General features: G+C 66.6%; 59 protein-coding genes and 1 pseudogene (2 of these 60 cut by a window edge). 22 read left to right on the plus strand and 38 right to left on the minus strand.

Annotated features, from left to right (window positions below):
- The 3 genes in view from J2808_RS05470 to J2808_RS05480 are tightly spaced (each overlapping or abutting the next) and all read right to left on the minus strand, a layout consistent with a single transcriptional unit that may run on beyond the window.
- A protein-coding gene (locus J2808_RS05470; RefSeq protein WP_309812843.1) for an NAD(P)-dependent alcohol dehydrogenase crosses the window boundary here: on the minus strand, positions 1-756 show its 5' portion. Its footprint begins 216 nt before the window's first position; only the first 756 of its 972 coding nucleotides appear in the window; it begins with the start codon at positions 754-756; the stop codon falls past the left edge of the window.
- Positions 753-986, minus strand: a complete 234-nt coding sequence (locus tag J2808_RS05475; RefSeq protein ID WP_309812845.1) for a helix-turn-helix transcriptional regulator — start codon at positions 984-986, stop codon at positions 753-755. Before J2808_RS05475 ends, J2808_RS05470 begins: the two co-directional genes overlap by 4 nt.
- Positions 980-1,408 carry a hypothetical protein gene (locus tag J2808_RS05480; protein ID WP_309812848.1) on the minus strand — a complete coding sequence of 143 codons (429 nt, stop codon included), beginning with the start codon at positions 1,406-1,408 and terminating at the stop codon, positions 980-982. Before J2808_RS05480 ends, J2808_RS05475 begins: the two co-directional genes overlap by 7 nt.
- Positions 1,409-1,634: 226 nt before the next feature.
- Between J2808_RS05480 and J2808_RS05485 the strand changes: the two genes are divergently transcribed.
- Entirely contained in the window at positions 1,635-3,164 is a 1,530-nt protein-coding gene (locus tag J2808_RS05485; protein ID WP_309812850.1) for an amino acid permease, read from the plus strand.
- 52 nt (positions 3,165-3,216) lie between these two features.
- Positions 3,217-3,852, plus strand: a complete 636-nt coding sequence (locus J2808_RS05490) for a LysE family translocator (protein ID WP_309812851.1) — start codon at positions 3,217-3,219, stop codon at positions 3,850-3,852.
- 76 nt (positions 3,853-3,928) lie between these two features.
- Here J2808_RS05490 and J2808_RS05495 read toward each other — a convergent pair whose 3' ends face one another.
- The gene (locus J2808_RS05495; protein WP_309812854.1) at positions 3,929-4,792 is read right to left on the minus strand and encodes an SDR family oxidoreductase; all 864 of its coding nucleotides are present in this window, start codon (positions 4,790-4,792) and stop codon (positions 3,929-3,931) included.
- A 123-nt stretch (positions 4,793-4,915) separates the two neighbouring features.
- On the opposite strand from J2808_RS05495, the gene J2808_RS05500 reads away from it, so the two are divergent.
- Together J2808_RS05500 and J2808_RS05505 are read left to right on the plus strand one after the other, a co-directional pair.
- Entirely contained in the window at positions 4,916-5,293 is a 378-nt protein-coding gene (locus J2808_RS05500; RefSeq protein ID WP_309812856.1) for a winged helix-turn-helix transcriptional regulator, read from the plus strand.
- Between the two features lie 202 nt (positions 5,294-5,495).
- Complete coding sequence (locus J2808_RS05505) at positions 5,496-5,759, plus strand: hypothetical protein (RefSeq protein ID WP_309812859.1); 264 nt, start codon at positions 5,496-5,498, stop codon at positions 5,757-5,759.
- Between the two features lie 39 nt (positions 5,760-5,798).
- Here J2808_RS05505 and J2808_RS05510 read toward each other — a convergent pair whose 3' ends face one another.
- Together J2808_RS05510 and J2808_RS05515 are read right to left on the minus strand one after the other, a co-directional pair.
- The gene (locus tag J2808_RS05510; protein WP_309812862.1) at positions 5,799-6,548 is read right to left on the minus strand and encodes a 3-hydroxybutyrate dehydrogenase; all 750 of its coding nucleotides are present in this window, start codon (positions 6,546-6,548) and stop codon (positions 5,799-5,801) included.
- Positions 6,549-6,604: 56 nt separating this feature from the next.
- Positions 6,605-7,987 carry an MFS transporter gene (locus J2808_RS05515; RefSeq protein ID WP_309812866.1) on the minus strand — a complete coding sequence of 461 codons (1,383 nt, stop codon included), beginning with the start codon at positions 7,985-7,987 and terminating at the stop codon, positions 6,605-6,607.
- Positions 7,988-8,117: 130 nt separating this feature from the next.
- On the opposite strand from J2808_RS05515, the gene J2808_RS05520 reads away from it, so the two are divergent.
- The gene (locus J2808_RS05520) at positions 8,118-9,020 is read left to right on the plus strand and encodes a LysR family transcriptional regulator (RefSeq protein WP_309812870.1); all 903 of its coding nucleotides are present in this window, start codon (positions 8,118-8,120) and stop codon (positions 9,018-9,020) included.
- Here J2808_RS05520 and J2808_RS05525 read toward each other — a convergent pair.
- The 3 genes from J2808_RS05525 to J2808_RS05535 are packed head-to-tail and all read right to left on the minus strand — an operon-like array spanning position 9,017 to position 13,147.
- Positions 9,017-9,970 (minus strand): spermidine synthase, encoded by a 954-nt coding sequence (locus J2808_RS05525; protein ID WP_309812874.1) that lies wholly within the window; start codon positions 9,968-9,970, stop codon positions 9,017-9,019. The genes J2808_RS05520 and J2808_RS05525 overlap by 4 nt on opposite strands.
- 40 nt (positions 9,971-10,010) lie before the next feature.
- Positions 10,011-11,591, minus strand: coding sequence for a D-glycero-beta-D-manno-heptose 1-phosphate adenylyltransferase (rfaE2, locus tag J2808_RS05530; protein ID WP_309812877.1), 1,581 nt, complete (start codon positions 11,589-11,591; stop codon positions 10,011-10,013).
- Positions 11,588-13,147 (minus strand): aldehyde dehydrogenase family protein, encoded by a 1,560-nt coding sequence (locus tag J2808_RS05535; RefSeq protein WP_309812879.1) that lies wholly within the window; start codon positions 13,145-13,147, stop codon positions 11,588-11,590. The genes rfaE2 (J2808_RS05530) and J2808_RS05535 overlap by 4 nt, the downstream gene beginning before the upstream one ends.
- 143 nt (positions 13,148-13,290) lie before the next feature.
- On the opposite strand from J2808_RS05535, the gene J2808_RS05540 reads away from it, so the two are divergent.
- The gene (locus tag J2808_RS05540) at positions 13,291-14,427 is read left to right on the plus strand and encodes a glycosyltransferase family 9 protein (RefSeq protein ID WP_309812882.1); all 1,137 of its coding nucleotides are present in this window, start codon (positions 13,291-13,293) and stop codon (positions 14,425-14,427) included.
- A gap of 4 nt (positions 14,428-14,431) precedes the next feature.
- Here J2808_RS05540 and J2808_RS05545 read toward each other — a convergent pair whose 3' ends face one another.
- The 7 genes from J2808_RS05545 to J2808_RS05575 all read right to left on the minus strand — a co-directional run bounded on the left by J2808_RS05545 (position 14,432) and on the right by J2808_RS05575 (position 21,229).
- Positions 14,432-15,133, minus strand: coding sequence for an SDR family oxidoreductase (locus tag J2808_RS05545; RefSeq protein ID WP_309812885.1), 702 nt, complete (start codon positions 15,131-15,133; stop codon positions 14,432-14,434).
- 74 nt (positions 15,134-15,207) lie between these two features.
- A complete protein-coding gene (gene rfaE2, locus J2808_RS05550; RefSeq protein WP_309812887.1) occupies positions 15,208-16,590 on the minus strand; it encodes a D-glycero-beta-D-manno-heptose 1-phosphate adenylyltransferase in 1,383 nt (460 codons plus the stop codon).
- A complete protein-coding gene (locus J2808_RS05555) occupies positions 16,587-17,291 on the minus strand; it encodes a D-sedoheptulose-7-phosphate isomerase (protein WP_309812890.1) in 705 nt (234 codons plus the stop codon). The genes rfaE2 (J2808_RS05550) and J2808_RS05555 overlap by 4 nt, the downstream gene beginning before the upstream one ends.
- Positions 17,288-18,538: a glycosyltransferase gene (locus J2808_RS05560; RefSeq protein ID WP_309812892.1), complete on the minus strand. Its 1,251-nt coding sequence runs from the start codon at positions 18,536-18,538 to the stop codon at positions 17,288-17,290. Before J2808_RS05560 ends, J2808_RS05555 begins: the two co-directional genes overlap by 4 nt.
- Entirely contained in the window at positions 18,535-19,608 is a 1,074-nt protein-coding gene (locus J2808_RS05565; protein WP_309812895.1) for a glycosyltransferase, read from the minus strand. Before J2808_RS05565 ends, J2808_RS05560 begins: the two co-directional genes overlap by 4 nt.
- Positions 19,605-20,696 (minus strand): glycosyltransferase family 9 protein, encoded by a 1,092-nt coding sequence (locus tag J2808_RS05570; protein WP_309812897.1) that lies wholly within the window; start codon positions 20,694-20,696, stop codon positions 19,605-19,607. Before J2808_RS05570 ends, J2808_RS05565 begins: the two co-directional genes overlap by 4 nt.
- Positions 20,693-21,229: a D-glycero-alpha-D-manno-heptose-1,7-bisphosphate 7-phosphatase gene (locus J2808_RS05575; RefSeq protein ID WP_309812900.1), complete on the minus strand. Its 537-nt coding sequence runs from the start codon at positions 21,227-21,229 to the stop codon at positions 20,693-20,695. The genes J2808_RS05570 and J2808_RS05575 overlap by 4 nt, the downstream gene beginning before the upstream one ends.
- Before the next feature lie 132 nt (positions 21,230-21,361).
- Here J2808_RS05575 and J2808_RS05580 point away from each other — a divergent pair, with 132 nt between their 5' ends.
- The gene (locus J2808_RS05580; protein ID WP_397427988.1) at positions 21,362-22,315 is read left to right on the plus strand and encodes a glycosyltransferase family 9 protein; all 954 of its coding nucleotides are present in this window, start codon (positions 21,362-21,364) and stop codon (positions 22,313-22,315) included.
- A gap of 5 nt (positions 22,316-22,320) precedes the next feature.
- Here the strand turns inward: J2808_RS05580 and J2808_RS05585 are convergent.
- Positions 22,321-23,160: pseudogene (locus tag J2808_RS05585) on the minus strand (sigma-70 family RNA polymerase sigma factor); the annotation flags it as partial.
- Between the two features lie 152 nt (positions 23,161-23,312).
- A complete protein-coding gene (locus tag J2808_RS05590; protein ID WP_309812905.1) occupies positions 23,313-24,101 on the minus strand; it encodes a hypothetical protein in 789 nt (262 codons plus the stop codon).
- 199 nt (positions 24,102-24,300) lie between these two features.
- Between J2808_RS05590 and J2808_RS05595 the strand changes: the two genes are divergently transcribed.
- The 4 genes from J2808_RS05595 to J2808_RS05610 all read left to right on the plus strand — a co-directional run bounded on the left by J2808_RS05595 (position 24,301) and on the right by J2808_RS05610 (position 27,682).
- Positions 24,301-25,335: a hypothetical protein gene (locus J2808_RS05595; protein WP_309812907.1), complete on the plus strand. Its 1,035-nt coding sequence runs from the start codon at positions 24,301-24,303 to the stop codon at positions 25,333-25,335.
- On the plus strand, positions 25,335-25,766 hold the full coding sequence (locus tag J2808_RS05600; protein ID WP_309812911.1) for a phage holin family protein: 432 nt from the start codon (positions 25,335-25,337) through the stop codon (positions 25,764-25,766). Before J2808_RS05595 ends, J2808_RS05600 begins: the two co-directional genes overlap by 1 nt.
- Positions 25,763-26,371: a DUF3618 domain-containing protein gene (locus tag J2808_RS05605; RefSeq protein WP_309812914.1), complete on the plus strand. Its 609-nt coding sequence runs from the start codon at positions 25,763-25,765 to the stop codon at positions 26,369-26,371. The genes J2808_RS05600 and J2808_RS05605 overlap by 4 nt, the downstream gene beginning before the upstream one ends.
- Positions 26,372-26,464: 93 nt before the next feature.
- Positions 26,465-27,682, plus strand: coding sequence for a YihY/virulence factor BrkB family protein (locus J2808_RS05610; RefSeq protein ID WP_309812917.1), 1,218 nt, complete (start codon positions 26,465-26,467; stop codon positions 27,680-27,682).
- A 268-nt stretch (positions 27,683-27,950) separates the two neighbouring features.
- Here J2808_RS05610 and J2808_RS05615 read toward each other — a convergent pair whose 3' ends face one another.
- From J2808_RS05615 to J2808_RS05640, 6 genes are all read right to left on the minus strand, one after another.
- Positions 27,951-28,697 (minus strand): glycosyltransferase family 2 protein, encoded by a 747-nt coding sequence (locus J2808_RS05615; RefSeq protein WP_309812919.1) that lies wholly within the window; start codon positions 28,695-28,697, stop codon positions 27,951-27,953.
- Position 28,698: 1 nt separating this feature from the next.
- Positions 28,699-30,111, minus strand: coding sequence for a bifunctional PIG-L family deacetylase/class I SAM-dependent methyltransferase (locus J2808_RS05620; protein WP_309812923.1), 1,413 nt, complete (start codon positions 30,109-30,111; stop codon positions 28,699-28,701).
- Positions 30,105-31,259, minus strand: coding sequence for a hypothetical protein (locus J2808_RS05625; RefSeq protein ID WP_397427989.1), 1,155 nt, complete (start codon positions 31,257-31,259; stop codon positions 30,105-30,107). Before J2808_RS05625 ends, J2808_RS05620 begins: the two co-directional genes overlap by 7 nt.
- A gap of 26 nt (positions 31,260-31,285) precedes the next feature.
- Positions 31,286-31,765, minus strand: coding sequence for a Dps family protein (locus J2808_RS05630; RefSeq protein ID WP_309812930.1), 480 nt, complete (start codon positions 31,763-31,765; stop codon positions 31,286-31,288).
- Between the two features lie 120 nt (positions 31,766-31,885).
- Entirely contained in the window at positions 31,886-32,563 is a 678-nt protein-coding gene (locus J2808_RS05635; RefSeq protein WP_309812932.1) for an O-methyltransferase, read from the minus strand.
- A gap of 32 nt (positions 32,564-32,595) precedes the next feature.
- Positions 32,596-32,919 carry a thiamine-binding protein gene (locus J2808_RS05640; RefSeq protein WP_309812935.1) on the minus strand — a complete coding sequence of 108 codons (324 nt, stop codon included), beginning with the start codon at positions 32,917-32,919 and terminating at the stop codon, positions 32,596-32,598.
- Positions 32,920-33,041: 122 nt separating this feature from the next.
- Here J2808_RS05640 and J2808_RS05645 point away from each other — a divergent pair, with 122 nt between their 5' ends.
- The gene (locus J2808_RS05645) at positions 33,042-33,677 is read left to right on the plus strand and encodes a TetR/AcrR family transcriptional regulator (RefSeq protein WP_309812937.1); all 636 of its coding nucleotides are present in this window, start codon (positions 33,042-33,044) and stop codon (positions 33,675-33,677) included.
- A gap of 172 nt (positions 33,678-33,849) precedes the next feature.
- Positions 33,850-34,068: a hypothetical protein gene (locus J2808_RS05650; RefSeq protein WP_309812939.1), complete on the plus strand. Its 219-nt coding sequence runs from the start codon at positions 33,850-33,852 to the stop codon at positions 34,066-34,068.
- 63 nt (positions 34,069-34,131) lie between these two features.
- Here the strand turns inward: J2808_RS05650 and J2808_RS05655 are convergent, their stop codons facing one another.
- The 6 genes from J2808_RS05655 to J2808_RS05680 form a co-directional block, all read right to left on the minus strand.
- Complete coding sequence (locus J2808_RS05655; protein ID WP_309812942.1) at positions 34,132-34,479, minus strand: hypothetical protein; 348 nt, start codon at positions 34,477-34,479, stop codon at positions 34,132-34,134.
- 58 nt (positions 34,480-34,537) lie between these two features.
- A complete protein-coding gene (locus tag J2808_RS05660) occupies positions 34,538-34,813 on the minus strand; it encodes a hypothetical protein (RefSeq protein ID WP_309812945.1) in 276 nt (91 codons plus the stop codon).
- A 72-nt stretch (positions 34,814-34,885) separates the two neighbouring features.
- A complete protein-coding gene (locus J2808_RS05665; RefSeq protein ID WP_309812947.1) occupies positions 34,886-35,197 on the minus strand; it encodes an AzlD domain-containing protein in 312 nt (103 codons plus the stop codon).
- Complete coding sequence (locus J2808_RS05670) at positions 35,194-36,009, minus strand: AzlC family ABC transporter permease (protein ID WP_309812949.1); 816 nt, start codon at positions 36,007-36,009, stop codon at positions 35,194-35,196. The genes J2808_RS05665 and J2808_RS05670 overlap by 4 nt, the downstream gene beginning before the upstream one ends.
- Positions 36,006-36,497 (minus strand): DoxX family protein, encoded by a 492-nt coding sequence (locus tag J2808_RS05675; protein ID WP_309812953.1) that lies wholly within the window; start codon positions 36,495-36,497, stop codon positions 36,006-36,008. The genes J2808_RS05670 and J2808_RS05675 overlap by 4 nt, the downstream gene beginning before the upstream one ends.
- A 99-nt stretch (positions 36,498-36,596) precedes the next feature.
- The gene (locus J2808_RS05680; protein ID WP_309812957.1) at positions 36,597-37,505 is read right to left on the minus strand and encodes a glycerophosphodiester phosphodiesterase; all 909 of its coding nucleotides are present in this window, start codon (positions 37,503-37,505) and stop codon (positions 36,597-36,599) included.
- A 50-nt stretch (positions 37,506-37,555) separates the two neighbouring features.
- Between J2808_RS05680 and J2808_RS05685 the strand changes: the two genes are divergently transcribed.
- On the plus strand, positions 37,556-38,905 hold the full coding sequence (locus J2808_RS05685; protein ID WP_309812961.1) for a DUF445 domain-containing protein: 1,350 nt from the start codon (positions 37,556-37,558) through the stop codon (positions 38,903-38,905).
- Positions 38,906-38,995: 90 nt separating this feature from the next.
- Here J2808_RS05685 and J2808_RS05690 read toward each other — a convergent pair whose 3' ends face one another.
- Together J2808_RS05690 and J2808_RS05695 are read right to left on the minus strand one after the other, a co-directional pair.
- Complete coding sequence (locus J2808_RS05690) at positions 38,996-39,745, minus strand: LamB/YcsF family protein (RefSeq protein ID WP_309812963.1); 750 nt, start codon at positions 39,743-39,745, stop codon at positions 38,996-38,998.
- Positions 39,735-40,568: a hypothetical protein gene (locus J2808_RS05695; protein WP_309812966.1), complete on the minus strand. Its 834-nt coding sequence runs from the start codon at positions 40,566-40,568 to the stop codon at positions 39,735-39,737. The genes J2808_RS05690 and J2808_RS05695 overlap by 11 nt, the downstream gene beginning before the upstream one ends.
- Positions 40,569-40,711: 143 nt before the next feature.
- Here J2808_RS05695 and J2808_RS05700 point away from each other — a divergent pair, with 143 nt between their 5' ends.
- Positions 40,712-42,049, plus strand: coding sequence for an MFS transporter (locus J2808_RS05700; protein ID WP_309812969.1), 1,338 nt, complete (start codon positions 40,712-40,714; stop codon positions 42,047-42,049).
- 55 nt (positions 42,050-42,104) lie between these two features.
- On the opposite strand, the gene J2808_RS05705 is transcribed toward J2808_RS05700, so the two are convergent.
- The 3 genes from J2808_RS05705 to J2808_RS05715 form a co-directional block, all read right to left on the minus strand.
- Entirely contained in the window at positions 42,105-44,447 is a 2,343-nt protein-coding gene (locus J2808_RS05705) for a glycoside hydrolase family 65 protein (protein WP_309812972.1), read from the minus strand.
- A gap of 92 nt (positions 44,448-44,539) precedes the next feature.
- Entirely contained in the window at positions 44,540-45,328 is a 789-nt protein-coding gene (locus tag J2808_RS05710) for an HAD family hydrolase (RefSeq protein ID WP_309812974.1), read from the minus strand.
- A gap of 430 nt (positions 45,329-45,758) precedes the next feature.
- The gene (locus J2808_RS05715) at positions 45,759-46,376 is read right to left on the minus strand and encodes an alpha/beta hydrolase (protein ID WP_309812977.1); all 618 of its coding nucleotides are present in this window, start codon (positions 46,374-46,376) and stop codon (positions 45,759-45,761) included.
- Between the two features lie 159 nt (positions 46,377-46,535).
- Here J2808_RS05715 and J2808_RS05720 point away from each other — a divergent pair, with 159 nt between their 5' ends.
- From J2808_RS05720 to J2808_RS05740, 5 genes are all read left to right on the plus strand, one after another.
- A complete protein-coding gene (locus J2808_RS05720; RefSeq protein ID WP_309812980.1) occupies positions 46,536-46,793 on the plus strand; it encodes a DUF6458 family protein in 258 nt (85 codons plus the stop codon).
- A 236-nt stretch (positions 46,794-47,029) separates the two neighbouring features.
- Entirely contained in the window at positions 47,030-47,833 is an 804-nt protein-coding gene (locus tag J2808_RS05725) for a DeoR/GlpR family DNA-binding transcription regulator (RefSeq protein ID WP_309812983.1), read from the plus strand.
- Positions 47,830-48,837: a 1-phosphofructokinase family hexose kinase gene (locus J2808_RS05730; protein WP_309812986.1), complete on the plus strand. Its 1,008-nt coding sequence runs from the start codon at positions 47,830-47,832 to the stop codon at positions 48,835-48,837. Before J2808_RS05725 ends, J2808_RS05730 begins: the two co-directional genes overlap by 4 nt.
- 2 nt (positions 48,838-48,839) lie before the next feature.
- Complete coding sequence (locus tag J2808_RS05735; RefSeq protein ID WP_309812988.1) at positions 48,840-50,879, plus strand: PTS fructose transporter subunit IIABC; 2,040 nt, start codon at positions 48,840-48,842, stop codon at positions 50,877-50,879.
- A 67-nt stretch (positions 50,880-50,946) separates the two neighbouring features.
- The gene (locus J2808_RS05740) at positions 50,947-51,225 is read left to right on the plus strand and encodes an HPr family phosphocarrier protein (protein WP_164202827.1); all 279 of its coding nucleotides are present in this window, start codon (positions 50,947-50,949) and stop codon (positions 51,223-51,225) included.
- A 129-nt stretch (positions 51,226-51,354) separates the two neighbouring features.
- Here the strand turns inward: J2808_RS05740 and J2808_RS05745 are convergent, their stop codons facing one another.
- Complete coding sequence (locus tag J2808_RS05745) at positions 51,355-51,789, minus strand: SRPBCC domain-containing protein (RefSeq protein ID WP_309812994.1); 435 nt, start codon at positions 51,787-51,789, stop codon at positions 51,355-51,357.
- Entirely contained in the window at positions 51,786-52,634 is an 849-nt protein-coding gene (locus tag J2808_RS05750) for a class I SAM-dependent methyltransferase (protein WP_309812997.1), read from the minus strand. Before J2808_RS05750 ends, J2808_RS05745 begins: the two co-directional genes overlap by 4 nt.
- Positions 52,635-52,914: 280 nt before the next feature.
- On the opposite strand from J2808_RS05750, the gene J2808_RS05755 reads away from it, so the two are divergent.
- Positions 52,915-53,181 carry a DUF7218 family protein gene (locus J2808_RS05755; protein WP_309812999.1) on the plus strand — a complete coding sequence of 89 codons (267 nt, stop codon included), beginning with the start codon at positions 52,915-52,917 and terminating at the stop codon, positions 53,179-53,181.
- A gap of 39 nt (positions 53,182-53,220) precedes the next feature.
- Here J2808_RS05755 and ku read toward each other — a convergent pair whose 3' ends face one another.
- Entirely contained in the window at positions 53,221-54,267 is a 1,047-nt protein-coding gene (gene ku / locus J2808_RS05760) for a non-homologous end joining protein Ku (RefSeq protein ID WP_309813002.1), read from the minus strand.
- A gap of 40 nt (positions 54,268-54,307) precedes the next feature.
- On the opposite strand from ku, the gene J2808_RS05765 reads away from it, so the two are divergent.
- A protein-coding gene (locus J2808_RS05765; protein ID WP_309813004.1) for an ATP-dependent DNA ligase crosses the window boundary here: on the plus strand, positions 54,308-54,506 show its 5' end (the start). Its footprint extends 2,333 nt past the window's final position; only the first 199 of its 2,532 coding nucleotides appear in the window; the start codon lies at positions 54,308-54,310; its stop codon lies off the right edge, out of view.

A 54,506-nucleotide genomic window follows, 5' to 3' on the forward strand; every position in this document is an offset into this window, starting at 1 on the left:
CGAGCGCTCAAATCCGCCGGTGACGTTCCCGCCGCCCTCGCCGCCGACGATCACCAGAGTCCCCTGCGACGTGAGCACCTTCCGGAGGACGGACAGCGGCCGGTTGCCGGCGGTATCGATGATGACGTCGTACAGAGCACCCGAGCTGGCAATATCGTCCCGGGTGTAATCGATGACGTGATCGGCACCGAGGCCCCGGACCAGGTCCATTTTGCCTGTGCTGCAGACTCCGGTGACTTCTGCGCCGGAGTCTTTGGCCACCTGCACGGCGAAGGATCCCACTCCCCCGCCCGCACCAATGACCAGCACCTTCTGGCCGGCGGTGACCTGCCCGGCGTCCCGGACGGCCTGCAGCGCGGTGACAGCCGAGATTGGGGCAGCCGCCGTTTCCTCGAAGGTCAGGTTCGAGGGCTTGCGGGCCAGCAGTGTTTCCTTCGCGCAGACGTACTCGGCGAACGACCCCTCACAGGTGCCAAACACTTCGTCGCCGGGCTGGAAGCGGGTGGCGCCGGCGCCAACAGCCTCGACGACGCCGGCCACCTCCCTGCCCCGGACCGGCACCTTGGGCTTTTTCAGCCCGTAGCCGAAGAGCCGGATCAGGTAAGGCCGCCCGGTCATCAGGTGCCACACGCCCTGATCGACGCCGGCGGCGCGGACTTTGATGAGCACCTCGCCGGCGCCGGGTACTGGTTTGGGGATGTCCCGCAGCCTGAGCACGTCGGAATTCCCGTAAACGTCCTGAACGATAGCTTTCATGATGCTTCTCCTTCGTGGTGCGGATACTGGAAGACGTCTTCAAGCGAGACGCTGAGGACGTGGGCGATCTGGAAGGCCATCTCCAGGGACGGTGAATACCGGCCCTGCTCGATGGCAATGACGGTCTGGCGGGTGACACCTACCCGATCGGCGAGTTCGGCCTGGGTCATTTCGCCGCGTTCGAACCGCAGGCGGCGAATGGAATTGGTGACGCGGGTTGGCTTCACCATGGCTGGAACCCCCGGCGGTAGGCGATGATCTTGGCCACGGAACCCAGTATCGCGGACAGCACAAACGCCAGGTAGATGACATTGGCGATCCAGAAGTGGCCCCATTCGGCCATCGCCATAAGCAGCGCGGCCACTCCCCCGATGACCACAAAGGACTGCCCGATGTATTCGCCGAACCGGTAGATCTCCCTGTCCCGCTGGTCCTTCTTCCCCGCGTCCCGGGGCGAGGAGATGCCAATCAGGGCATGCAGTGCGATGGACCCCACGATAGAAGCCACTACGGTCCACAGCAGGGGCGCAACATACGGGACCTCGGCAACGTCCATGGTGGCCGCCTGCCCCAGGATGATGGCCAGATACACACCATAGGACGCCACTGCCGCCACCCCCATTATCCAGGCACTCTTCTCTTCGAAGGACATTTCCGCTCCCGCCGCAACTTCCCAATGTAAAACAAAGCTAACATCTCTAAAGTAAAGAGAACCTGACATGGTGTCAAGAGTTTTCGACCCCAACGAAGCGGAATCCTCAAGCCACCCCACCCTGTCTGAGATCAAAGACACCAAGCTCCCGTGAGGCTCATCACCTCGGGTGCCAAAATGGTCTGCTGGTTAGCGATCCCCCTCCCAATGACGAGAAGGTATTCGTATGCAGCAACCAGCCGCCGGGCCAGAGACAGCCGGGCAAGACACAGCCAGCCAAGACGCAAGCCCAGCCGAAAAGCCCGCCGCGGGCGCCGCCGTCGGACGCGTCCTGAACAGCACCCTGAACCGGGGACTGAACGTCCGGCACATCCGCTTTATGGCACTCGGCTCGGCCATCGGCACCGGACTGTTCTACGGCTCGGCATCCGCCATCCAGAAGGCAGGCCCCGCGGTCCTGCTCGCCTACATCATCGGCGGTGCGGCAGTGTTCATGGTGATGCGGGCGCTCGGCGAAATGGCCGTCAGGCACCCCGTCTCCGGCTCGTTCGGCCAGTACGCCAGCCGTTACCTCGGGCCGCTGGCGGGATTCGTCACGGGTTGGACCTACGTCTTTGAAATGGCCATCGTCGCCATTGCTGATGTCACGGCGTTCAGCATCTACATGGGCTTCTGGTTCCCCGAGGTGGACCGCTGGATCTGGATCATGGCCATCATTTTCTTCCTGGCCGCGCTGAACCTGCTCAGCGTCAAGGTGTTCGGCGAACTGGAGTTCTGGTTCTCGCTGATCAAAGTGGTGGCCATCATCGCCATGATCGTTGGCGGCGCTGCCATCATCGCGTTCGGTTTCCAGGCCGGCGGCTCCACCGTGGCGCCGGGCCTGGGCAACCTGGTGGACCACGGCGGCCTGTTCCCGCATGGCTTCGAGGGCCTCCTGGCCTCGTTCGCCGTAGTGATGTTCGCCTTCGGCGGGATCGAGACCCTCGGCATCACCGCCGGCGAGGCCGCGGATCCCAAGAAAGTCATCCCGAAGGCCGTCAACACGGTGCCGGTCCGCGTCCTGCTGTTCTACGTCCTGACCCTCGGCGTCCTGATGAGCCTCTTCCCGTGGAACGAGATCGGCAGCAACGGCAGCCCCTTCGTGCAGATCTTCAGCGGCCTGGGCATCCCGGCGGCCCCGCACATCCTCAACGCCGTGGTGATCACCGCAGCCCTTTCCGCCATCAACAGCGACATCTTCGGCGCCGGCCGTATCCTCTTCGGACTGTCAGGCCAGGGCCACGCGCCGGCGGTGTTCGGCAAGGTCTCCCGCCACGGCGTCCCGTGGATGACGGTGGTCATGATGGCCGGCATCCTACTGGTGGGTGTGGTCCTCAATGCTGTCATTCCCGAGGACGTCTTCATCCTGATCGCCTCGATCGCCACGTTCGCCACGGTCTGGGTGTGGGTCATGATCCTGGCTTCCCATGTCGCAATGAAACGGGAAATCGCCCGGAACGGCCTGCCGGCGTCGGAATTCCCCTCACCGTGGTGGCCGGCAGCATCCCTCCTGACCATCGCGTTTATGGCCCTGGTGATCGCCGTCCTGGGCGCCTTCGAGGACACCCGCGTGGCGCTGTACGTGGGTGCGGTGTGGCTGGGGCTGCTGGTCCTCGCCTACCGCCTCTGGGTCAAGGGGAACGGACGACGCCGGGCCGAACTGGTGGACGAGACCTCACCGCTGCCGGTGGTCACCCCGGCCCGCGGCCGCCCGTAATTCCGGCTCACCAACCAGTACCCGCCAGCCCTGGCCAGAGCTAAGATCAGGCATGGTTCCGCTCTCAAACCTGCTGGCATTTGCGCTGGCATCCGTGGTGCTGATTGCTGTGCCCGGACCCAGCGTGCTGTTCGTGATCGGCCGCTCCCTGGCCCTCGGCTGGAAGGGCGGCGTCCTGACGGTACTGGGAAACGCGACGGGGCAACTGGTGCAGGTGGCCACAGTCGCGCTCGGAGTGGGCATTATTGTGGCGCAGTCCGTGGTCCTTTTCAGCGTGGTTAAGCTGGCGGGGGCTGCCTACCTCGTCTATCTGGGCATCAAGGCCATCCGGAACCGGCGGCACAACTCAATCGCCGCCCCTCAGCCAGCGGTCACCTCGACACGACGGCTGGTGGCGGAGGGCCTGGTGGTGGGTGTCACCAACCCGAAGTCAGTGGTGTTCTTCGTAGCGGTGCTGCCGCAGTTTGTGGACTACCCGTCCGGTTCCATTCCGTTCCAATTGGCGCTGCTGGGGGCAGTGTTCTTGCTGATCGCCATCATCTCAGACAGCCTCTGGGCCGTCGCCGCAGGTTCGGCCCGCCAATGGTTCGCCCGTTCGCCCCGGAGGGTTTCCGCGGTGGAGGCAACAGGCGGGGCCTTGATGATAGGCCTCGGCGGAACGTTGGCTCTGACGGCGAGCAAGTCATAGTTGCCCAGCCCCACTCCTGCAGAGTTGGGCCAACGCCCGCTCACTCGAAGTAACGAGCGTTGGCCCAGGTAATCCGTCAGACGGCGGCGAGTGCCGACCGGACAGAGTCGGACATCGGCGTGGTGGGCCGGCCGATCAGCGTACGGAGGTCCGATCCGCTGACCAGGAGGTCGCCGCGGGCAATGCCCAGGTCGCAGTCTGCGAGGATGTCGGCGAAGGGCTGCGGGACGCCAAAGCCGGCGAGGAGCCCGGCGTAGTCGCTGGCCGGAAGATCCTGGTAGGCCACGGTCCTGTTGGCTGCAGTGCTGATTTCCTGGGCCAGTTCGGCGAGCGTAAAGGCGTGGTCCCCGCCGAGTTCGTAGACTTTGCCCGCCTGGTTTTCGGCAATGAGTACGGCGGCAGCAGCTTCGGCGTAGTCCTGGCGGGAGGCGGCGCTGACCTTGCCTTCACCGGCGCTGCCTGCGAGCGCCCCCTGGGCCAGCGTTCCCTGCAGCTGCTCGGTGTAGTTTTCGAGGTACCAGCCGTTGCGGAGGATGGCGAACGGAACCCCGGAGTCCTTGAGGATGGCTTCGGTTGCCTGGTGCTCGGCGGCCAGCTTCATGGTGGTGCTGTCAGCGTTGGCGATGCTGGTGTACGCGACGAGTTCCGCACCAGCGGCCTTGGCAGCCTCGATGACCGTGCGGTGCTGGTCAACGCGTTGGCCAACCTCGCTGCCGGAAATCAGCAGGACCTTACTGGCGCCTTGGAGCACCTGGGCCACCGAGGCGGCATCCGCATAGTCCATCGCCTTGACCTGCACACCGCGTGCTGCGAAGTCGGCCAGCTTCTCGATGGAGCGGCCAGCGGCCACGATCTCTCCAGCCGGGACGTTGCGCTGCAACAGGGCCTCGACGACGTGGCGGCCAAGCTGTCCGGTTGCTCCAGTGATAACAATGCTCATGGGTGGTTCCTTTCACCATTTGTAAGGGGGTCACCCTGCACAACCGGCCCTTCCGCAGAATACTTCCCACGAGAGAGTACGCACTTTGAAGTAAGGTACTCACCTTTTGGTAAGGTGTGGAAAATGGAAGCACAAACATCTCCGGCCAGACTCCCCGCAGACTTTGCCGACGGCGTGTTTCCCGCCGGGTGCCCCAGCCGGACCGTCCTGGACCACATCACCAGCAAGTGGGGAGTGCTGATCCTCCTGGCACTTTCGGAAGGCGAGCAGCGCTGGAGCGAACTCCGGCGCCGCGCCGAAGGCATCAGCGAGAAAATGCTGGCGCAGACACTCAAGACCCTGGAACGCGACGGCCTGGTACTGCGGAAGTCCCAGCCGGTCATCCCGCCCCGCGTGGACTACAGCCTGACCGAACGCGGCTACGAACTGTCCGGGCTCCTTGTCCCCCTGGTCAGCTGGGCCTACAACAACGCCGATGAAATCCTCAACGGCCAGCGCTGAATCACTCCCTGCCCGGCAGCAAAATGCCTAGGTAGAGGCCCTTCCGAAAAACGAGTACCTGTTACTGGTGTGACTGGTGTGAATAGCGCCTACCGTATCTGTAAGGTGCCAGCCAGGAATAGGAGGACCATCCTCTGCTGGGAGCTTTCCGGCTACCGCACCGCCAGTAAGCGGCTTCATGCCGTTTCAAGGAGTGGTTCGCATGGTGAAAGCACATGTCCAGGACCTGGCCAGCATGGGCAGGCCCGTCAAACTCTCCACGCTCATCGCCCGCGCCTGGGGCCGGGTACTCGCGGCTTTCGGCCCGAGGTGCCCTTATCGGGTGGGAGACGCCGTGGTGGGTGACGATCCGTTCAACGGCCGGAACGAGGGCATTGTTATGTCCCGCCGTGGTCCGTCCGTGGAGATCGGCGCCGCGGGCGGAGTCTTCTTTTACGACCACCGCCACCTGAGGCCGCAGGATTAGCAGCCTCAGGTGGCGGTGGTTGGTGCACGACGGAACTGGTCAGCGCGCCGACCAGCCGCCGTCCATGGTGTAGCTCGCCCCCGTGACCATGCCGGCGTGATCGGACGCCAGCCAGGCCACAAGGGAGGCCACCTCGCCCGGTTCCACCAGGCGTTTGATGGCGGCTTCGGTGAGCATGACCTTGGCCAGGACCTCGGATTCGGAGATCCCGTGGACTTTGGCCTGGTCGGCGATCTGCTTCTCCACCAGCGGTGTACGGACGTAGCCGGGATTGACGCAGTTGGAGGTGACACCGCGCTCCCCGCCTTCAAGCGCCGTCACCTTGCTCAGCCCTTCCAGGCCGTGCTTGGCGGATACGTACGCGCTCTTGAACGGGGAGGCACGGAGTCCGTGCACCGAAGACAGGTTGATGATGCGGCCAAACCCATTGGCGTACATGTGCGGCAGGGCGGCCCGGATCAGCAGGAAAGGGGCCTCCAGCATGAGGGCGATAATCTTCCGGAACTCCGCGGGATCGAACTCTTCAAGGGGGCTGATGCGCTGGATCCCGGCGTTGTTCACCAGGATGTCGCAGTCCAGGCTCAGGGTGCCAAGCCTGTCCACGTCCAGCAGATCAACGGCCCAGGACGTGCCGCCCACTTCGTCGGCGAGGGCGGCAGCGCCGGCGGCGTCGACGTCGGCCACCACCACCTTCGCACCGCGGCCGGCGAGCTCCCGGACGCACGCGGCACCAATCCCGCTGGCGCCGCCTGTGACCACTGCCTTGCGCCCGTTCAAACTGTTCTCCATCGCACTTCCCATTCCGATCGTCTGCCTGTCCTCAACCGTTTAGCTGCTCAGGCAGCTCAGCGGGTGCTCGCCGGGAGCAGTCCCTCGCGGGCGGCGTCGGCCTTGTCCACGTCCTCCAAGGCGATGCCCTTCGTCTCCTTCAGGCTCAGCACCGCTACGGTGGTGATGGCGCAGGCAACCACCAGGTAGATGGCCGTGGGGACCCAGGAGCCGGTGTCCTTCAGCCACTGGGTGGCCAGCAGCGGAGCCAGCGAACCGGCGAAGATGGACGTGACCTGCGAGCCCAGCGAAACGCCCGAGTAGCGCATCCGGGTGGGGAAGAGCTCGGCCATGATGGCGGGCTGGCCGGCGTACATAAACGCGTGCAGGCACAGGCCAATGGTCACGGCGAGGACAATCACCACAGCGTTGCGGGTATCGAACATGGGGAAGGCGAAGAACGGCCAGGCAGCACCGGAGATGGCACCGATGAGGTAGACGGGCTTGCGTCCCAGGGAGTCCACGAGCCGGCCCACCTGGGGGATGACCAGGAAGTGGATGACGTGGGCGATCAGCAGTGCCAGCAGGAGTGAGGAGGTGTCGTACTTGTGCACACTCTTGAGGTAGACGATCGCGAAGCTGACCACCAGGTAGTACATGATGTTCTCCGCGAACCGCAGCCCCATGGCCTGCAGGATGCCCTTCGGGTACTTGCGCACTACCTCGAAAACGCCGTAGCTGACGGCCTGTTCCTTCTCCACGAGGGCCTTGGCTTCGAGGAAGATGGGCGCCTCGGTGACATGGGTGCGGATGTAGTAGCCAACGAAAACAATCACGGCGGAGAGCCAGAACGCGACGCGCCAGCCCCAGCTGAGGAACGCCTCCGGGCTGAGGGTCGTGGACATCACGAACAGCACCAGGGTGGCGAGGAGGTTGCCCACCGGCACTGCGGCTTGCGGCCAGCTGGACCAGAAGCCGCGGGCGTTGTTGGGGCTGTGCTCGGCAACCAGCAGGACGGCGCCGCCCCATTCACCGCCGAGCGCAAAGCCCTGGATGAAGCGGAGGGCAACCAGAAGGGTGGGTGCCAGGTAGCCGATTTCAGCGAAGCCCGGCAGGCAGCCCATGAGGAAGGTGGCCACACCAACGATCACGATGGTCAGCTGCAGCGTGGGCTTGCGGCCCAGCTTGTCGCCGATCTGACCGAACACGATTCCGCCCAGCGGGCGGGCCACAAAGCCCACAGCATAGGTGATGAACGCCTGGATTATCCCGTCCAGCTCGTTGCCGGTGGCGGGGAAGAAGTACTTCCCGAAGACGAGGGTGGCGGCGGTGGCGTAGAGGAAGAATTCGTACCATTCCACCACCGTGCCCACCATCGACGCGGCCACAATCTTCTTGAGTCCGGATCCCTTGGATGCGGGTCCGTCGGCGTTTTGTGCCGAGCGTTGCTCTACGCTCATGAGGTTTCTCCTTAGTGTCCACTTTGACACGCGCTGTGATCCACAGCACTAATGGCTCCACTGAGTATTACTGCACAAACATACGCATTCAATGACCAATGAGGCACCGATCATGTGCACAATTGCAGATATGAATGCCAACCCCGATGACCTGCTGGTCCTGCTCGCGGTGTCCCGCTCGGCAAAATTCACGACGGCGGCACAAGCCCTGGGCCTGAACCACACCACCGTTTCACGCAGGATAGCAGCGCTTGAGAAGGCGCTGGGCGGACGGGTCCTGGCCCGCGCTGCCGGCGGCTGGGAGCTGACGGAGCTAGGCACCCAGGCTGTACGGGTGGCCGAACAGGTGGAAGCTGCGGTGAGTGCGCTGGGACCGTCAGGAAAGGCACCTGACCCGATTACCGGCGTCGTACGCATGACTGCGACTGACGGGTTCAGCGCCTACATCGCCGCGCCGGCCGTGGCCAGGCTGCGCCGTGACCACCCCGGCCTCAGTGTGGAGGTTGTGACCATGACCCGGCGGGCGCTGCAGCAGCGCTCGGGCCTGGATATCGAAGTGGTGGTAGGCGAACCGCAGGTCCACCGGGCCGAAGCAGTCCGGCTGGGCGAGTACATGCTGGGGATGTACGCCTCGCGGGCCTACCTTGCCGAGCACGGGACACCCGCGAGCGTTGCCGAACTGACGGAGCACCCGCTGGTCTATTTTGTGGATTCGATGCTGCAGGTGGACGATCTCGACGCCCCGCGCCGGCTGGTGCCGGCCATGCGGGATGGCCTCACTTCCACCAACGTGTTTGTTCACGTGGAAGCCACGCGCGCCGGGGCCGGCATCGGGTTCCTGCCGTGTTTTATGGGTGATCTGCACGCGGACCTGGTTCGGCTCCTCCCCGACGACGTTGCCGAACTGCTCCCCTACTGGATGGTGCTGCGGCCGGATTCGATGCGCCGTCCAGCGGTGGCGGCCGTAGTGCAGGCACTGAGGGAGCAGACCGTGGCGCACCGGGAGGCACTGCTGGGCCGGGGCACGGCCTAGTTCACAGCCGGGTCGTGACGGACCGGGGAGTTGGCGGCGAAGGCGCGCACCTGGGCGTCGTTCCAGATGTGGGCCGGGACCGCACCACCCAGGAGCCGGCGGGCCAGTTGCGGATCACCGTCGAGCGGGGTGTCGCTGCCGGCCATGACCATGTTTCCGTAGCGCCGGCCCTTGAGCATGGCGGGATCGGCGATGATGACGGTGTGCTCGAACGCGGCCGCAATGGTGGCGGCGTCCTCACGGGCGTTTTTCAGGTCCGGGGCGTCGCCGGAGTTGACCACATAGATGCCGCCTGGCGCCAGAACACGCCTGATGTGGTCGGTGAACTCGGCCGTGGTGAGCGGCCGCGGGGTCAGAGAACCGGCGAAGACGTCGCGGATGATGAAATCGCGGGTGTCCGGAGTGAGCGTCTCGGTGACCTCCCGGGCCTCGCCCACGCGCAGGCGCAGCAGCGGCGCCTTGGGAAGGTCAAACCAGCCTCGGACGTACTCGGCGAGCTTGCCGTCGAGCTCCACCACCACCTGCCTGGCGTCCGGGTACGCGGCGTGGAAGTAGCGGGCGAGGGAACATGCACCGCCGCCGAGGTGCAGCCCGCGCAGCTTGTGCTCCTGTGCGGGGGAACCGCCGCTTCCTTTGGAACCGCCTGCTGCGGAACCGCCGGCCGCGCCCTTTGGCGGCCAGCGGGACTCGATCAGCGCGGCCATCCAGCGCATGTACTCAAAGTCGAGGAACAGCGGATCGGCGAGGTCGATGTGGGAGCTCATCACGCCGTTGATCTTCAGCAGCCAGCCGTTGGAGTTGTCCTGGTCCGCGACCAGTTGGCAGTCGCCGGTATCAATGTAGTAGACGCCCTCCACGGGGCCGTCGGGGCGGGTGCCCTTGGGCACTTCGACGACGCCCGCTACCGGACGCAGGCCGTTCCTGCCGCCTGACTTGCCGCGTTTCGCCATTATCTGTGTGCCGCTTCAGTCATGCTTCAACCCTAGTTGTTCACCCCAAATCGGCGGCCTCGGAGACCGGCTCTGCCTCCGCCCCGGCACGGATCCGCTGGACGACAGCGGTAGTGGAACGCTCCGCAACGTAGTCGAGGATCGCGACGCGTCCGCCGCACTCCCCCACGGCGTCAGTTTCCGCCAGCATCTCCGGGGTGTAGTCACCGCCCTTGGCGTAGACGTCTGGCTTGAGCCGCCGGATCAGCGGGCTGGCCGTGGGCGTATCAAAGATGGTCACGTAGTCCACGCAGCTGAGGGCGGCGATCACCGCCGCCCTCTCAGCCCCGGTATTGATGGGCCGCCCCGGACCTTTCAGCCGGCGGACGGACTCGTCGCTGTTGAGGGCAACCACAAGCACGTCGCCCAGCTGCTTGGCCTGGTTCAGGTAGCGGGTGTGCCCGCTGTGCAGCACGTCAAAGCAGCCGTTGGTCAGCACAATCCGTTCGCCGCGGGCCCGGTGCACGGAAACCTGCAGCGCAAGTTCTTCAACGCCGAGCGCAGTGTCCGCAAAGCTCTCCAAATGCCGGCTGAGCTGGGCTGTGCTGCAGACGGAGGTTCCCGGCTGGTGCACCACCACATCCGCGGCGGCCTGGGCAAGGTCGAGGCTCGCGGTCAGGGGAAGGCCGGCTGAGCGGGCCAGGGTCAGGGCAGCCACAAAGGTATCGCCGGCGCCGGACGCCTGCTTCTCGGCAGCCGGCCGCGCCCAGGTGCGGTGCGTGGTTCCGTCGGCGGCAAACAGCACGGTTCCGTCCCGGTCCAGCGTCACCACCACGGACCGGGCTCCGGTGGACGTGAGCAGGGCGTCCCGGTGCCTGGTCACCGTTTCCACCCGGCCGTTGCCGTCCGCCAGGCGCAGGTCCAGCAGCCGGGCAGCTTCCTGGGCGTTGGGCGTGACCAGATCCGGCTGCAGCCCAGCCCATGGTCGCGGATCATGAGCGTCGACCACTGTCAGGGGCCGGCCCCTGACCGTTCCGACGTCGCCTGCTTCCACCCGCAGCGCCTCCTCGAGGGCTTCGCGGACAGGGTCTGCCAGGACTCCGGTCCCGTAGTCGCACACCAGTACCGCGTCCTGGTGTCCGACGGCGGCGCGCACCGAGGTGGCCAGCGCGGCCAGCGCGTCGGCGGGGACGGTCCTGGCCGAGTCATCGATCCGCAGCATCACCTGGCCGCCGCTGCTGATCCGGATCTTGGTGGTGGTGACCATGTCCGAATGCGACTGCAGGTGACTTGTGTCGATGCCGGCTGACTCAAGCTTCCGCCGAAGCGTTGCGCCGGCGTCGTCCGTCCCGATGATGCCGGCCACGGACACCCGGGCGCCGAGGGCGGCCAGGTTCATGGCGGTGTTGGCCGCGCCGCCGGGTGCGAAGTCGCGGCTGGTGACGTCCACTACCGGGGCAGGGGCCTCACGGCAGAGCCGCTCAATGGTGCCGCTCCACCAGCCGTCCAGCATGACGTCGCCGATTACCAGGATGGTGGGCCGTTCGGCAGCAAGGCGCCCCGGCAGCCCGCCGGACAGGGCACGCTGGCTGGAAAGGTCGCCTGCGCGTGCTGCCGGGCCGGCTTCTTGTGCCGGACTCATTGCGGGCTCCCGCCCTGGCCATTGTCTTGGTCCCCGTTCTGGTTCCCATCGTGGTCCTGGCCGCGGTCAGGCTCTTCCCGCAGCATCTGATCGGCCAGCACCTGCTCGGCCGGCACAGGCTCCGGCAAGGGCTCATCAGGCAGTTGGAGGGCGAACGGCGGCGGCGCCGCCACATGCACCACCTTCACCCGGGTGAATTCATCCAGCAGCTCAGGGCCGTAGCCGAACCCCTCGCCACTGGCGCCGCGCGGCTGCGCAGAACCGCCGGGCGCACCGCCAAAGACCTCGTTGATCTTCACCGTGCCCACGGGGAGCGCGGCGATGGCTTTCTGGACGTGGGCGATGCTCCCGGTCAGGACCGTGGCGGCCAGCCCGTAGCGGCCGCTGGCCGCGAGCTGCAGCCCGTCGTCGAAGCTTTGGACCATCTGGACCGCAGCCACCGGGCCGAAGGTTTCCTCGGCCATCACCTGCATATTGTCCGTGCAGCCGAGCAGGACCGTTGCCGGGTAGAAGGCGCCGGGCCCCGCGGGAACAGCCCCGCCTTCCACGGCGTGCGCACCCTGGTCCAGGGCTTCCGACACCTGGGCATGTACCGCGTCGCGAAGCCTGGTATCCACCAGCGGAGCCACACTGCCGGTGCTGTTGCGCAGGGCCGCTTCGGCTTCCAGGGCGGCGCAGAACTCCGCTGCTATGGCTTCGTGGACGTAGATCCGTTCCACGGAGGTGCAGATCTGGCCGCTGTTGCTGAAGGCACCGATGGCAGCCTGCTCCGCGGCCCAGACAGGATCCACGTCCCGGTCCACCACAAGGGGATCATTGCCGCCGTTCTCGCGGAGCACATGGGCTCCGGTCCGGGCCGCGGCGCGGGCAATCCGGGCGCCGGACGCGCTGGAGCCTACGTGGGCAATAACGTCGACGGCGGCCTCTGTCAGGAGGGCGCCCACCCGCGCACCGCCGGAGACCGTGAGCAGTACGCCCGGCGGAAACGCCGTTGCCAGCACTTCCCCCAATGCCTCGCCGAGACGCGGGCAGCGCTCGCTCGGCTTGTGCACCACGGTATTGCCGGTTACCAAGGCCCCGCCGATGAGTCCGCACGCCACCGCCACCGGATCGTTCCACGGCGTGAGGAGGACGGCCACGCCACGGGGTTCGGCAACCGTGTAATCCGACGCGGACCGGTTGCCGAGCAGGCTGTGTCCACGGTGCACGGGACCAAGCTCGGCGTACTGTTCCAGGGTGGAGACCCCGGCGGCTATTCCGGCAAGGGCCTCTTCGAACGGACGTCCGGTTTCGCGGTTGTTGAGGCCCGCCAGTTCCTGCGCGGCGGCGTCGAGGGCCCTTGCCGCAGCCCGAAGGGCAGCACCCCGCTCTGCCGGTGCGGCCGCGGCCCAGAGGACGGCCGCGTTCCGGGCCACGTCGACGGCGTGACTCACCGCGCCGGGCTCGGCCTCGGGGACGGACCACAGGTACTCCCCCGTGCGGGGATCGCTGATAGTCAGGCCGGAGCCGTCCAGGGTCCGTTCGGTGGACGTGGTGGGACTGGCGGTCGTATGCATGGAACTCCTCCGTACGTACTTGTCCTTGCGGTCCCGTACCCCGGGAACAGCCGTTTACACGCCGGATACCCCTATAGCCAGCGGCGCCGCGCGTCCGTAGGGTGGCAACACGCAAACTGACAGCAGTACGGAAGGGGCCCTGCATGGAACTGACCGCCACCGGCCTTGGGCCGCTGCTGGACAGGTTCGCCGGGGTTTCCCGGATTGCGCTGCTGCGCGGCGGCGGACTGGGCGACCTGATGTTCGCCCTCCCGGCTGTGTCTGCACTGAAAGCGGCCTACCCTGGCAGCGCCGTCACGCTGCTGGGCACGCCCGTTCACGAGGCGCTCGTTTCCGACACCCATACCGGCATTGACGACGTGATGGTCCTGCCCGTCGCCGAGGGCGTGCGGCCCGGCCAGGAAGATCCGGCCGCCACCGCAGCCTTCTTCAGCGCTGCCCGGGAACGGCAGTTCGACCTTGCCGTGCAGCTCCATGGCGGCGGGCGCTTCTCCAACCCGTTCCTGCTGCGGCTCCAGGCGCGGCATACGGTGGGTTCCGCCACGCCGGACGCCGCCCCGCTGGAACGCACCCTGCCATATACGTACTACCAGCACGAACCGCTGCGGGCCATTGAAGTTGCCGGGCTCGCTGGCGCCCCGCCCGTCCAGTTGGAGGCCCGGCTCAACCCGCGGGCGCAGTTTGTAGCCCAACTGCCGGCCGTCCTGGGTGCGGCGCTGCCGCCTGACGGCCAGCCGCTGCTGGTGCTCCACCCGGGTGCCAGCGACCCGCGGCGCCACTGGCCTGCTGCCAGTTTCGGCGCGGTTGCGCGGGCAGCGGCCGACGACGGCGCCCGGGTTTTGGTGGTCGGTGACCACAGCGAAACGGGGCTGGCGGAGGCCGTGGTGAGTGCCGCCGTCGGGCATTCCGCCGGGGATCCCACCCGTAGCGGTGATCGCCCGGTGGCTTCGGTGGCCGGGATGCTGGGGCTCGGGGAACTGGCCGCCCTGCTGGCCCGCGCGGACGTGGTCGTGGCCAACGACAGCGGTCCGCGCCATCTGGCGCAGGCACTCGGCGCCCCCACTGTGGGGATCTACTGGGCCGGCAACGCCCTGACGTCGGGTCCGCTGGGGCGCGGCAGGCACCGGGTCCACCTGTCCTGGGTGACGCAGTGCCCCGTATGCGGTGCGGACGTCACGCAGGTGGGGTGGACGGCTCAGCGTTGCCCGCACGACAATTCACTGGTGGCCGGCATCCGGCCCGAAGATGTGTACGCGGATGTCCGGAGCCTGTTGCACTGACCCGTCACGGCCAAGAGCCCTCCTCCGCATGGCAGATCAGCATTTCCCGCACCTCGCAGCCCGGCGGCTGGGACAGGACAAACAGAATGGCCTGGGCCACGTTGCCGGGGCTGTTCAGGCGGGAATCGTCCTGCGGCTTGTACTGCTCGGTCCGGTCGTCGAAAAAGTGCGTCTTCATGCCGCCGGGAATCATGGCGGTCACCCCGATCTCCCCGCCGGTCTCCGCTGCCAGGGCGTGCGTGAAGCCGATAACGCCGAACTTGGAGGCACAGTACGCCGTGGCATCCGCTACTGCCCGCTTGCCAAGTGTGGATGCCACCGTCACCACCCGGCCATGCGAGGTTTTCAGGTATGGCAGGGCGGCCCGGACCACCGACACCGTGCCCAGAAGGTTAACCCCAATCACCTTCTCCCACTCGTCCGCGGCAACGTCCGCCAGTTTGCCGCAGCGGTCTATCCCCGCCGCCGTGACCACCGCATCGAGCCCGCCCAGCGACTCCGCAGCCTCCTGCACGGCCTGCTCCACCGCTGTCCGGTCCGCAACGTCCACCTCGAAAGCCTTAACGCCGGAGACGATGCTGATGTCGCGGTCCAGAACCACGGGTGTCCCGCCGGCTTTCAGGACGGCATCGACGACGGCGGCGCCAAGTCCGGAGGCACCTCCCGTGACCAGGACCCGGCCGGGCCAGGATGACTCAGTGTTCATAGTGTTCCTTTCACTGCGGATAGGGTTCTGCGGATCGATTTCAAAGGGTTCGATACGGCGTTGGCGTCGCTGGCTCAGCTGACTTTCGCGAGCGCCTCGGCCAGCCCGGTCGAGGAATGGGCTGGGTGGTAAGGGACAGTGACGCAGCGCCCGCCCCAGCTCTCCACCAGGTCCGTCTCGGGCAGCCTTTCACCCTTGTAGTCACCGCCCTTGACCCAGATGTCCGGACGTAGCCGGTCCAGGGCAGCTTCGGGGGTGTCTTCGTCGAAAATCATGACCGCATCCACGCACTCCAGGGCCAGCAGCAGCTCGGCCCTGTCCTGCTGGCCCAGGACGGGGCGCTGATCGCCCTTCAGCCGGCGCACCGAGGCATCGGAGTTGAGGCAGACAACCAGGCAGTCGCCCAACTCGCGCGCCGCGATGAGTGACCTCACGTGGCCTGCATGCAACAAATCGAAGCAGCCGCCCGTGGCCACCACCTTGCCGCCGTTTTCCCGGACCCTGCGGACCAGCAGCAGCGGCTCCGCGGGCCGGCGCCTGGCTTTGCCGTGCGCCTGCCGGTCCGGCAGTGACGCTACGCCGCCTGCCGCCAGGAAATCGGCTGCCTCGTGGACGGCCAGGACTGCTGCGTCTTCGAGGTCCCGGCCTTCAAGGAGGTGAATGGCCACGCTGGCGGCCAACCTGTCCCCCGCGCCGCAGGGATCCGCTGCCTCCACCCGCGGCGCGAGGATGGGCCGCGGTGCCCGGTCCCGCTCCAGCAACAGCATGGCCCCGCGCTCCCCGGTAGTGACCAGGACTGCGCGGCTGCGCCACTCATCCAACAGGATGCCCGCCACGCCGCCTGCCCCGTCAGCAGCCGCCGGTCCAAACTGACCACTTGTCCGGGTGCCGGCAGCCTGATGGGCCTCCGAGAGGTTGGGCGTCACCACCGCGACGCCGGGGACCGGACGGGCGCCCGAAGGATGCGGGTCCCAAACCACCGGCACTTCGTCCGCCAAGCGTTCCAGCAGTTCCCTCAGCTGGGGGTTGGCGGCCAGGCCGCGGCCATAGTCGGCCACAATAATGGCGCCGGCCTTCGCAACCGCCCGCAGCATTGCGGGGGTGACGTCCGGAGCCTGCGGCGGGCCGCAGCCCTCATCAATTCGGACCACCGCCTGCATTCCTGCCCGAACGCGCGTCTTGACGGGCGTCGGGGAGCCGCTCGGACCGGCCACCACACGCACACCGGCGAGCGCAGCCTCAACATGCCGCCCGGCGTCGTCGTCCGCCAGCACCGTCACCAGGGTGACGGGCCAACCGTCCTCCGCAAGCATCCGGGCCACGAGTCCCGCACCGCCTGCCCGCCGCCTGATGCCCGATACATCCACCACGGGCACAGGGGCGTCCGGGCTGAGCCGGGTGGCTTCCCCGGACAGATCCACGTCCAGGATCACGTCGCCCACCACCACGATTCTCATGACCGGCCGGTCCTTGAGTCGTGGCGGTTGACCTCCGCCTCGAAAGCCCGGCAGAGCGCATGCAGTGCGATCAGGTGGCCTTCCTGCGCGTTGGCGTTGAGGGCGTCGATCAGGACCGCCTCATCACAGGCGGTGGCGAGCGGATTCGGTCCCGGTCCCGTCAGGGCCCACGTGCTGATGCCACGCCGGGCGGCGGCTTCCACCGCGCGCAGCAGGTTGGGGCTGTTGCCGCTTGTGGACAGGAGGACCAGTACGTCGCCGGAGCGACCGTGGGCGCGGACCTGACGGGCGAACACTTCCTCGTAGCCGTAGTCGTTGGCGATGGCTGTCACCGCTGAGGTTTCCGCGTGCAGCGAGATGGCGGAAAACGGGACGCGCTCGCCGTCGAACCTGCCCACCAGTTCCGCAGTGAGGTGCTGCGCCTCGGCCGCCGAGCCCCCGTTCCCGGCCGCGAGGAGCCGCTGGCCGCGGAGCAGCCTGCGGGCCAGTTCAACGCCCCAGGCGGCGAGGCGGCCGGACTGGCTGCGGAGCGAATCCAGCGCCGGAAGGACGTTGTCCAGGTGGGCGCGCACGGCATCTGCCGCGGCGGCATTCGCTGCCGAATTCGCTAGCGCCTGCCCGGGCCCCGGCGGCGGCGGAAAGTTTGCGTCCTCGACCAGGACGCGTAAGTCCTGCTCGCGAAGGGACCATTTGGCAGTCACAGCACAGCTCCTTCCATCCGGACCTGACCGGCGGTGGTGCCCGCGACCGCCAGTTGGTAAGCCTTTTCCGTTTCGGCGGCGACCCGGTCCCACGAATACCGTGAGCGGGCGCGCAGCTCGCCTTCGGCCCCCAGTTCTACCCGCAGCGCCGGATCGCCCAGCAGGAGGGCCAGCGCAGAAGCGATCGCCCCGGGGTCCTGCGGCGGCACGTGGATCCCTGTACCGCGGTCCACGACGGTGTCGCGGAGCCCGCCGACGGCGGCAGCCACCACGGGTACGCCGCATGCCATCGCCTCCAACGGGACAATGCCAAACGGCTCGTACCAGGGCGTGCAGACCACGGCGTCTGCGCTGCGGAAAATTCCAGGCATCCCGGCCCGCGGCACTCGGCCCAGGAGCGTCACCTGGGGCAGGACGCCCAGTTCCCCGGCAAGGGCCATCAGGCGCCGCACTTCGGGATCCGAGTGAAGCACCCCTGGGGCCGCGCCGCCACCCACAATCAGGAGTTCGACGTCGTCGTATCCCGCCGCGGCAAGGTGGGGCAGGGCGCGGATCACCAGGTCCACACCCTTGCGGGGCACCAGCCGCCCGACGGAAAGGATGCGGTGGCGGCGCGTGCGCGGGGCTGCAGGGCCAGCGGCCGAGAAGAGCCCAAGGTCCACGCCGCAGGGTGCGATGGACACCTTGCGGGTGTCGATGCCCATGGCTTTGAGTTCGAAAACTTCGTCCGGGCAGGTGGCGATGATCCCGTCCGCCGCGCGTCCCACGCCGGGCTCCAGCCAGCGGCGTTCGCGCGGGCTGGTGTCCCCGGCGCCCTGGTGCCGGCGTTTGACGGTGCCGAGGGCGTGGAAAGTCTGGATTACCGGGACGCGGAAGCCGGTGTCCCGCCTCGCCGCATCAAGTGCGGCCAGGCCCGACATCCAGAAATGGCCGTGCACCACGTCCGGCGGCTGCTGGCCCCAGTCCTGGGCAATGCCGTCGGCCAACGCCCCCATGAAGGGGAGCAGTTCGTCCTTGGGGATGTGGCGGGCAGGTCCGGCGTCCACATGGACAACCTCAAGCCCGGGCCCCACTTTCACTCGGCGGTCCAATTCCGGCGCGTCACGCCTGGTGTAGACCGTGACGCTGTGCCCCCGCCCGGCGAGGGCCTCGGACAGTGCCGCCACATGGACGTTCTGCCCGCCGGCGTCCACTCCGCCCAGTGCCGCCAGCGGGCTGGCGTGCTCTGAAACCATTGAGATTCTCATGGGTTCTTCCTTTCTCGCGCCGGGACGAGGATCTGCTCTTCCAAACGTTCGTTTTCGGGGAGCCGGATATCCGAGGTCCGGCCGCCGGGTTGCCTGATGCCGGGGTGCCGGGGCCGCAGCTCCGCAAGCAATACGTCCCAGTCGGCCAGGAATCTGCCCAGGCTGTAGCGGGCCAAAACCGCCTCCCGGGCGGCGGCACCCCGCCGTCGGGCTTCTTCCGGGTTGGCAATGAGGCGATTGGCCGTACGAAGCAATTCGCCCACATCAGTGGACACAGCTCCGGCTTCCGGCGGCACTGCCCGCGGTGCTTCGGTGGTGGCGAGGGCCACCACCGGCATGCCCAGGTGCATCGCTTCCAGCAGGGACAGGCCCAGCGACGTCCAGCGCATCGGATGGACGTAAACACGGCAACGGGCCAGTTCGCGGTGGAGCTCCCGGGGTTTCAGGTCGCCACGGAGTTTGAGCCTGGCACCCTCAAATCCGGCGGCTGCCGCCAGGCCCTCTGTTTTCATGCCAAATACGTGGACCGGTGCCACGGCCGCGAAGGCCGGCAACAGGTCCGTTCCAGTCACCCTGCCGCGGCGGACGGGTTCGTTCACCACCACCGCGAGCTCCGGCAGTTCGCCCGTGTAGAGCTGGCCGGGGTCAGGGATGCCGTGCTCCACCACCAAGACAGGTGCTGAACCGGTGTCCCAAGCGAGTTTGTTGAAGTGCGTCACGTGCACCACCGGAATGGTGTCCCGATCGGCGAGCGGGTGACGGGTGAAGGGAAAATTCCCCTTCGGCGTGTTGTGTTCCAGGTACACCGCCGGGAGGTCGATGCCCGGGCGCCGGCCCAGGCAAGCTGTCACCTCATCGATTTCTTCGGGCCGTTGCAGGACGACGGCGTCTATCGTGTCGGCGTCGAGGCCGTCCAGCGCTACCTCCCGGACGGAGTCCGGCCAGTCCCTGCCCGCGCGTCCCAGCCCCCAGGGACCGCCGTCGGGAAGTACCGGCAGGAGATATTCGTGGCGGCCGCGGACGAAAGCGTCGGTCCAGGATCCGTGGACATGCCACAACAGGATTCTCATTTGTTGCGATCCTTTCTGCGCGTGCTGAGGCGGGTGCTGAGCGAGGAGACGCCGCCGATCAGGCGCCCCACGGCCCGGACCACATCGTCCGGCGACACGGAGTCGAGGCAAGGATGCCCGGGGACGGGACAGACCCTGGCACGGGTCAGCCGGCAGGCCGCGTTCTGATCGCCGAGGAGTTCCAGGGGGACGCCGTACGGGGCCCATCGCACGGCGGGTACCACCGGGGAAAAGAGGCAGGCCACCGGGGTTCCCACGGCTGCGGCCAGATGGGCGGGTCCGGTGTTTCCAACCACAACGGCGTCCGCCCCGGCCAGGACCCCCGCCAGGGTGCGCAGGTCCGTTCGGCCGCCAAGATCGCGGGCCGAGGGGCCGGCCACAGTGGCTGTGAGGGACGTTTCACCGAGGCCGCCGGTCACCACCACGCGGTGCCCTCCCCCGGCGAGGAGTTCGACGGCGGCGGCATGGTGGAGCGGCGGCCAGGCCCTGGCCGGAACGGCCGCTCCAGGGTGGACCACCACATAGGGCCCGTCACCCACCAGCTCCGTAACGTCAGGAACGGGCAGCACGCGCAGCTTGCCGTCGTCGCCGTGCGGCAGCGTAAAGCCAGCCGCCCGGGCTATCTGCAGCGCCCGTTCCGGCTCAGGCTGGTCCTCCGGAAGGTCTTCTCCAGGCCTGAGCCGGACGTCCAGCAGCGAGCCTGCATAATCCGTGGAAACGCCACTGATTCTTTCCACGCCTGCGAGCCGCAACAGCAGGGCGAGCGGCAACGGGGACTGGTGGAAAGAGGTCAGGATGACAGCCTCGGCAATCCTGGAGTTCCGCACGTAGTCAATGAGCCGGTCGGCGTGCGGCCCGGTCAGCTTCGGCGCTGGGTTCATGATCCACGGGCTGTCCCAGCTGTAGACCTCCCCCACTCCGGGCAGCATAGACGCGGCCGCCTCACCCTGGCGGCCGCATAGCATCACCACGTGATTGGGCCGGCTCCCGTCGGGCTGACGGCCATTGGCCACGGCACGCACAGCCGGGCCAGCCAACAGGACGTCGCCCAGGCTGTCCAGCCGTGCAACCAAAACGCGGCCCGTCACGACCCCTCCAGCAGCAACTCAACGGCCCCGGCAAGGTCCCGGGCCACCAGCCTCGCTTCGATGATCTCCTGCGCCCTGGTAGCCGGAGTGGGGACCAGGATTCCTTTGGCGCCCGCTGCTTCTGCCGCGCGGACGTCGCTCCCGATGTCGCCGATCAGCGCGGCCTCAAAAGTGTGGACGCCCAGCCGCCGGCAGGCGCTGTGCACCATGCCGGGAGCCGGCTTCCGGCACGCGCAGCCGTCCGCCTCCGCGTGCGGACAGACCTCCCACACATCAAAGGGACCCAGAAGTTCGTCCACCCGGGCGTTGACGCTGGCCACTTCTGCCTCGGTGAGGAGGCCCCTCGCCACGCCGGACTGGTTGCTGAGCACTCCTACCGCCAGCCCCCGGGCACGCAATGAATCCAGCACAACTTTGGCTCCAGGGACCGCGCGGACCAGCCCGGGGTCCCCGTTGTAGGGCACATCAACTACCAGGGTTCCGTCCCGGTCGAACAGGACAGCCCTGAGCCGCGGCGTTTCGGAGCATTCCATACGGACGAAGTTCCCCCGGACGGCAGCCCCTAAACAGACCACAAAGCATTTCACCGGAATAGAATCCTCTGACACAGCTTCGGAGGATTCGCAGGGCCCTGGTTCAGCTGGGCCTGGACGAAAGGCAGGCGGATGGGCCGTCAGGACGAGGAACAGGACAGTGCCCGGCCTCAACTTTTGGTACTCCGCGCCCTCGGCCTCGGGGATCTTCTGGTTGCCGTTCCCGCCCTGCACGCGCTCCGAAGGGCTTTTCCAAACCATCGTTTGCTCTACGCGTGCCCTGAATGGCTGGCAGACGCCGTTGAGCTGGTTGGCGGCTATGAGCTGTTGCCCTTGCGTGGGCTTGATCAACGCCTTCCAGTCCGGCCGGGTGAGGTGGACATCGCCGTCAACCTGCACGGCAAAGGCCCGCAAAGCACCGCCCTCCTGCAGGCAGCTGGACTCCGGGCCATCATGGCCCACCGCGGCAGCGGGCTCGAAGGACCGGAATGGGTGGAGGACATGAACGAGCGCATGCGGTGGACACGCCTGATGCAGTGGCACGGGATCAACGCCGACCCCCAAGACGTTGCGCTGAGCATCCCCTCGGTCGCCGCACGCATTCCTGATGCCACTGTGATTCACGTCGGCGCCGCTTTTGCGAGCCGGCTCTGGCCGGCGGAGCGCTTTGCGATGGTGGCCCGGCGCCTGTCCGACGGCGGCCACCGGGTGGTTTTTACCGGGAACGCCGAGGAGCGGCGACGCGCACAGGATATCTGCCGTGTTGCCGGGCTGCCCGGCTCCGCCGTGCTGGCCGGCCGCCTGGAGCTGCGGGAGTTTGCTGCCTGCATCGCCGGCGCGAGGCTGGTGATCTCGGCGGACACCGGAGCAGCGCATCTGGCCTCCGCCTACGCCCGGCCGTCCGTTGTGCTTTTCGGGCCGGTGGGTCCGGAGCGCTGGGGGCCGCCTGGAGGCCCTCACTTGGTGTTGACCCGGCATGGACTCCGCCGCGGCGACCCGTTTGCGGACACCCCGGATCCCGCCCTGCTTGGGGTGACGGTGGACGACGTGCTTTCGGCGGCTGCTGAGCTGGCGGGTGCGCAATGACTGCTGTCCAACAGCCGGCGCTGCAGGTTCACCAGCACGCGGGCCAGACGGCGCGAAACCTGCATCTGCGTCATTCCAAGCCGCTTGCCGAGCTCCACCTGCGTCTCCTCGCAGAAGTACCGGCGGTACAACAATTCCCGGTCTGCCGCGTCCAGCTCCTGCATGGCTTCACGCAGGCAGGACAGCTCCTCCAGCCGTTCAAGGGGCGTGTCCGAACAGGCCAGCATCTCTGACGCCGGAAGTGCCCCGCTGTGGGGCGGGACAGCGTCGAGGGAGTCCGGCTGGAGGCTGCTGGAGGCGTTGACGGCCTCCCGCACCTCGTCAGGCCCCACGCCCAGATGCTCGGCGACTTCGGCGACGGTGGGATTCCGTCCCAGTGCCTGCGCCAGCTCCGGTTCGGCGCGGAAGAGCTGCGAGCGGAGGTCCTGGATGTTCCGCGGTGGGCGGACCATCCAGCTGCGGTCCCGCAAGTACCGTTTCAGTTCGCCGGTGATCGTAGGAGCAGCGTACGCCGGGAAACTGTGTCCCTTGCTCCGGTCGAATCCCCGTGCGGCCTTCACCAGGCCAAGGTAGGCCACCTGGTTGAGGTCCGCGCGCTCCCGGCCGCGGGCTTCGAAACGCGCAGCCAACGCTTCGGCGAGATCCAAATAGTCCAGGACCAGGTCGTTCTCAAACGCCTGGCGCAGCCGCCCGCCTTTGGTAGCTGGCGGTGCAGCTGCCGCTTCCGGCGGCTGCTGCGGGTACTGCCCTGGTGGTTCCTGCAGGGTCAGCTCCGGCGGTACGCCTGCGGGCAGCAGACTGACCGGAGCGGCATCTCCGGAAAGCACAACAATAAATTCAGGCATTGTCGGCGGTTCCTTCGGGTCTGGGTCCGAAAGCCTGCGGCAAGACTTAGCAGTAGGAAATCATAAGCCTGCTTATTAAACAATGCCTGCCCGGCGCGTCCGGCTGGACAACCCACGGGTCGACCAGCCGGAAACCGGCAGCGGGGTTCTGGTCAAATTCCGGAGCGCGGCGTGTCCCGATCGGTACGCTCGCGGCGCCTCCGGAGCTCCTCGGCCCGGGCGGGCTCGGCGCCGTCGCCGGCATCCGCATATGGGTCGCCATCGGCCGTGACATCGCCACCGGACCGCGCATCAGCAGTCGGCATCCCACCGGACCGGGCGTCCCGGGAAGGAAGGTCTTCGCGGTACGACTCCTGGGTACGCGGGTCGTCACCGCGGGCATCTGAGGCGCGGGCGTCGCGGCGAGTGTCGCCACGAGCCTCGTCGACGCGGGCGTCGGCAGTTTGTGATGCCCGGCTAACCTCAGGGCGGGCTTCAGCTGGGCGGACTCCGCCCGCTGAATCGTCCCGCAGGCCGTCGTCCGGGGACACATCCCGGCGCGAGTCCCGGTCCCGGCCCAGATCCCTGCTGCGGCCCAACTCCTGGTTCTCATCCTGGCGAACATCCGGATCTATGGCGTTTGCCTTTTCGGTCTGCCTGGCGACGTCATCCCGGAGGGACCTCGCGTCGCCCGCCTTCTGCTCGGCCTCCTGCTTTAGCCGCGCAGCCTGCACCTGAGCCTGCTCGGCATCAGCGCGGGCACGGCTTGCCCGGGCCTCCTTCTCGCGCGCTTCGAGCTCTACATCCTCAGCTTTCCGGCGCATCTCCGCGGCCTTTTCGCGGTTCGATTCGTCCCGCTTTTGTTCCAGCGCGCGCCGGCGCCGCCCCGTCACCAGGAACACCACCAGCAGGACCACCACAACAATGCCAACAACCACCCAAACCCACGGTGCTACGTCCAAGCTACCCACCTCTTCCTTTAGCTGCCATCAGACCGCACCGCCGGCCAAGCCGGCACCTTGGATCCGCTGATGTCAGTAACCGTTTGAAAATCATTGGTCAGGGTACTTATGTTCTATTAGTAACCATGCTTACTATTTTACGGCCAGCATGGCTGGTTCTTGATCAGCAACCGGCCTTCTTTGGAAAGTGAGAGCGAAGATGACAGAGAACCAAAGGCCCGAAGACTCGGCGTATACCGTCCCTCCGGGCGTTCCAGGCTCCACAGAAGATTCCAGCTTCACGGCGGAACGCAGCGCCAGCACGTTTCCCGCATCCGCCACAACCGGCGCAGTCGCCACCCCGCCTACAACCTCAGTGCCGCCGTCTGGCGGCGGCATCAGTGGATCCCGCACGGACGCTGTCAAGGGCGAAGCAGCAGATGTCGCGCGCACCGCGGCGGATTCGGCGCAGAGCGTGGCCGAGACCGCTAAGACAGAAGCGGCCAACGTTGCATCCGAGGCCAAGGCGAATGCCAAGGATCTGCTCTATCAGGCACGCAGCGACCTCACTGATCAGGCGGGCGTACAGCAGCAGAAGGTAGCCAGTGGCCTGCGGTCAGTTTCGGACGAGCTGCACGCCATGGCTCAGGCGTCAGACCAGCCCGGCGTAGCCTCGGACCTGGTCCGCCAGGCCGCGGAGCGTTCCTCCGCCGTTGCTGCGTGGCTGGACGGCCGCGATCCCGGCTCGCTCCTGAACGAAGTCAAGAGCTTTGCCAGGCAGCGTCCCGGCACCTTCCTGCTCCTGGCCGCCGGTGCCGGCGTCCTCGCCGGGCGGCTCACCCGCAGCCTCAGCGCGGGTGCGCCGGAATCTGCCACAGGCACGGCCAGCGGCCAATACGACGCGACCGGGCAATACGGCAGCGGTGGCCAGTATGACGGGACCGGGGGTCAGTACGGCGCGGGCCCGGGTGGCTATACGTCAGCAGCCGGCGGCGCCATCCAGCCACCTCCGGTCCAGTTGCCCGGCCCGGCCACCACTACGGCAGGGTTCGACGGCGGCGCTCCGGGAAGCAGCTACGGCGACCCTTCCCGCCCCGCCAGTCCGCTGGACAGCCCCCAGCTCGTGGAGGAGCCGTGGTCTGGCAACCGCCTCGCTGACGATCCCCTGCGTGATCAGGAGCTCGCCGACGATCCAATGGCCAATGACCCGCTGACCCGGGACCGCTCCGCGGACGGCCAGACTGGCAGGTTGTGATGAGCAGCCAGATTCCGGAGCCGCCTCCCTCGGAGGCACATGTCAAGGCGGACAACACATCGTTGGGTGATCTGCTCGGTGAGGTAACACGCGACCTGTCCACGCTGATGCGCCAGGAAGTGGAGCTCGCCAAGGCCGAACTTAAAGAGTCGGCCGGCAAAGCGGGCAAGGGCGGCGGCATGCTCGCCGGGGCCGGCGTCGCCGGGCACTTCGTCCTGCTCTTCCTCTCGATCGCCCTTTGGTACGCACTGGGCGAGCTGATGGGACTGGGCTGGTCCGCCGTCGTCGTCGCCGTGATCTGGGGCATCATCGCCGCCGTCCTGGCCTCCATGGGCCGGAAGGAACTCAAAACGGTCAAGGGCATGCCCCAGACCACCGAAACACTCTCAGAAATCCCCCCAACCCTAAAACCCGGTGAGGTAAAACGATGAGCGAGAACCCGGACGACATCCGTTCAGATATCGAAGCAACCCGCGCCCGCCTGGGCACCAACGTGGACGCCGTGGCGGACAAAGTCAGCCCGTCCAACATCGTCCACCGCCAGACCGATAAAGTCCGGGACGCCGTGTTCGGAGTGAAGGAGAAAGTCATGGGAACAGCCGACGACGCCACCACCCGCCTCCACGACGGCGTCCACGCCCGCACCGACAGCGCCGGCAACGCCCTGCATGACGCAGGCGCCGCGATCGGGGACGCCCCGCACCAGGTCAAGGCCAAAACCCAGGGCAACCCGATGGCCGCAGGCCTGATCGCGTTCGGGGCCGGCCTGCTCCTGTCCTCCCTGATCCCTGCCAGCGAGAAGGAACGCGAAGCGGCGGATGCCCTCAAATCTGCCGCCGAACCCCTGACCACCGAACTGACCGAAGCTGCCAAGGACATGGCCGAAGGCCTGAAGGAACCGGCCCGCGAAGCCATGGAAAACGTCAAAGCCACCGCCACCGACGCCGCCGAACACGTCAAAGCCGAAGGCCAAACAGCAGCAGCCGACGTCAAAGACCGCGCCACCGACGCCAAGGACACCGTCCAAAACACCTGACCGGCAGTAACTTTCCGCGAGCAGCACCACAGGCAGGCCGGTCCCCCTTCAGGGAGGGCCGGCCTGCCTGTTACCAACCCGAGAGGACACCCCATGGCCGCTCAAGACCCATCCGAAACCAGCACCGCCAAGGCGGGCCAAGCACCTGCACCCGACGACTCCCGGAAACCGGACAGCCCCACCGATGTCACCAAACCGTCCTGGAAGTACATCGCCAAGAAGACCCTCCGGGAGTTCACCAAGGACCAGTGCCCGGACCTCGCTGCTGCGCTGACGTACTACGCGGTGCTGTCGTTGTTCCCGGCAATGCTCGCGCTCGTTTCCCTGCTCGGGCTCTTCGGAGATCCGGAGAAAACGACTGCTGCCCTGCTGGAGATCGTGCGGGGCTTCGCCCCTGCCGAGACGGTGAATACCGTTAGCGGCCCGGTTGCGGAGTTGGCCAGCGCCCCGGCCGCAGGGTTGACCCTGGTCATTGGCCTTGGCACCGCGCTCTGGTCCGCCTCGGGTTACGTTGGTGCCTTCGGCCGGGCCATGAACCGGATCTATGAAGTGGACGAGGGCCGTCCTTTCGTCAAGCTGCGCGGAACCATGCTGGCTGTGACGCTCCTGGCCGTAGTCATCGTGGCGCTCCTGGCCGGCATGCTGGTGCTCAGCGGACCTGTGGCAGAGGCAGTCGGCGGACTCATCGGGCTCAGCGGCGTGTTCCTCACCATCTGGGACATCGCCAAATGGCCCGTGATGGTAGCGCTGATCATCGTCATCATCGCTGTGCTCTACTACGCCACCCCCAACGTCAAGCAGCCCAAGTTCAAATGGATGAGCCTGGGCTCCGGGATAGCCCTCTTCATCTTCCTGCTGGCGTCGCTGGGGTTCGGTTTTTATGTTGGCAACTTCGGAAACTACAACAAGACCTACGGCGCGCTCGGCGGCGTGATCGTCATGCTGCTGTGGCTGTGGATCCTGAATATGTCCCTGCTGTTCGGTGCCGAGTTCGACGCCGAGATGGAGCGGGGCCGGCAGCTCCAGGCAGGCATCGAGGCCGAGGAGACCATCCAGCTGCCGCCGCGGGATACCAAGAAGAGCGAGAAACTGCAGAAACAGGAAGAGGAAGACATACAACACGGCCGGGAACTCCGTGAAAAGTACAGTGCAGAAAATGCCGAGGATACGGAAGGTTCGGCCCAGGATGGAGACCAGGGCCGGGACGGGAACCGGGGCGACAGCCAGGGCCTGGAACGGCATCGCGACAGGGTCCGTGACAAGGTGCGGGAGCGGGCTGCCGCCAAGGACCCGGAGCGCGAGGACCGCTAGCCCGGGACCCGGGCGCCCGCGGCACCGGGGTTTTAGGACTGGGCCGCGGCGGGACTAGGCAGGGCCTGCAACTTGGAGGAAAATCAATTTCAGGACATTCCGTTTAGCTTCCCGTGGCATGGTGCCCCGGGTGTCAGACGGGGTCGGCGGCGAGGTGGCCTCTTCTGAGACCGAGGCCAGTCCCCCCAGTCGTCGTCGGCCCCCTGGACATGTTGCGCGCCCCACGGCGCCTCGTTGGCAGACCCGCGTGCCGGCCGCTCAAAACACATCAGCCTTTCAAAACCGCCGCTGGTTCCCTTCTGAGCGCAAGCAGATAGGCGCCGAATCCCTGGGGCGCGCGGGCATCGGTCCGGCCTGATGTTCTGACCCGGATGGTGTCCGTGGACCACACCGTGGACCCGTGTTTCCGAAGCCGCTCCACCAGTGCGCGGTCCTCATGCGAGCGGAGACGGGGAAACCCGCCAGCCAGCGCATAGGCCGAAGCCCGCACCCCCAGGTTTGCGCCGTGCACATGGGGATGGTCTTCCCCCAGCGGATGCCGGAGGTGCCAGCGCCGGAGGATATCGCCATCCGTGCTTTCCGGGTCTGGTTCCACTGTGCCCAGGACGGCATCGGCCCCGCGGTCAGCCAGTTCCACCTGGCGCAACAGCCAATCTGGCGGAACGAAGGAATCGGCGTCGGTATTGGCCAGCCAGAGCTGCGGGGAAGCATACGGGAGTCCATCTCCGGCGCTTCCCAGCAGTGCCGCGCGGATGCCTGCGCGCCGGCTTCCGCCGACGCTGCGGAAGGTGACCTGTAACAGCGTGATGCGGCGGTCCACCGCAGCCAAGCGCCCCGCCACTGCAGGGGAACCATCAGTACAGCTGTCCAGCACCACCAGGATAGTCACGGTAATGGCTGGCCGGTGCGCCTGGAGAACGTCGGCGGCGGCGCGCACGGCAGAGAGGGCCCCCGGCAGGAGCTCTTGCTCGTTGTGGACCGGAATCACCACGGCCAGCTGCCCGATGCGCTCCACGTCAGGCCTCCGCCGAGCCGGGATCGCCGGGGGCGACCAGTGTTTCCAGGACAAAATCACGTTCCTGGTACAGCCCGGCGGTGCGCCACCGCAGCTGGTTCCGGGCCAGCGCGTGGACCGAGTCGCCGTCGAGCTCCCAGCCTGAAACCGGGTGCCGCCAATGGCACAGCAGCAGGGTGCCGCCCGGGGCCATGGCTGACTGAATCCGCTCCAGCAGCTGCTCGAACTCGATCGGCGAGAGGTAGTACCCCACCTCAGAGACCACCACCAGGTCGTAAGTGCCCTCGGGCCATTCCGCCGGCAGGGTCAGCTGCCGGGTGGCGACGCCGGGAAAGGGCGCAAGGCGCTCGGCGGCAAGCTTCAGGGCAGTGCTGCTGGCGTCAACGGCCAGCAGGGTGGCGCACCGGCCGGCCAGCTCGGCAGTCAGCGTCCCGATCGAGCACCCGATCTCAAGGCCCGACCTGTAACTTTCCCGGGGCAGGGCGGCGAGGGTCAGGCTGCGCTTCCGGCGCTCGTACCAGCTGGTGGTGTACTGCCACGGATCCTCGGACGTCGAGTGCACGGCATCAAAAATCCGCTGCGCATCTTCGCTGGTGTGGGGCGCGGAACCAGCGGCCGGGCTGGCGGCAGCACCGCCCGGCGCGCCCGGCCGGGTCCAGGCAAACGTCTCAAAGGCGCGCTGGAAGTGCGCCAGGAAGCCCTCACCGAGCAGCACTTCGTCCCCTGCCGAGGCGGACAACGGACGCACCTGGCTGGCGTGGGCGCCCATCGCGGCGCTCTTGGCAGCCTGCTGTTCAGCGCTGAGGGGAAGCCGGGCCCAGGACTGCCAGGTGGGGTCCTCCGGCGAGGCCCAGAGCCAGTACCAAATGGGATATTCCAGCAGGGCATGCCCGCCTTCGAAGGCGACGTCGGCCGCGGCCGCGCCCAGGGCGTCATGGTCCGCATGGCCGTCCGCCCGGTACGGTGCCACTATCGCCAGCTGCTGCGGGTTCCCGGGATGCCTCTCCAGTGCCTCCAGTAGCCGCGCGGAAATTTCGGGCCTGCGGTCGGCCAGGCCGCCATCCGGCAGCCCCAAATAACGCCACCGTCCGGCCAGCCCCAGGACGTCCATCGCCGCCGTAAATTCCTCTATTCGGACGGCACCGAGCTGCTCGGGAGTCATCGTGGCGGAGTCCGGGTGCGAGCTCTCCCCAGCTGTGCAGAGCAACACCTCGACGTCCGCGCCCAGCGAGTGCAGCAGCGCCAGCAGGCCTCCCGCGCCGAGAGTTTCGTCATCCGGGTGGGCCGCCAGCACTACAAACCGCATGGCGCTTAGTTCCTGCAGTGCCAGGGGCAGCTCGGCCTGCGCAGCCAGCCCGCTTGCAGCCCAGTCCTTTTCGTCAGTGCCCTGGTCCGTGTGCGAGAAGCTCACCATGGGTGATCCCCGTTCAACGTCAGTTTTCCCAACTGGGCATCGTCCCGCATGGCATGGTGCTGGCGCACGTACAAGCCGAGGTCTGCCATGCGTTTGGCGTACGGTTCGTCGAACGCCAGCGGCGCCGGTCCGCGGTTCCGGCTCACCAAGGACAGGACGCGTTCGACGGCGGCCGCTACCGTTCCGCGCACCCGCAACGCTTCGCTCCACGCGCTGCGGTCCGCCACCGGTGCGTCGTCCTGCACGGACGGGCCGCGCGCGTTGGACAGCGTGCCATCACCGTCGGAAAGGGCACCGCCGTCGATAAGTTCTGCGGTCCGCGCCAGGTACTGGAGAGCGGAGGTCAGGATCCGGTCCGTCTCCCCCAGCGCGGCCAGCGCAACCTGGTCAGGTTCCCGGCCGTTGCCGGCGGCAGTGCGCAGCGATTCCTCATAATCCCTCGCTACGGCCACCGCTCCGCCAAGCCAGCAGGCAGCCACACCCATACCTCCCCACGCGAAACCGGGACGGCTGAAGTACCAGCCATCCCCGCCCAAAGGCACTGCCGGCACCTGGCTGAAATGGACAGTTCCGCTGGGAATTTCCCGCAGTCCGCGCGCCACCCAAGCGGGCTCCTCGCACGTCACGCCCGGGTGCCGCAGGTCCACGGCAAAGGCGGCCCTGCCACCGGTTTCGGTGTGGGCAGTGATCACGGCGCGGTCCAGAAGAGGCGCCAGGGAGCACCACGGCTTGGCGCCGCTCAGCAGGATGCCATCACCATCAGGTTTGGCTTCCAGAAGCGTTCCCGGACCTTCGGCGGCGAACACTCCCCACGCACCGTCACGCGCGTCCGGGGAAAGGGCCGCCTGCGCCAGGATGGCCTGCGCATCCAAGTGCGGTTCGAAAACGCGGCCGGCGGCCACGTCCACGCTGGCCACCGAGGCCAGCAGCTCCCAGAGAAGGCCCGTCTGCCCGTCCCCGGGCTTTGGCCAACTGCTTCCGATGTTCCTGGCAATGGTCAGCAGCGCCGGGACATCGCCGGTCGCCGCCGACACGGCGTCGAGCAGGCTACCCCATTGAGCCAGGTCCGCATCAGCAGAAACCAGGCGGACGGGTTGGGGAAAGCGGCGCTGTCCGGGAGCACCGGTCTCCGGTTTATTTTCAGTCACGTGCTGGCGCCTGTCAGTCCCCTTGCCTACTTTTCTGCCGGTTCGGTAACGGGCGCCGAGGGTGCCATGGTTTCGGCGTTGACCATCCAGGCCAGCTGTTCCAGCCGTTCGATGGCGGCATGCAGCAGGTCGGCGCTGGTCGGATCTTCGTCGTCCACCTCGTCATGGACGTCGCGCATGGTCTTAACCGTGCGTTCGAGCCTGGCGGTGACCAGCTTGACGGCATCCTTAGTGGAAACCAGACCACCGGGAAAGGCCTCAAGCCGGGTATCCGAAGCGACGGTATTGCTCCGGCCGTCGGGCAGGGCATGCAACGCACGCATCCGTTCGGCCGCTTCGTCGGCGAACTGGCGGGCAATGGCGATGATCTCGTCCAGCTGCAAATGAAGATCGCGGAAGTTGGTGCCAACGATGTTCCAGTGGGCCTGCTTGCCCTGCATGTGGAGCTCAATCAGGTCCGTGAGGACCATCTGGAGGTTGCTGGCAAGGGTGGGTGACGCTTTCATCGAATTCCTCCACTGCAGGCTGTCAGTTCCGGACGGGCATCGGCCGGAGAGTCATTCTAAGCATACTTAGCAGTATTCGGGGTGAACGATAGGTTCGCGGGCTAACCGAAGGAGCGGCGCTCAACGCACCCGCGCCAGGGCGAACCCGTCCCAGCCTTTGGATCCGACGGTCTGGATCACAGTGCCCTCCAGCTGCGGGTGATTGCCCAACAGTTGGAGCGCTTGGATGATCCCCGGCGCGTTGACGTCGTCCATGGACGGATCCAGGACTGCCCCCTCCCACACCGCGTTGTCCAGCACGATGGTGGTTCCGGGCCTGCCCAGGCGGACAGCCCACTCCAGGTAGTCGGCGTCGTGTTCCTTGTCCGCATCGATAAACACAAAATCGAAGGGCTCCTGGCCCTCCGCGTGCAGGGCGGCCAAAGTTTCAAGGGCTGCGCCGACGCGCACCTCAACCTTGTCAGCCAGCCCGGCTGCCGCGACGTTGGCCCTTGCGACCTCCGCATGTTTGGTGAGGTATTCGCACGTCACCAGCCGGCCGCCGTCGGGAAGCCCTTGAGCCATCCAGATGCTGCTGAACCCGGCCAGCGTGCCGATCTCCAGCACGCGCCGGGCACCGGAAATCTGGACCAGGAGTTTGAGTAGCTTGCCGGCATTCGGGGTTACCTCGATGGGCGGCATCCCGGCGTCAACGGCGGAGCTCACCGCCCGCCGCAGCGCGTCGTCGGGATGCACCACAGTTGCCGTGAGGAAATCTTCCACTGCCACCCAGCCCGGCTGGGTCTTGTGCTCAAACATGGCCACAGTCTGACATGCAGCCACGCGCCGGTCTAGGAACCGTCTGTGAGGGCCTTTTCCAAGCGGTCCACCTTGGCGCTGAGCTCGCCCTGATAACCGGGCCGGATGTCCGCCTTGATGACCAGGGAAACGCGGCTGCCGAACTGGCCAACGGCTTCGGTGGCGCGCCTGACGACGTCGAACACCTCGTCCCAGTCACCTTCAATGGTGGTGAACATCGAGTCCGTCTGGTTGGGCAGCCCCGACTCCCGGACGATCTTCACCGCGGCAGCGACGGCGTCGTGGACTGAAGCATCGGTGGGACGGGATCCCCCAACGGGCGTACCGGACGGGGCAACTGAAAATGCAAGCAACATAAAGGCAAGTCTGTCATGCCGCCAGACACTGTGAACCGGGCCGGGAACGCCTGCGAACGTCACATAACCCCCTACCCTCCAGTAACCATGATCGCCGCCTAACGCGTTGCTAACCTGATCGAATGAGCATTGCTGTCGTCCGCAAGCCACTACGCGCAGACGCTGCCCGGAACGTGGACAAGATCATCCTGGCCGCGCGCCAGTGCTTCCGCGAGCATGGCCCCGAGGTTCCCCTCCAGACCATCGCAGCGACGGCGGGCGTTGGCCCGGCCACGCTCTTCAGGAATTTCGCCGACAAAGAGGAGCTGGTCCTCGCCGCCCTCAACCGGCAACTGCGCGAGACAGTAGACCCTGTTATGGTCGAGGCCTTGGCGGGAATGGACGCCGCCGAGGGACTGCTGCGCGTCATGAACGCCATCATGGCCGCCGCCAGCGCCGACGCCAACCTGCTGGGCGCCGTGGCGGGACGCCGGGAACTCCTCACCGGAATCACCGGCTCTCTGATGGAATCCATCGGCGTCCTCCTGGTCCGGGGCCAAGGCCAAGGCACCCTGCGGGCCGATATTTCCATGACTGACATGTTCCGGCTGCTGGCCATGCTGATCGGCGTGGTGGATACCATGGAGCCCGGCTCGGACGCCTGGCGCCGCCCGGTGGCCCTCATCGAGGATGCCATCCGTACTGAACGGTCCGGCCGGCCGCTTCCGGCGCACGTCCCACTGCCCGCCTCGCAGTTACATAACGCACACTTCAACTGACCAGGAAACACCCGAGCACGGCCACTGGCCTTCCCTCCCCCTCCCTCACCATTGTGAGTGTCAAGACGTTGGATTAGACTCTAATGGGGTTACGCAGCCAGCCTCTGAACTATCAGAGGAGTAAGAAAATGCGTTTCGTTTTAGACATTCAACAGGCCTCGGTGGTTGTCCAATGAATCACTCGAAGCTTTCACAGTTCATCAATGATCCGCGCGGCCCCGAAGAGGTCCTGCCGTCGCTTGCCGCGGAGGACCTGGCCAATCTGCTGGACGCCCTCTACCAAAACCTGGACACGCCTGCCCCGGACTTCGGCGCGCAGGTATGGTACGAGCTTGCCGTCGAGGAAAGCGCCCGCCGGACAGCCCCGCCGGAGGATGAGCAGTCGGCCTAAGCGGCCGCTAACCAGATCGCGGACTCCGATGGGCCCGCCTTGCTGAACCGGCAGTGACGACGGTCAGCGGGCGTCGCCCTCGGGGTCTTTTTCTTGGGGCTTGCCTTCTTGAGGCCCGCCCTCCTGGGGCTCGTCACCAGGGCCCTTTTCCGAGTGCCCTTGAACGGCGTCGAGGTCTTCCTCGGCTTCCTGCACCTCACAGTCGTGGTGATGCGGCACGTGGTCCTTCGCCTGGATCAAGTGCTGCTGCAATTTCTCCTCGGCGGCGCGGCGGCGCCGGGAGGTATCCCGTAACTCCCTGGTGGCTTCGGACGCACTCTTGTCGTAGATGGGCCGGGACTTCTGTTCTGAACCTTGCTTGTCGGCACCGCCGGCGCCATCCAGTGCGTGGTGCTCTGCTAGTTCGTTCATTTCACCTGGCTCCTCTTTGGCCGCAACTGCCAAGTCACAGCTGCTGTCTGTCCGGGCATCAGTCGTTGGGCGCTGATTCCCGATTGCGGACCTCGGCCCGGACCGCCGCGTGGAGTGCGGCCATGCCCGGTTCCTGGCTGACGTCCATGGCCAGTCTTATCCGTTCAGAGAGGATGTCAAGGTCCTCCGGCGGCAAGTCGGCGAGGGACCTGAACCGGGTGAAGAAGCGCTTGACCGGCAGCCCGGCGCGCCATCCAGCGTCCGTGGGATGGCGGGGCTTGCCGGGTCTGTTACGGGCTACGTGCAGCTCTATTTCCATGGTCAGTGCTCTCACGAGAATCCACGGCCAACTGCATAGCCTGCCTCATGCTACAACTCATGTGATGCCCACCACTAGGGGTCCAGGTCAGTTCCACCCGAGCAACCGCAGGAGGGCGGCTGTCCCTGCGCCGACGATGACCACCACCAGGAACGGCGCCCGTAAAGCCAGCGCGATGGCGGCGGCGGCGAGAGCTCCCAGCCGTGCATCCGCAGCCAGGGTCTGGCCGGACGCTACCGTGTTGACGATGGTAAGGGACGCCAGCAGCCCGATGGTCATGGTCCCGGCCACGCGCGACATCCGGGGGTCTTTGAGAAGCTTCGCCGGGACGAAATAGCCCACCAGCTTCCACGCGTACGCAAGCAGGCACGCCAACAGCAGCCAGAACCAGAGGTTCATGGACCCACCTGCCCTGTTTCGCCGCGGCTGTCCCCGCGGGTTTCCCCGTCGATGTTCCGGGCCGGGCCCCTATGGCGTGCCGGCTGGTTTTCCCGGTGTCCGTGGTGTTCCTCGTAGGGATTAACGTCCGGTTCCAGCCCCTCATCACTGCGGCCGTGGCTGAACCAGCCGATCAGGGCGGCCACCACCGCGGCGATCAGAATGGGCACGCCCGCGGGAACGAAGGGCACGGCAACCACCGTGGCCAGGGCACACACCACGGCTATTGCAGCGGGCTCCCTGCCCTTGAGCCGCGGCCAGAGCAGGCCCAGGAAGGCCGCGACAGCCGCGCCGTCCAAGCCCCACTGCTTCGGATCGCCGAGCCCGCTTCCCGCCAGTGCTCCCACCGCCGTGAAGAGGTTCCAGAGCACGTAGATGCCGATGCCGGCGGTCCAGAAACCGCGCCGCTGCTCGCCTGGATCGGTCTGCCCGGTGCTGGTGGCCGTGGACTCGTCAATGGTGACCTGCGCGGCGACATATCGCCGCCATCCCGTCGGATGCAGGAGGGCGTTCAACTGCATCCCGTAGATGCCGTTGCGCATGCCCAGGAGTGTGGCCGCGCTCATGGCTGCGATGCCGGAGCCGCCGCCCGCCACCACGCCGATAAACGCGAACTGGGAACCGCCGCTGAACAACAGGAGGCTGAGCGCCATGGTCTGCCAGAAATCAAGGCCGGACGTGACAGAGAGGGCGCCGAAGGAAATCCCGTACAGGCCGGTGGCAATGCTGATGGAGATGCCCACCCGGACCGCGGGCGATGCGGGCAGTTTCACGGCCGCCACCGGGCATCGGTCGCCCGCAGGCTCCAGGCCCACAGGATAAGCGGGAGCTGAAGCGGAAGCCTGACCGAATGTGCCTTGCGCTGCGCCGGCGACCCCGCCGGGCCATACGCGCGGCGGAGGGCGTCCACATGGCCGGCCAGGAATACGGTGAACATCGCCGTCACGGCGGCGGCCGTCGCCCGGCGCGTGGCGGGAATCAGGAGTCCGATGGCGGCGCCCGCCTCCAGCAGTCCGCTCACCGCAACCCATTCCTCCCGGCTCATCACCGCCAGCGGCCGCCCGCCGCCGTCGTGCATTTTGCTCGCCTCGCGCGTGCTGTCCGGGCTGGCGTCCGGATCATCGCGGCAGAGGTAGTCAGGGACCACTTGCGCGAAGAACCGCGGCTCGCGGAAGTGCTTCATGGCGCTGGTCAGCAGCAGAGCGCTCATGGCTGCTGCGGAGATAGTTTGGACGGCCCGCCCGGACCAGCGAAAAGGCATGGCTCCACTCAATCACAGCGGACCGCCCGCGCGTAAAACACGCGGCCAGCGCCGTGACCAGCCGGGGCTCCGCGGGGATGCCCGGGTTTGCCCGGGGGCTCAGGACGGCAGCTGAGCCTGTTGGCTGCTCGACTGGAGCTGCGCCAGCACCCTGGCGGGCTTGTTGGTGGTGATCTCGTGGACACCAAGCCCCTGGCAGAGGGCTACGTCGCGTTCGGTGTCCACGGTCCAGACGCGGAACCGGCGGCCGGATTCCAGCCAGCGTTGAACGTTCCGGGCGTGTTCGCGGACGTAAATGATGCCAGGTCCTGCGAGTCCCACCTCGCAGTCGTCCAGGATCCGCTCGCCTTCCAACTGCGCAGCCCTCATGACGTTGGCGACGGCGCCGCCCGCCAGGTGTCCCAGGCTCAGTTCGTCACGGATTTCGTCGACGTCGATATCGTCCACCAGTTGGCAGATGTGCTCAGCGGGGACAGTCCTGAGCAGGTGCTTCACCGAATCGGGGCTGAAGCTCATGAAGGAGACGCGGACGTTATCCAGCATTGAGGTGGCGGCGTCCCAACCCTCGCTCCGGAGCACGCCCAGCACCCGGTCTTCGAGCCTCAGCTGGTACGGGCTGGGATGCTTGAGTTCGATAGCCAGTCCAATGGGCCGGCCGGTTCCGCGCAGGATGTTCAGGAGTTCCGGCAGAGTCAGGAACTGCTCTGACTTTGCGCCATATTTCTCCGGGATCCGGGCACCCTTCCAGGACGAGAAGTCCAGCAGCCGCAACTCGGCAAGCGTCCGGTCCGCCACCGGCCCGGTTCCGTCAGAGGTTCTGTCCAAATTCGCGTCATGGATCAGCACGGCGTGCTGGTCCCGGGTGAGGTGTACATCGCACTCCACCCCGTCGGCGCCGTCGGCAATGGCCTGGAGGTACGCGGCGCGGGTGTGTTCGGCAAATGCGGCGCTGGCGCCCCGGTGGGCGAAAACCAGTGGACGCTCCGGCACAGACTCGTCGAATGTCATGAGGACACGTTAGCGGACCAGGCCTGAGCGCACGGGACTAGGCTGGGCACATGCAGGTGAACTCTGAGCCAATAACCCGGCAAGCCACTCCTCAGCCCCCCGGCGCGGTGCCGCCAGGCAGGAAGACGGGGACCTCCGTCGTCGGCCATCAACTCAGCGCGGGGGACGCCGAAAAGGCGGCAGCGCTGCGGAAAATGAAGCTCGTGGCGCTGGGACTTCTCATTGCCATGGCCATCGTTTTTGTGTTCGCGTTCGCGCTGCAGAAGGAGTATCCGTGGCTGCAGTACGTCCGCGCCGCGGCGGAGGGCGGCATGGTGGGCGCGCTGGCCGACTGGTTCGCCGTCACTGCCCTGTTCAAGTACCCCATGGGCATCAAGATCCCGCACACCGCCATTATTCCGCGCCGCAAGGACCAGATCGGGGCGTCGCTGGGCGAGTTTGTGGAAACCAACTTCCTGTCCGAACAGGTGGTCCAGGAGAAGCTCGCGTCCGTGGATGTGGCCCGGAAGGCGGGAGCATGGCTGTCCGGCCCCGGCGGTGCCGAGCGCGTGGCGAAGGAAGGTGCCGCCGTCATCCGCGGCGCGTTCAAAGTGCTAAACGACGACGACGTCCAGGCAGTCATCGAGGCAATGGTCCGTAAGCACCTGCTGGCTCCGCCGTGGGGACCGCCGGTGGGCAGGATGGCGGAGCGGATTTTTGCCGACGGGCACCACCACAAGCTGGTGGACCTGCTGGTGGACCGCGCAGCGGACTGGGTGGACGACAACCACGAGACCGTCAGCCGCCTGGTCTCCGACCGCTCCCCCACCTGGGTCCCGCAGTTCGTGGACGGGCTGGTGGGCGACAAGGTGTACGTCGAAATCCTCAAGTTCACCCGCGCCGTGCAGGCCGATCCGAACCACCAGGTGCGGCAGCAGATCGACAAATACCTGAACGACCTCGCGCAGGACCTCCAGTACGATCCCGCCATGATCGCCCGCGCCGAGGACATCAAGGCCCAGGTCCTGGGTGATCCCGAGGTCCGCGAACTGGCGTCCCGCACGTGGGGAACCCTGAAGAACGCCCTGCTCAGCGCCGTGGACGATCCGGACAGCGAGCTCGCTGTGAGGTTCAAGGCCGCGGTCCGGGACTTCGGCTCGCGCCTGGTCAACGACGACGAACTGGCCGGCAAGGTCAACGCCTGGATCGGCGATGCCGCCGGCTATCTGGTGCGAACGTACCGCTCGGACATCGCGGGTGTGATCACCGATACCGTGGCGCGCTGGGATGCTGAGGAAACGTCCCAGAAGATCGAGCTGCAGGTGGGCAAGGACCTGCAGTTCATCCGGATCAACGGCACGGTGGTGGGTTCGCTGGCAGGGTTGGCCATCTTCAGCGCGGCGCATCTGGTGTTCGGTTAGCCGCGCCCTTTAAGGCAACGCGGGGTCACTAGGCGCCCGATAAACCGCCAGGAATGGGCATTGAGTGACCCCGCGTTGCAGGCAGGAGGACTACGCGAAAGACTCCAGCTCGACGCCGGCTGCTTCCAGCCCAGCCCGGACGGCGGTGGCCATCTCGACGGCGCCGGGGGTGTCGCCATGGATGCACAGGGAGTCGGGCCTGACCTGGACCACGGTTCCGTCCACGGCCACCACTTCGCCTTTGGTCGCGAGGCGCACGGCGCGCTCAACGATGGAGCCGACGTCGTGAAGGACGGCGCCTTCCTGCGAGCGCGGCACCAGTGTGCCATCCGCCTGGTAGGCGCGGTCCACAAAGGCCTCCACAAAGACGGGGTGCCCGGCTTCCTTCGCCTGGACCAGGAGCTGCGATCCGGGCAAGCCAAGAATCGGCAACCCGGGGTCGTAGGCCTGGATGGCGGCAACTACTGCTGAAGCCTGCTCGGCGTCATGCACAAGCCGGTTGTAGAGGGCGCCATGCGGCTTGACGTAGTCAACGGAGGCACCCACGGCGTGCGCCACGCCGTCGAGCGCTCCCAGCTGGTACAGGACGTCACCGAAAAGCTCGTCAAAGGACATATCCAGGGACCGGCGGCCGAAGCCGGCCAGATCCCGGTAGCCCACGTGCGCGCCCACCGTCACATCGAGCTCGAACGCCGCGCGGCAGCTGTCCAGCATGGTGACCGGATCCCCGGCGTGGAAGCCGCAGGCCACGTTGGCGCTGGTCACGAGCGGGAACATCGAGGCGTCATCGCCCATGGTCCACGAGCCGAACGATTCGCCGAGGTCAGCGTTAAGATCCAAGGTTGTTGCCCTCCAGGGTTTTGTTGTCCGGGGTGTTGTTGCCCATGCCGTTGTTCTCCGCGGCTGCGGAGGGGGCTTTGAGCTCCCCTGGAATCGTATCCGGCATCGGGCCGAAAGCCTCCTTGGCATTCGCCACCACAGCCCGGCCCATCATGAGGTTGGCGGCGCCGCCCACCACTGCGCCAATGCCGAACGGCAGGGCACGGCCAAGGAGCGCAGAGCCCTGGCGCTTGAGCAGGTTCTTGAGGAAGGCTTTCTGGATTTTCGTCCGGATGGCGCCGAAACCCGTGGGCATGGACTTAGTCAGCACATTTCCCCATGTCTGGGTTGCGCTGGCACCCTTGCCCATGGCCTGGCCGCTCAGCGTACCCAGCAGGGCAGTCCCCTCTTCGCCCAGCATGATGGCCATGACCATGGTGCTGGCCTTTTCCGGGTTGGTCAGGCGGATCCCGTGGAGCTCGGCCAGCGACGTGGCGAAGAGGGCGGTGGCCTCGAGGAAGCCAACCGTGGCCGCGGCGGAAAGCCCCAGGGAGGCAACAGTTCCGACGCCGGGCACAACCGCGGTTGCCCCGACGATCGCACCGCCGCCGGTCACTGCCCGCAGGTAGTCCCGCTCCAGGATTTCCGCGAGCCTTGCCGCGCTGGCGCCGGGATGCTTACGCTGCAGCCGCCGGACGTAGGCGAGCACCAGCGGCCGTTGGATTTCGACCGCCCTCAGGAGCATGTTGTGGACACCGGGTTTCGGCTTGCCGTCGGCATCGAACACCGCGTTGTGGGCGGTCTCCTGGGCGATGCGTACTGCGGGATTGCTGCGCTTGGCCATGGTCACCTCTGCTTCTGTAGTAGATCGGTCCGCCGGCAGCATGGCTGCGGCCTTGCCTTAACTGCTTGCCTTAACACTAAGGGTGCTTAACACTACGTACCCTCTCGGTTCCACCGATATCCGGCCGCGCCTAGACTTGCCCTATGCCCACACTCCAAGCCCTGCGGCCGTTTGCGCACCGCGAGTACCGGGTCCTCATCGCAGCCCTGGCCATCTCCATCTTCGGATCCGGCATGTGGGCTGTCGCCATGGTCTACCAGGTGATCCACCTCGGCGGCGGGCCGCTTGAACTTTCCCTCGTGGCGGCCGCGGGCAGCGTTGGCCTGGTGGCCTTTGTCCTCGCCGGCGGGATCGCAGCGGACAGGGTTCCGCAGCGGCTGCTCATCATCGCCGTCGAAGGCGCCAACCTGGCTGTGATCGCGGCCATCAGCGGCCTGGCGATGGCGGGCTGGCTGCAGCTGTGGCATCTGGCCGTGGGCAGCTTTGTCCTGGGCGTGGGCGCTGCCTTCTTCTTCCCGGCCTACTCGGCGATCCTGCCGCGTATCCTGCCGGCCCAGGACCTGCTGGCGGCCAATGGCATGGAAGGCACCATGCGGCCCATCCTCCAGCAGGCAGCCGGACCTGCCGTCGCGGGTGTCCTGGTCGCCGCACTCTCGCCGTCCCATGCCGTGACCGGCGTGGCCGGTTGCCACCTCCTGGCGTTCATCATCCTGAACTTCCTGGGGCGCCATGCCCTGGAGGCGCCCGTCAACGGGGCAGAGGAAAGCGGCTCCCAAGGCACCGGCTCCGGAACGCACGAACGCCCCGCCAGGACGTCGTTCTTCCACGACCTCCGCGAGGGCGTCAGCTACACCATCCGCACGCCATGGCTGCTGTGGACCCTGCTCTGGGCCTGCGTTTCCGTGCTGTTCCTGATAGGACCCATCGAAGTCCTGATGCCGTTTGTGGTTCGCGACCAACTGGGCGGCGACTCCCGGATGTTCGGCTTCCTGCTCGCCGTGATGGGCGTGGGCGGGGCGATCGGATCACTGGTGACCGCATCCCTGAAACTGCCGCGCCGCTACCTCACGGTGATGATGGTGTGCTGGGGTGCCGGCAGCCTGCCGCTGGCCGCCGTCGGAATCCTCGACAGCTTCTGGACCATTGCCGCCGCGATGTTCATCTTCGGCGCCACCGGCAGTGTGGGCATGGTCATCTGGGGCACACTGCTGCAACGGCGGGTACCCGGGCACCTGCTGGGCAGGGTCTCCAGCCTGGACTTCTTTGTGTCCCTCGCGCTGATGCCGGTATCCATGGCACTGGCCGGTCCGGCCGCCGAGGTCTTTCCGATCTGGGCGATCTTCCTGTTCGCCGGCGGCGTCTGCCCTGTCCTGGCAGTGATTGCCATGATCGCGGCCCGGATGCCCCAGGACGAGCTGGCCCACCCGCTGGACCCTGCCCCTGTACCCGCTGCGGAACGCACGACGGCGGCGGGAGACTGACGCTGCTGCGCTGCTTCCAGCGCGTGTCATCTCCCGCCGCCGCCGGCAGGGTCCTTTACCCCACCGCTTGCACGATGGGCAGGCTCGCCGTGGGCGGTCCGCCGGGGAACACTGTTGGCTCGGGGAACTCAACCGGTTCCAGCGCAACCCGGACCGGTTCGGCACCCACCCTGAACACCTGGCCGCGGACATCCACGTCCAGCTGACCGCCGCTCTGGACGCTGAGGGTAAGCGCACCGGCGTCGAGCTCCACCAGCAGCAGCCGGCCACGGACCTTCAGATGGAAGGACAGCGCGTCCCACTCCGCCGGAAGCCGCGGATCAAAGAACGGCATGTGGCCCTGGTCGCGGAGCCCGGCGAAGCCGCAGACCAGTGAGCTCCAGACTCCGCCGGTGGACGCAATGTGCACGCCGTCGATGGTGTTCCCGTGCGTGTCATCGAGGTCGATGAAAACGGCGTTGGTGAAGTGGTCCAGGGCTGCTTCGGGGTGCCCAACTTCGGCTGCCATGATCCCCTGCACACAGGCGGACAGGGTGGAGTCGCCGGTGGTGATGGGATCGTAGAAGTCAAAGGCGCGGCGCTTTTCCACCGCCGTAAAGTCCTGCCACTGCAGGAACATGGCCAGCACGGTATCTGCCTGCTTCAGCACCTGGTGGCGGTAGATCACCAGCGGGTGGAAGTTCAGCAGCAGCGGGTACTTTGACCGGGCCGTGGTCCAGTCCCAGGGCTCCAGGGTCATGAAGTCGTTGTCCTGCGAATAGACCTGAAGGTCCTCGTCGAACGGCAGGTGCATCCGGTTGGCGGCCTGCACCCAGAGCTCGCGTTCAGCGTCGTCGATCGCCTGGTGGTCCAAAGCAGCGGCGGCGCGCAGGTTAAAGCGGGCCATCACGTTGGTGTACAAGTTGTCGTTAACCACCGCTGTGTACTCATCGGGGCCTGTGACGCCGTGGATGTGGAAGAGCCCGTCCTTGCCAAAGAAGCCCAGCGAGATCCACATCCGGGCCGTTTCGATCAGCAGTTCGGCGCCCATGCCTTCACGGAAGGTGTCGTCACCGCTGGCCCACACGTAGCGGCTGGTGGCGAAGGCGATGGCGGCGGCGATGTGGAACTGCGCCGTGCCGGCAGCGTAATAGGCGCTGGCTTCGAGGCCGTTGATAGTGCGCCAGGGAAACAGGGCGCCATCCACGCTGAGCTCTTTGGCCCGGATCTTGGCAGCCGGCAGCATCTCGTGCCGGAACTCCAGGACCTGGCGGGCACCGTCGGGGTTCGTGTAGGTGAGGTAGGGCAGGAGGTAGACCTCCTGGTCCCAGAAATAGTGCCCCTCGTAACCGGAACCGGTGACGCCTTTTGCGGGGATGCCTGCGACGTCGGCCCGCGCCGTTGCCTGCGCCAGCTGGAACAGGTTCCACCGGATGGCCTGCTGGAGCTGGGGCTGGCCAGCCACCACGATGTCCGAGGTGGCCCAGTACCCGCGGTAGTGCTCCCGGCTCTCGACGAAGATGTCCTCCACGGACCGGAGCCCGGCTTCGGCGGTTTCCGCGGCGTCCCGTTCAGCATCCTGGACGCCGGGTCCGGCGGCGTAGCTGACGCTCTTTTCGAGCCGGAACGGCTCGTCGGCACGGACAGCCAGGACGTAGCGGACGCTGCTGTCGTCTTCACCGGCCACAGTTTCGAAGGGCTGGTGGCCGGCCGAGGTCCAGTGGTCCACCGCCAGTCCCACGCGCTGCCCGGATTCGGCCGCTTGCCAGGACAGGCGGAGCGAGCCGTCGCCGCCGTCGATCCGTACCGGGAGCAGGACCCGGCCTGCGTGCCGACCGGCGCGGCGCGGGTCATGCGCCGAGTGGTCCTCCACAGGCTGGTCCTGGCGGTTGATGACCGACGACGTGACGTCGGCGGAAACCTCACGGTCTGAAGCGACTTCCAGCGAGATGCCCAGGCTTCCGCGCGACGCGAAGCCCACCGCACGGCGTTCCGTGGTGGTCACCGTGGCGCCGGACCGGCAGCGCCACGTGATGCGGCATTCGTAGATGCCGGTGGCGAAATCAACCGTTCGGCGGTAGTCCAGCACATCCGATTCCGCGAGCGAGAGGGACTCACCATCGATGATTACCGTGAAGTTGTTGGCATCCGGGATGTAGATGATCCGCTGGCCGGTCCGGGCAAAGCCGAACGCGTTTTCCGCGTGCTTGATGTCCCAGATCTCGTGCAGGCCGTTGATGAAGCTGCCCGGCAGTTCGGCGTCCGCCGCCGCCCAGTGGGCGCCACGTATGCCCAGGTGCCCGTTGCCCAAGGCAAAGAGCGTCTCCAGGGTGCCCGCGCTGCCTGGCTGGTGGTGGGTCTCCACAAGCTGCCAGGGGGTGTCGGGGAACCGTTCGCGGTCCGCGGTGATAAGTGCCATGGTGTTGGGATCCTTTTGGCGTGGTGCTGGTCTGGGTGATGCGCGCTGGGCGGTTGCCCGGCCGGGGAGGCTGCCCGGCCGGGGGGGGCTGGCTAGAGAAGTTCCTGGAGGTCGTTGACCACCCGGGTGGCTCCGGCGTCGAGCAGGGTCTGCCGGCCGGCGCCCCTGTCGACGCCGATCACGGAGTGGAAGGTCCCGGCGTGTCCGGCCTGGACACCGGAGACCGCGTCCTCAACCACCACGCACTCTTCGCTGGGCAGGCCCAACAGCTGTGCTGCGTAATTGTAGGTGGCCGGGTTCGGTTTGCCGGGCAGTCCCTCGGCCGCAGCCACCACGCCGTCCACCACCACGTCGAAGTGCCCGTTCAGGCCGGCGGCCTTCAGGACCGCGGGCGCGTTCCGGGAAGAAGAGACGACGGCGACCTTGAGCCCGCGGTCCAGCGCAGCTTCGAGGAAGCGTACCGACCCTTCGAAGGGCTCGACGCCGGCGCTGACGATGTCGTTGAAAACCTGGTTCTTGCGGTTGCCGAGTCCCTGCACGGTGGCGCGGGAGGGATCCTCATTCGCAGAGTCTCCACCAGCGGGACCGGCACCGGCTGAGCCGTCTGAGCCGTCGGTGGAAGAGCCTTCGGGGAGCACGATGCCGCGGGAAGCCAGGAAATCCCGGACGCCGTCGAACCGGGGCTTACCGTCGATGTGGTCGAAGTAGTCTTCCTCCCGGTAGCCGGGCACGTCGGGGCGGGACGTGAGGTAACCCTCGAAGAGTTGTTTCCATGCCTCTTCATGGACGGTGGCCGTGGGTGTCAGCACTCCGTCAAGATCGAAAAGGATGGCAGAAGCGGTGGTCCAGCCGGGGTTTTGGGTTGTCAGAACGTCAGTCATGCGCAGTGTCCTTCCAGACGGCGGGGAGCCCCAGGGGGGCGTAACTCAAATGGGCGTAATTTCAACGGGCGGGAAATTCAACGGGCGGGATCTCAACATCGGGTCCTCAGCATCCGGGCAGCAAAGGGCGAAGGCAGAACCGTGGATTCGCGGGCAACGGCGTCCGCTGGATCAGCAGGAGCGGCTAATGGCCAGGGCTGGGACCTCGGCGGGCCGGTGGGCTGCTGTTAATCGTCTTCTTACATGATGAGCGCCTTGTTGCGGCCTGACAACTTGTGGGACCAGGCGGGGAGGCACAACGCGGGCAGAGGCATGGCACATGGGCATCCGTGCGGCATCCCTTCCAGCTGATTCAACGGCCGGAGGGGACTCAGGCCAACATCGAGTGTAAGCGCTTACAAATTTCGCTTGCAACTGGATTAGCAGCCGCTCAGCCGAGTATGTAGTGGCGAAGGAAGGCGCTGACGTCCACCATTTCGGTTTTGCTCATCGCGTGGCCCATCCCGGGATACGTCCGGGCGGTCAGCTGGGTGTTCTCATGCAGCCACTGCGCGGTGTACGCGGTGGCGTCCTCGTTGATCACGAGGTCCGCCTTGTCCCGCCCCCAGAAGAACGGTGGCGGGGTCTCAAAGGAATCGGTGAGGGACAGCAGCTCGTTCTCCAGCACAAAACCGGACAGCCCCACCGTTGCCTTGTAGTCGGCGGGGTGCAGGCGCAGGAGCGTGCTGGCCATGGCCATGCCTTGGGAGTAGCCCATGAGGCTGACGCTGCTGTGGCGGCTCCTCACGGAGCTGATCCAGGAGTGGACGGAGTTGGTGGCTGCGATGACATCGGCAAAATCGTTGGCCAGGAAGTAGTCCAGCAGGAACCAGCCGTAGTGGTCGCCGATCACCATGGGGGCCCGCAGTGCGGCGCAGGTGAACTCCGGGGGCAGGTAGTCGAACAGCCGCACCATCCGGGACTCGTCCGTGCCGTAGCCGTGCATGAGGATGAGCAGCGGCGTGCCGTCCCGTTCAGCTTCCGGCCTGGACCAAACAACTGTCTCCATCCGACCAGCCTAGCCAGTGCGGCCCGCTGAACAGCCATGACACAGCCAAGGTGCAGCCCGGCCGGAGATTGAATCGCGCCCGGCCCGGCTGTAGGTTGAGGGAGGACAGCATGCTTACCAGTTCGGCACCACAAGTACTCGAACCCCAAGGAGCAAGTCATGAGAATCGGTTCCGCCATCTTCCTTATCGCGCTCGGCGCCATCCTCGCCTGGGCCGTCGCTCCGGGACTGATCCCCTTCGTGGATCAGGTTCTGGTTGGTTACATCCTCATGGCAGTTGGCGTCATCGGGCTGATCGCCTCCCTCGTCCTGGCGTCACCAGGCCGCAGCCGGCGCATCAGCGAAACCCGCTCAGTGGTTGACCCGAACACCGGCGAGCGCATCACCCGCAACGAAAGCCGCGACGGCGGACTATAGCTTCCCGGACCGGAAGCGCCCGTCATGAAACCCGCCAGGCCGGGCCGGACCCCCGCGGTCCGGTCCGGCCTTTTTTCGCCCACCGGACCCGCCTCGCCCGCGAGACCAGGCCGTCGTCTTTGTTTCATGTGGATTTCCGTTGACAAACCAACATAAGCAAAGATAAAGTCAAGTAATTCCACATCATGTGATGCCAGTCACGGATGGATCCCCAGACTTTACGCAATGGAGGGTACGTGTTCGCCGAAGAGCGCCAGCAGAAGATTGCCGAGCTTGTTGCCGGCAACGGCCGGGTCAGCGTGACCATGCTGGCTGAGCGCTTCCGCATCACCACCGAAACCGTCCGCCGCGACCTCGCCACCCTCGAAACTGCCGGCACCGTGCGCCGGGTCCACGGCGGCGCAGTGGCAGCCGACCGTTTCAGCACCACCGAGGAAAGCATCAACGAGCGGACCATCCAGCGCCCGGACCAGAAGATGCGCATCGCACAGGCAGCCCTGGCCCTGATCCCCCAGGCAAAGTCCGGGAGCATCCTGCTCGACGCCGGTTCCACCACCGAAGCGCTTGCCGACCTGCTCTCCCGCCGCGCCGCCGTCGAGCCTTCCGCGGCGGACTACCCGCCCGAACTTGTGGTCATCACGCACGCCGTCCCCATCGCGGCCAGGCTGGCAAGCGCACCCGGAATTGCCCTGCAAATACTCGGCGGCCGGGTACGCGGCCTCACCCAGGCCGCCGTGGGACAGGCCACCGTGGAATCCGCCCAGCGGATACGCCCGGACATCGCGTTCATCGGCACCAACGGCATCCACGCAAGCTTTGGCCTCAGCACGCCCGATCCTGAAGAAGCCGCCGTCAAGGCAGCCTTCGTCCAGTCGGCACGCCGCATTGTGGTGCTGGCCGACTCCTCCAAGCTGGACGCGGAAACCCTGGTCCAGTTCGCCTCCCTGAAAGATCTGGACACCTTGATTACAGACAGCGAGCCCAGCCCGGAACTCACAGCAGCCCTGGCCGATGCCGGCGTTGACGTGGTGATCGCATGATCGTCACGTTCACGGCCAACCCCAGCCTGGACCGCACGGTGGCCCTCCCCGGCCCCCTGGAACGCGGCGAAGTCCAGCGCGCCGTCTCCGTCAGCCAGGAATCCGGCGGCAAGGGCGTCAACGTGTCCCGGGCGCTGGTTGCCTCGGGCCTGGAGACCATCGCCGTGCTTCCGGGCGGCGACAGTGATCCTGTCCTGGCCGGCCTGCGTCACGACAGCGTCCCCTTCGCAGCGCTGCCCATCGACGAGCCGCTGCGCACCAACGTGGCGCTCACTGAACCGGGCGGCGTAACCACCAAGATCAACGAGCCCGGCCCGGTACTGAGTGAGGAGGAGCAGGAAGCCCTGATCAGCCTGCTCCTGGAACGCGCGCGCGGTGCCAGCTGGGTTGTCCTCGCAGGCTCCCTGCCGCCCGGTTTCCCGGCCGATTTCTACGCCACCGTCACCCGGCGGCTGCGGAATGGCGCGGGCGACGGCACGCCGCTCATCGCGGTCGACTCTTCAGGCGGGCCGCTCGTCGCAGCCGTAGCTGACACGTCGGATGGCACCACGCCGGACGGCACGTCCGGGAAACCGGACCTCCTCAAACCCAACGCCGAGGAACTGGCGGAACTGGCTGCAGCAGCCGGCTTCGCCACGGCGTCAACCGCAGAAGAACTGGAAGCGGATCCGGAGGCTGCCGCCGAGGCCGCCGCCGCCGTCGTGCGTTCCGGTGTGGGTGCGGTGCTGGCAACTCTCGGATCCAAGGGAGCTGTCCTGGTAACGGCCGACGGCGCGTGGCTGGCTACGCATCCGCCGGTCGCCGCGGTCAGTACGGTCGGTGCGGGCGATTCATCGCTGGCCGGCTATCTGCTCGCCCACGGCCAGGGCGCCGCCCCGGCCGATTGCCTCCGTCAGGCAGTGGCACACGGTGCCGCCGCCGCCTCCCTGCCGGGTTCCACTGTCCCGGCAGTCCACCAAACCACCCCGGATGCCGTAACCATCACGGCCCTTCGAAAGGATTGACAGTGACTCAGCTCATCACCACCGAACTGGTCGAGCTCGACCAGAACCTGGGCACCTCGCCCGAGGACGTGATCCGGCACCTGGCCAGCAAAGTAGCTGCCACCGGCCGCGCGTCGGAAGTTGAAGGCCTCTTTGCCGACGCCTTCGCCCGCGAGCAGAAGACCGCCACCGGCATCCCGGGCGGCATTGCCATCCCGCACTGCCGCTCCAACGCCGTCATCGAACCAACCCTGGCCATGGCCCGCCTGAACCCCAAGGTGGACTTCGGTGCCAAGGACGGCCCCGCAGACCTGATCTTCTTCATCGCCGCCCCCGGCGGAGCGGACCAGGAGCACCTCAAACTCCTGTCCAAGCTGGCCCGGTCTTTGATCAAAAAGGACTTCACGGCAGCGCTGCGTGCGGCATCCAGCCGCGAGGAGATCGTGGCGCTGGTGGACGGCGCCCTGGCGGATAAGCCGGCTGCCCACGCAGCCCCTGCGCCTGCCGATGCTGCTGCTGCGGCAGCCGCTGCGGGTTCGGTTTCGACAGGCTCAACCACCGGATCCGGCCCCAAGCGCCTCGTAGCTGTCACGGCCTGCCCCACCGGCATCGCCCACACCTACATGGCCGCCGACTCGCTGGTTGCCGCCGCCCAGGAAATGGGCGTGGACCTGCAGGTTGAAACGCAGGGCTCCTCCGGCGCCAAGCCGTTGGACCCCGCAGTCATTGCAGCCGCAGACGCCGTGATTTTCGCGGTGGACGTGGACGTCCGCGGCAAGGAGCGCTTCGCCGGCAAGCCCGTCATCAACGCACCTGTCAAGCGCGGCATCGACGAGCCCGCCAAGATGGTCCAGGAAGCACTCGCTGCCGCTGACAATCCGAATGCGCGCCGCGTCCCCCACTTCGGGGCCGAGGAGCAGGCCGAGAACGAGGCCACCGAAAAGGGCGAGCACATCGGCCAGAAGCTGAAGAAAGCACTGCTCACCGGTGTCAGCTACATGATCCCCTTTGTGGCCGGTGGCGGCCTGCTGATCGCCCTGGGCTTCCTGCTGGGCGGCTACGACATCACGGGCGTCGCTGACAAGGTGGTGGTGGAGAACAACTTCGGCAACCTGCCCGAAGGCGGACTTGCGATCTACCTTGGCGCGGTCATGTTCAAGATCGGCGCCCTGTCCATGGGCTTCCTGGTTCCCGCACTGGCCGGCTACATCGCCTACGCGATCGCCGACCGTCCGGGCATTGCGCCCGGCTTTGTTGCCGGCGCCGTAGCAGGGTTCATGGGTGCCGGCTTCCTGGGCGGCATCGTGGGCGGCCTGCTCGCCGGCTACATGGCGCACCTGATCGGCACCTGGCAGGTGCCGCGCTGGCTCCGTGGCCTCATGCCCGTGGTGATCATCCCGCTGCTGGCCTCCATCTTTGCCTCCGGCCTGATGTTCCTGGTCCTCGGCGGCCCCATTGCCGGCATCACGGCCGGACTGAACTCCTGGCTCTCGGGTATGACCGGGGCCTCGGCCGTGGTCCTCGGCATCATCCTGGGCCTCATGATGTGCTTCGACCTCGGCGGTCCGGTCAACAAGGTGGCATACGCCTTTGCTGTTGCCGGCCTGAGCGCGGGCAGCGCCACCAACCAGGCTCCGTGGCAGATCATGGCGACCGTGATGGCCGCCGGAATGGTTCCGCCGCTGGCGATGGCCCTGGCCACCGTCCTGGACAAGAAGCTCTTCAGCCTGGCCGAGCGTGAAAACGGCAAGGCCGCCTGGCTGCTGGGAGCATCCTTCATCTCCGAAGGTGCCATCCCGTTCGCCGCTGCCGATCCGCTGCGCGTCATCCCCGCCAGCATGGTGGGTGGCGCCCTCACCGGCGCGCTCTGCATGGCAACTGGCGTGACATCGCAGGCACCCCACGGCGGTATCTTCGTGTTCTTCGCCATCGGCAACCTGGCGATGTTCGTCATCGCCATCCTGGCCGGAACCGTGGTGAGCGCCCTGGCAGTAGTCGCCCTCAAACGCTGGGTCGCTGCCAAGCCCGCTGCTACCGTGGAGTCCGTTCCCGCAACGGTCTGACCCGGCCTAACCAAACAACGATTCACGGCGCCGAAGCAACAGGCGCCGGTAGACAAAAGGAGCAACAATGTCAGAACGCACCGCAACCGTCGCCAGCCGCGTAGGCCTGCACGCCCGCCCCGCCGCCATCTTTGCCGAGGCCGCCGGCGAGTTCGACCTCGACATCACCATCGCCCGCGAAGGTGAGCCGGTAGACGAGGCAATGGACGCCGCCAGCATCCTGTCCCTCATGAGCCTGGGTGCGTCCCACGGCGACGTTGTGGTGCTCCGCGCCGAAGGCACCGGCGCGGACGACGCCCTCGAGCGCCTGGTCCAGATCCTGGAAACGGATCACGACGCCGAGTAGCAGCCTTCCGCTGCTGAGGCAGCAAAGCAGCGCGGCCGCCGTCGTGCCTTCCCCCTTAGTGGGGAAACGGTACGACGGCGGCCGCTGGCTTTTAAGCGCCGGCACGCCCAAGGACGTACTCAGTTGGTGTCAGCCGCGTTCCGCGATTTTTTTGACGTCCGCCACGAGCATGTCCCACATACCTTGGGAATGCTCGGCGGCCTCTTCGGTGGCGTTGTTGTCCTGCGAGAGCGTGAGCTTTGTGGCGCCGCCCTCCTGGTCCTCAAGGGTCCATGTGAGGGTGTGATAGTTTTCCGGCTTGTCTTCATCGCCCCCGAGCGGGCTGAAATGGGTGTGGACCAGTTTCTGCCCGGGTTCCACCTCGAGGATGTATCCCTTGTCCTCATAGGGCTTCCCCTCCCACTCGCCGCGCCAGGCGATGGGTCCGCCTACGGTCCAGTCCGTGACCAGGTCTGCGCCGAACATGAATTCCTTCACGGCCTCCGGATCGGTGATGACACCCCAGACGCGGCTGGCGGGCGCGTCGATGGTGGTGGCGGCTGTGGCCACAAAATTTCCTGTCATGCCTTGGCCTTCTTGGCGGTGACGAGCAGATATTCCCATTCCATCTGCCAGGCCGAGTCCCCGTGGGCATCGCCGAAGGAGTCGGCCAGTTCGGTGAGCGCCGTGTCCAGCGCTTTGACCTTATCCTCGTCGTCACCAATGAACTTGTAGACCGAGATGGTAGGCCCGTAGTGGGACTTGAAGTACCGCAGGAAGTCGGCCGGCTGGTGGAAGCTGTGGATGGCCAGAGTGCGCTTTTCGGCGCGCAGGTCAGTGATCCTGTCACCGAACAGTTCCCGCACATGCTCTTCGCTGCCCCACAGCGGCGGCGGCTGGGCCCCCGGGGGAGGCGGCGGCGCGAAGGGCTTCATGGCTGCGAACATCTTCCCGATGAAGCCTTCCGGCGTCCAGCTGAGCAGGCCGATGGTTCCGCCTGGTTTGCACACCCGCACGATTTCGTCCGCACCGGCCTGGTGGTGCGGCGCAAACATAACGCCCAGGCAGGATGTCACCACGTCGAATCCGTCGTCCTCGAACGGCAGGGCCTCAGCGTCGGCCTCCTTCCATTCCAGCTCAACACCGCGGTCGGCTGCCTGGTGCCGCCCGGCGTCGAACAGTTCCGGAGTCAGATCGCTGGCAATCACCTGGGCGCCCATCATGGCCGCGGGGATGGCCGCGTTGCCGGACCCCGTGGCCACGTCCAGGACACGCTGCCTTGCTTTGACTCCACACGCGTCCACCAGGATGGCTCCGAGGTCCAGGAGCATCTCGCTGGCCAGAGCGGGGTAGTCCCCCGAAGCCCACATGGCCCGGTGCTTTTGTTTCAGAGCCCGGTCCGCCTCGTCCACGGCCGTTTTGTCGTTCATTAGGGTGCCCCTCTCCATCTCCATTGACAGGTTTTGAGTGACAGCACGCTGTTGGAACAGTGGAGGCTGTGATGCGACCCATTGTGGCGGCAGCACAATCTGAAAAGCAAGCAGACTTAGTGCTTCCTTGTTTTTCCACAGGCCCCGAATTAGCGTGGAAGCCTGGGCAGCAAAGGCCTGACCAGCAAAGACAGGACGATGACGTGCCAGTGCTCGGCCGGCTCCATTAACGGCAACTCAGCCTGCCGGAATCCCTGCCACCGTCTTGAAGGAGGATGACATGCCAGGCAAGAAGAACCCCAGCCTGAAGGATCCTGAACTCTACGAGGAACTGCGCGAGGACGGTGCGTCCAAGCAGAAGGCGGCGCGCATCTCCAACGCGGCAGCCGCGAAGGGCCGCTCGGCGGTGGGCCGCAAGGGCGGGAAATCCGGCAACTACGAGGACTGGACCGTCCCGGAGCTCAAGGCCAAAGCCAAGGAATTAGGCCTCACCGGGTACTCAGCCAAAAAGAAGAGCGAACTCATCTCCGCACTGCGGAACTCCTAGGCGGCGGTCATCACCGGTACTGCAGAGCGCCTGGGAGGTTCACGCCCCCTTGCGCGCCCTCGTGGTGGAGGCCTTGGTCGCGGGTTTTGCAGCCGTGGACTTGGCCGCAGTGGACTTGGTGGCAGTGGACTTCGCCGCAGTGGTCTTGGTAGCAGTGCTCTTAGCCGCAGTCTTGGTCCCGGCGGACTTAGCGGCAGGTTTGGCGGGAGCCTTCCCAGCCGAACCTTTGGCATCTTCTTCAGTGTCGGCGTCGTCCGCCCCGCTTTCGGACTCATCGTCCTCGGACGCGGCCGCGGCTCCGCCGCGCTTCCGGTCCAAGCTGCGCTTCAGGGCCTCCATCAGGTCGATGACCTCGCCCTTGCCGCCCTCGCCCGCCTCAGCACCGAACGTTTCGTCGGTATCCAGCGAGTCGCCCTTCTCCAGCTTGGCTTCGATGAGCTTCCGGAGTTGGATCTGGTAGTCGTCGGTGAAGTGCTCGGGTTCGAAGTCGGCGGCCATGGACTCCACCAGGGCGGCAGACATTTCGCGTTCCTGGGCGGAGATCCGGACAGACTCGTCCAGCGCGGGGAAGCTGGCTTCGCGGACCTCGTCCGGCCAGAGCAGGGACTGCAGCACCAGCACGTCATCCTTGATGCGCAGCGCCCCCAGCCGCGTCTTCTCACGCAGCGCGAACTGAACGATGGCAACCCGGTCGGTGTCCTCCAGCGCCCTGCGCAGCAGGACGTAGGCCTTGGGCGACTTGGAATCCGGCTCGAGGTAATAGCTCTTCTCGAACATCATCGGTTCCAGCTGCTCGGACGGCACGAACTGGACCACCTCGATCTCGTGGCTGCTCTCCGCCGGGATGGACTTGAGTTCCTCCTTGGACAAAACCACGGTGCGGCCGCCGTCCTCAAAGGCCTTCTCAATATCCGAGTAGTCGATGACCTTGCTGCACACCTCGCAGCGGCGCTGGTAGCGGATCCGTCCGCCGTCGGCGTTATGGACCTGGTGGAGGCTGATGTCGTGGTCCTCGGTGGCGCTGTAGACCTTCACGGGCACGTTGACCAGGCCGAACGCGATGGCACCTTTCCAGATGGCTCTCATCCCTCAAGTGAACATCACCGCAGGCCGGAGGTGAAGACCCTTGGCCGGGGCTAAGGAGCGTGTCCGGGTAGCCGGGCGGGAACTGACCCTCACCAACCTGGACAAAATCATCTATCCGGAGACGGGCACCACCAAGGCGGACGTCTTGGCGTATTACGCCGCCGTGGCCCATGTCCTCATTCCTGCGGCAGCGAACCGGCCCGCTACCCGGAAGCGCTGGGTCAACGGCGTGGGCACCG

It is taken from the genome of Pseudarthrobacter sulfonivorans, from assembly GCF_031454915.1.
Taxonomy (GTDB): domain Bacteria; phylum Actinomycetota; class Actinomycetes; order Actinomycetales; family Micrococcaceae; genus Arthrobacter; species Arthrobacter sulfonivorans_C.

Bases quoted from the DNA above. Each gene is read 5' to 3' on its own strand.
- J2808_RS05475 (WP_309812845.1), bottom strand. From the start codon at position 986: ATGGTGAAGCCAACCCGCGTCACCAATTCCATTCGCCGCCTGCGGTTC.
- J2808_RS05480 (WP_309812848.1), bottom strand. From the start codon at position 1,408: ATGTCCTTCGAAGAGAAGAGTGCCTGGATAATGGGGGTGGCGGCAGTG.
- J2808_RS05485 (WP_309812850.1), top strand. From the start codon at position 1,635: ATGCAGCAACCAGCCGCCGGGCCAGAGACAGCCGGGCAAGACACAGCC.
- J2808_RS05490 (WP_309812851.1), top strand. From the start codon at position 3,217: ATGGTTCCGCTCTCAAACCTGCTGGCATTTGCGCTGGCATCCGTGGTG.
- J2808_RS05495 (WP_309812854.1), bottom strand. From the start codon at position 4,792: ATGAGCATTGTTATCACTGGAGCAACCGGACAGCTTGGCCGCCACGTC.
- J2808_RS05500 (WP_309812856.1), top strand. From the start codon at position 4,916: ATGGAAGCACAAACATCTCCGGCCAGACTCCCCGCAGACTTTGCCGAC.
- J2808_RS05505 (WP_309812859.1), top strand. From the start codon at position 5,496: ATGGTGAAAGCACATGTCCAGGACCTGGCCAGCATGGGCAGGCCCGTC.
- J2808_RS05510 (WP_309812862.1), bottom strand. From the start codon at position 6,548: ATGGAGAACAGTTTGAACGGGCGCAAGGCAGTGGTCACAGGCGGCGCC.
- J2808_RS05515 (WP_309812866.1), bottom strand. From the start codon at position 7,987: ATGAGCGTAGAGCAACGCTCGGCACAAAACGCCGACGGACCCGCATCC.
- J2808_RS05520 (WP_309812870.1), top strand. From the start codon at position 8,118: ATGAATGCCAACCCCGATGACCTGCTGGTCCTGCTCGCGGTGTCCCGC.
- J2808_RS05525 (WP_309812874.1), bottom strand. From the start codon at position 9,970: ATGGCGAAACGCGGCAAGTCAGGCGGCAGGAACGGCCTGCGTCCGGTA.
- rfaE2 (WP_309812877.1), bottom strand. From the start codon at position 11,591: ATGAGTCCGGCACAAGAAGCCGGCCCGGCAGCACGCGCAGGCGACCTT.
- J2808_RS05535 (WP_309812879.1), bottom strand. From the start codon at position 13,147: ATGCATACGACCGCCAGTCCCACCACGTCCACCGAACGGACCCTGGAC.
- J2808_RS05540 (WP_309812882.1), top strand. From the start codon at position 13,291: ATGGAACTGACCGCCACCGGCCTTGGGCCGCTGCTGGACAGGTTCGCC.
- J2808_RS05545 (WP_309812885.1), bottom strand. From the start codon at position 15,133: ATGAACACTGAGTCATCCTGGCCCGGCCGGGTCCTGGTCACGGGAGGT.
- rfaE2 (WP_309812887.1), bottom strand. From the start codon at position 16,590: ATGAGAATCGTGGTGGTGGGCGACGTGATCCTGGACGTGGATCTGTCC.
- J2808_RS05560 (WP_309812892.1), bottom strand. From the start codon at position 18,538: ATGAGAATCTCAATGGTTTCAGAGCACGCCAGCCCGCTGGCGGCACTG.
- J2808_RS05565 (WP_309812895.1), bottom strand. From the start codon at position 19,608: ATGAGAATCCTGTTGTGGCATGTCCACGGATCCTGGACCGACGCTTTC.
- J2808_RS05575 (WP_309812900.1), bottom strand. From the start codon at position 21,229: ATGGAATGCTCCGAAACGCCGCGGCTCAGGGCTGTCCTGTTCGACCGG.
- J2808_RS05580 (WP_397427988.1), top strand. From the start codon at position 21,362: ATGGGCCGTCAGGACGAGGAACAGGACAGTGCCCGGCCTCAACTTTTG.
- J2808_RS05595 (WP_309812907.1), top strand. From the start codon at position 24,301: ATGACAGAGAACCAAAGGCCCGAAGACTCGGCGTATACCGTCCCTCCG.
- J2808_RS05600 (WP_309812911.1), top strand. From the start codon at position 25,335: ATGAGCAGCCAGATTCCGGAGCCGCCTCCCTCGGAGGCACATGTCAAG.
- J2808_RS05605 (WP_309812914.1), top strand. From the start codon at position 25,763: ATGAGCGAGAACCCGGACGACATCCGTTCAGATATCGAAGCAACCCGC.
- J2808_RS05610 (WP_309812917.1), top strand. From the start codon at position 26,465: ATGGCCGCTCAAGACCCATCCGAAACCAGCACCGCCAAGGCGGGCCAA.
- J2808_RS05620 (WP_309812923.1), bottom strand. From the start codon at position 30,111: ATGGTGAGCTTCTCGCACACGGACCAGGGCACTGACGAAAAGGACTGG.
- J2808_RS05630 (WP_309812930.1), bottom strand. From the start codon at position 31,765: ATGAAAGCGTCACCCACCCTTGCCAGCAACCTCCAGATGGTCCTCACG.
- J2808_RS05635 (WP_309812932.1), bottom strand. From the start codon at position 32,563: ATGTTTGAGCACAAGACCCAGCCGGGCTGGGTGGCAGTGGAAGATTTC.
- J2808_RS05640 (WP_309812935.1), bottom strand. From the start codon at position 32,919: ATGTTGCTTGCATTTTCAGTTGCCCCGTCCGGTACGCCCGTTGGGGGA.
- J2808_RS05645 (WP_309812937.1), top strand. From the start codon at position 33,042: ATGAGCATTGCTGTCGTCCGCAAGCCACTACGCGCAGACGCTGCCCGG.
- J2808_RS05650 (WP_309812939.1), top strand. From the start codon at position 33,850: ATGAATCACTCGAAGCTTTCACAGTTCATCAATGATCCGCGCGGCCCC.
- J2808_RS05655 (WP_309812942.1), bottom strand. From the start codon at position 34,479: ATGAACGAACTAGCAGAGCACCACGCACTGGATGGCGCCGGCGGTGCC.
- J2808_RS05665 (WP_309812947.1), bottom strand. From the start codon at position 35,197: ATGAACCTCTGGTTCTGGCTGCTGTTGGCGTGCCTGCTTGCGTACGCG.
- J2808_RS05675 (WP_309812953.1), bottom strand. From the start codon at position 36,497: ATGCCTTTTCGCTGGTCCGGGCGGGCCGTCCAAACTATCTCCGCAGCA.
- J2808_RS05680 (WP_309812957.1), bottom strand. From the start codon at position 37,505: ATGACATTCGACGAGTCTGTGCCGGAGCGTCCACTGGTTTTCGCCCAC.
- J2808_RS05685 (WP_309812961.1), top strand. From the start codon at position 37,556: ATGCAGGTGAACTCTGAGCCAATAACCCGGCAAGCCACTCCTCAGCCC.
- J2808_RS05695 (WP_309812966.1), bottom strand. From the start codon at position 40,568: ATGGCCAAGCGCAGCAATCCCGCAGTACGCATCGCCCAGGAGACCGCC.
- J2808_RS05700 (WP_309812969.1), top strand. From the start codon at position 40,712: ATGCCCACACTCCAAGCCCTGCGGCCGTTTGCGCACCGCGAGTACCGG.
- J2808_RS05705 (WP_309812972.1), bottom strand. From the start codon at position 44,447: ATGGCACTTATCACCGCGGACCGCGAACGGTTCCCCGACACCCCCTGG.
- J2808_RS05710 (WP_309812974.1), bottom strand. From the start codon at position 45,328: ATGACTGACGTTCTGACAACCCAAAACCCCGGCTGGACCACCGCTTCT.
- J2808_RS05715 (WP_309812977.1), bottom strand. From the start codon at position 46,376: ATGGAGACAGTTGTTTGGTCCAGGCCGGAAGCTGAACGGGACGGCACG.
- J2808_RS05720 (WP_309812980.1), top strand. From the start codon at position 46,536: ATGAGAATCGGTTCCGCCATCTTCCTTATCGCGCTCGGCGCCATCCTC.
- J2808_RS05730 (WP_309812986.1), top strand. From the start codon at position 47,830: ATGATCGTCACGTTCACGGCCAACCCCAGCCTGGACCGCACGGTGGCC.
- J2808_RS05740 (WP_164202827.1), top strand. From the start codon at position 50,947: ATGTCAGAACGCACCGCAACCGTCGCCAGCCGCGTAGGCCTGCACGCC.
- J2808_RS05745 (WP_309812994.1), bottom strand. From the start codon at position 51,789: ATGACAGGAAATTTTGTGGCCACAGCCGCCACCACCATCGACGCGCCC.
- J2808_RS05750 (WP_309812997.1), bottom strand. From the start codon at position 52,634: ATGAACGACAAAACGGCCGTGGACGAGGCGGACCGGGCTCTGAAACAA.
- J2808_RS05755 (WP_309812999.1), top strand. From the start codon at position 52,915: ATGCCAGGCAAGAAGAACCCCAGCCTGAAGGATCCTGAACTCTACGAG.
- ku (WP_309813002.1), bottom strand. From the start codon at position 54,267: ATGAGAGCCATCTGGAAAGGTGCCATCGCGTTCGGCCTGGTCAACGTG.